Source organism: Yoonia sp. (genome assembly GCF_017854565.1).
In the GTDB taxonomy this organism is placed as follows: domain Bacteria; phylum Pseudomonadota; class Alphaproteobacteria; order Rhodobacterales; family Rhodobacteraceae; genus Yoonia.
On the sequence record NZ_JAFMHJ010000011.1, the window covers coordinates 1 to 56571 of the forward strand.

The following is a 56571-nucleotide window of genomic DNA, read 5'->3' on the forward strand; positions in this document are numbered from 1 at the left end:
TTCGTTCGGGTTGGATACATCTTAGCACGCTGTCCAGTTTTGCCGGACCACTTCACTGAAGCTGATGGAGGCACAAAATGACCGACTTGAATTCACTCTATCCCGATGATCAACCGGCACCTGCACCCGATGCCAGACCAGCGCATCGGCCTTCGGATACGACCGAGGCGGTTCTTTATCCCGACGATCACCCCAAAGATGCAGCACCGGTGCGTCGGCAGACACGGCAGGAAAAACATGACACCGGTTCAAAGGACAGCGCCGAACTTTCTTATGAGGACAGCGCCGCCTTCAATGCCGCCGAGACGGACGCATTCTTTAACCAAGCCGCCCTTGCAGCACTCCAGGACGGCGACAGCGAAAGATCTGCGGAATTGGGGCAGGCGGGGAAATCACTGGTGGCTGACATGAAAGCGGCGGGCACACCGGCAGAGGTCCTGAACGAAGCCCTGCGCGCATACAATGAAACGGCAGGCGATGGCTTCTCAGAGGACCAGCGGGCTGAAATGGCAGAGGCCACAATGGCCGAATTGCAGTCGGAGCATGGCCCAGCAATCGAAAGCGACCTGAACGCTGCACGCGCATTCATTCAAGATATGGAGCAAGTCGCACCTGGCCTGATCAGAAGCCTTGAAGCGACAGGGGCCGGAAACAACAAAAAGTTGATCGCCACTGTCATTCTTGAGGCGAAGCGACGGGGGTACGGTCGGCGATGACCTCGACTATCATGCAGGCACAACGGCCCGCCTGCCCCATGTGCGGGGCCGGGGAAGGCGTGAGGTCCATTGATGACTTCGTGCGGCATCACCGGATCAAAGGCCACCCCGAGGCGATCTTGCGTGCCGTATGGGCCTCAAGCGGACAGATCATGACGACCGAGCGGCTATTTGATGCCCTCTATGCCGACGATCCTGATGGCGGTCCTTCACGCACAAAAATGCATGCGGACCTGCACGCGGCAGTCAGGACCGTAAACACAATGCTGGCTGGAACGCTGAGGGTCGAGCAAGTCGGTGCTAAGCGAGGACGTTGGCGACTGCGGATCACGCCCTGAGAACTTACGCTGATTAGCGGATTCGGATTGGCGATTTTCAGCACGCTGTTGAACCTGTGCTGAACCAAGAAACCCAACAAAACTGCCGGCTAGCCTAACACCCTGTAACATGTTGTTTTAAATAAGGTATTTGGTGCACCCGACAGGATTCGAACCTGTGGCCTCTGCCTTCGGAGGGCAGCGCTCTATCCAGCTGAGCTACGGGTGCCTGTGGCTGTCTATAGCGTCGGGTTTACGCACCCGCAACGCCAAAACGTCAGCCGCATGTCACACTGCCCTACCCGAACAAATCGTGGCAAAGCTCAAGCGCGTCAATCAACACATCAACTTCATCGGTCGTATTATACAGACCAAATGATGCACGACAGGTGGCACTGACGCCGATATGTTCCATCAATGGCATGGCGCAGTGGCTACCGGCGCGCACCGCCACGCCTTTTTTGTCCAGAACTGTCGAAATGTCGTGGGCGTGGGCCGCACCGTCCAGCGTGAATGAAAAGATCGCGCCTTTGGTGGCCGACGTCCCCTGCACATTTACCCAGTTCAAACCATCCAGCCGCGCACGGGCGTAATCGCGCAGCGCGCGTTCGTGGGCGGCGATATTTGCCATCCCCAGCCCCGTCATATAATCCAGCGCCACGCCCAAGCCGATCGTCTGCACGATGCCCGGTGTGCCTGCCTCGAACTTCATCGGCGCGTCGTTATAGGTGACCACATCCCGGCCCACCTCGCGGATCATATCGCCACCGCCCATAAACGGGCGCATCTCGGCCATTCGGTCATGGCGCACATAAATCGCGCCGGACCCCGATGGGCCATACAGCTTGTGCCCGGTGACCGCATAGAAATCACAGCCGATATCGCGCACATCCACCGGCATATGCACCGCCGCCTGCGAGCCATCGACAAGCACCGGCACGCCCTTGGCATGAGCACCGGCCGTGATCGCTTTTACGTCCACCACGGTGCCCAGCACGTTCGACATATGGGTCACGGCCACCAATTTCGTCTTGGGGCCGATCGCATCAATCACCTTTTGCGGGTCCAGATCGCCGTTCGCGTCCACATCCACCCATTTGATCACCGCACCCTGCCGCTCACGCAGGAAATGCCACGGTACGATATTGGCGTGATGTTCCATGATCGACAGGACAATTTCATCACCCGGTGCGAACCGGGGCATGGCCCAGCCATAGGCGACCATGTTGATCCCCTCGGTGGTGCCCGAGTTCATGATGATCTCATCCTCGGACGCCGCGTTCAGGAACCGGGCAATGGTGCCGCGCACGGCCTCATATTTATCGGTGGCAAGGTTGCTCAGGTAATGCAGACCGCGATGCACATTGGCATATTCTTCGGCATAGCCGCGCGTGATCGCATCAATCACCACCTGCGGTTTCTGCGCCGAGGCCCCATTATCAAGATACACCAGCCGCTTGCCGTTCACCTGACGTGACAGGATCGGGAAATCGGCGCGCACTGCGGCCACATCATATGTCATATCGTTCCTCCCACGGCACCGACGCCAAGCAACGCCAGCAACATGCCCGCGCCAAATGCCGTGCCAAGCAGCGCCACAACCAGCGTACCTATGGATTTTGCACGGCTTTCGAACTCATGCAGTACCGTGATGAAATTCACCATGCACCACAACAGCGCACCCAGCGAAACCATCCCGAACAACGCCGACGCCAGCGGGCTGAAAAGCATCAGCGCCAACTGCCCGATTTCCAAGGTCAAGCTGACCGCCTGAAACCAAACGACAATCGCAACGGTCTGGGCAAGACTGCCCTGCCCGCCCATCAACTGCCCGACCTTTTGTGTGGCGAACACGAACAGAAACAAAAAGCTGCTGATCATCACCGTGTAGGTAAAAGGCGTCAAGGTGATCATCTGGTCCTGAAACGTCATCGGCACCGGTGACACCATCTGCAAACCCGCCAACAACAGCACATTCAGCACCGCTGTCAAGGCCAGCGCGGCCCACAGGCTGCCCATGTCGAACCGCATCTCCTTGATCCGGCGCGCCATTTCAGCGGGGTCGATGATGCTTTGCCAGATCGCGCGCATAAAGCTTTCGAAATTCAGTGTCATCGGGAACTTTCCGCTTCTAGCACAGATTGAAACCAGAGCAGTGCAAAGCCCGCAAGCCAGATAAATCCGACCAGATTTGCCTGCACGCCCGGCCCTACAAAGCCACGGGCCAAACCATGGAGCAACAACAACGGCGACGTCGCCAGCAATGTCCAAAACAACGCCAGCCGCGCAGAATACCAACTGCCATGCCCACCAAAAAGCATGGCCACAAGCCGCGCAATCGCAGCCAAGCCGTAAAAGGCCAAAGGCAGCATGACCACCAACGCATAGAATGTATACGTCATCATGCCTTCGAAATTTATCTCAACGGGCCACGGCGACGGCTCAAACCCCGCCGCGATCCGCGACAGACGCGGCCACTGCGCGACAAAGATCAACACGCAGGCTACCATCAGATAGACAATCGCCCGATCCTCCCGCCTGCCTTGATCCAGCAGTTTGCGCATCACCTGGCGCGGCGTGCGCCAGGTCTGCATGATGTCGGATGTGACAGCCATCAGCGGTGACGCGACAGCCAGCCTTCCAGCCGGTCGCGCAAATCCTCCGCCAATGCCGCATCCGCGATCTCGTCCAGGGCTTCGGCCAGAAACGACAGCGTCAGCAGGTTGCGCGCCTCGTCAATCGGCACCCCCCGCGAGCGCAGATAGAACAGCGCATCCTCATCAATCGCGCCTGACGTAGACCCATGCGAACAGGCCACATCATCCGCGTATATCTCAAGTTCAGGCTTGGCAAGAAACTGGCTGTCGTCGTCCAGCAGCAATGACTGGCTGATCTGATATCCGTCGGTTTTTTGCGCCCCGGCTTTGACAAGGATCTTGCCCTGAAACACGCCCGTGGCGCCATTGCGCAGGACCTTTTTGAACACCTGACGGCTTTCGCCATTCAATGCGTCATGTGTCACAAACACCGTATCGTCGTGATGAAAATCGCCGCCGTCGCCAACGCAGGCACCGGCCACATGGGCCACCGCATCATTGCCGACAATTTCGATCACGCATTCGTTCCGGGTCAGAACACCGTTAAACGTCAGGGTAAAGGATTTGAACGTACTGTCCGCACCTATCCTTGAAAAGCAATGGGTTACAGCACGGCGTTCATGGTCGCGACCTTGGGCGCGCACGTGATGAAACGCACCACCATCGGCCACGTCGACCTCAAGAACCTTGGACAAACGCGCCGCTGCCGGGCCGGTTTCCAGCAAGGTGACTGTGGCACCCGCCTCGACCTTGACCAGATTATGCAGCGCCACATCCGATTTGGGATCAGCGTGCAAATAGATCAGGTTGATCGGTCTTGCGACATCGCCCGTCGCCCGGATCACGACGCCATCGGTCGCCATCGCGGTGTTCAGCGCGGCCAGCGGCCGCTCGACCGGGGTTTGACTGCGGGTTTCCAGCACACCGTACAGATCCTTTGCCCAATGGATATCGCGGGCCATGGCATCGGCCAGCCGCTCAATCTGGACGTTTTCGCCGGTCAGGTCATCGGACGCATCGGCGTCGAACACACCATCGACAAACACAATCTTGATGCGGTCAACCGCATCAAACAACGGTGTCTCATCATTGACAAACACCGCCGCTTCAGGTGCCGCCGCAACGGTCAACGACGCGGGATCGGTATAGCGCCAATATTCATCACGCTTGGTCGGCAGGCCCATTTGCTGCACCCGCGCCAAGGCATCCGCCCGCGCCGCCGTTGCCCAGCCAGCCCCCTTGGGCAACACCAGCCCCGCCAATCGAGCCTGTGTCGTGTCCGTTTTCAGCTTTGCCAATGCCATCAGGCCACCTCTGCCAGAATATCGGCATAGCCGTTGTTTTCAACTTCCAGCGCCAGCTCCGGCCCACCGGTCTTGATGATACGCCCATCCGCCATGATATGCACGACATCAGGCTTGATGTGGTCCAGCAGGCGCTGATAATGTGTGATCACCAGAAACGAGCGCCCTTTGGACCGCAGCGCGTTAACGCCTTCGGCAACCAGCTTCATCGCGTCAACGTCCAGACCGGAATCCGTTTCGTCCAGAATGCACATCTTGGGTTCCAGCATCGCCATCTGCAAAATTTCGTTGCGCTTTTTCTCACCGCCCGAAAAACCCACGTTGACCGGACGCTTCAGCATATCGGCGTCGATTTTAAGGCTCTTGGCCTTCTCGCGCACGATCTTGAGGAACTCACCGGCACTCAGTTCGGCCTCGCCACGGGCTTTGCGCTGTGCGTTCACCGCAGTCCGCAAGAACGTCATGTTGCCCACACCGGGGATTTCAACAGGGTATTGGAACGCAAGAAACAGGCCCGCCGCAGCACGCGCCTCGGGGTCCATATCCAGCAGGTCCGCGCCTTCCAGCATGGCCGACCCATCGGTCACCTCATAGCCATCCTTGCCAGACAGCACATAAGACAGCGTCGACTTGCCCGACCCGTTTGGCCCCATGATCGCATGGACCGTGCCCGGTGCGATCGACAGATCAACACCCTTGAGGATCTGCTTGTCTTCTTCTTTCAGTTTGACCTTCAGGCCCTTGATTTCCAGCATCATTATTGCCCTTTTGAATTCTGTTAGGTGTTTTATCTTGGATCATGCAGCATTGCGATGATCTCACTCAATCTGTCGGCGGGGATGCCGATCGGCGCGACTTCGAACCGCGCCATCCGTCCACGGGTTTCCATCTTCGTCACGAACTCTTCCACAACCCAATAGTAGGGCCGATCTTCGTAATCGTCGAAGTAGACCGTGACCGGGCGTTTTGACCTGAACAGCGCCGCCATCATGCAGCCGACGCGAAAACGGCCATCAATCAAGATGGTGTCCGGCTCGACAAAATCGTCACGATCCCAAACGCTCAGTGAATAGTCCGCAAAATTGCGCACCATCTTGTCGCCGTTGGGATAGCCCCACTTGCCGGTTTTTCCGATATCGACATGATGCAAGTGGGCGTGGGACGCTGTTTGCGCGCTCTTGATATAGCCCTCCAACATCTTGGCCCAGGTCGCGTCGCTTTCTACCGAAAAAATCGTCTTGTCCGGCATTTCAGCCGCCAAAACCGTTGACCCACCTGATCCGTACTCAAGAATTGATGTGGCCTGTTCATAGGCCTGCGTGATCCACGCGGCCTCTTGTTCGGGCAGCGTCAACTCTGGGCGCTGCAATGGTTTGGGCGGCACCGATCCTGGCCTGACCAACCGTGTTGCCCGGTTTGCAATCTGCTTGATTGTCCCCGCGACGGTCATGCGCAAGCCCGCCCAGTTGCCGCACCCGCTACAGGCCGTAGGTTGTATCCCGAAACACCAGCGACATCGGCGCAGTCGTTTCGCGCACGATCTGCACGTAATCTGCGGTATACACCACGGCCGCCGCGTCGGGATAATACCAGACCAGATTGTGCCCCGCGACCAGCACCGTCACCACACCCGCCATCTGCGCGACCCGATACCGCACCATCCGATAGCGCATCATCCCCGACAGGGTCAGCACAAACAGCGTCGCCAGCAGCAGATCGGTGAACAGCGTCGCATTGCTGATCTCGGTCATCTGCAAATAGCGAAACCGCAGCGCCTGCGCGCCAACCAATGCGCCCGCCCCGATCAGCAGCGACGCCATGAACGCGACAAAGGACGGCTTGCGCGCCTTTGCATTGCGCCGGATCGTGTCCTGCGACACGTGCTTGGGGATGTGCATACCCAAGTCGGGGTCGAAATACGCCATGTTGCGCGGATTGTTGATCCGCTTCACACGATGCTTGAAATCTTCGATCCCTTTGGGTGACACGATCACTTACTCCGCCATACTGACACAGCTTCGTTGATCGCCCCAGACTACGGCAATTACACGGCCTCTGCGTGACGGGCTCGCGACAATTTGATGGGGTCGGTCCGTACATCCTCAGCCAACCGAACCTTCGAGCGAAATCGCGACCAGCGCCTGCGCCTCCATGGCAAACTCCATCGGCAACGCCTGCAGGACCTCTTTGCAGAACCCGTTCACGACCAGCGCCACGGCCTCTTCCTCGTCCATGCCGCGCGACCGGCAATAGAACAGCTGATCGTCATCGACCTTTGATGTCGTCGCCTCGTGCTCGACCCGGGAAGAGTTATTCCTGACCTCGATATAGGGCACAGTATGCGCGCCGCATTTGTCGCCGATCAGTAGGCTGTCGCACTGCGTATAGTTGCGGCTGTCCTTGGCCTTGGGATGCATCGACACCAAACCACGATAGGTATTTTGCGCACGGCCCGCCGAAATGCCCTTGGACACGATGCGCGACTTTGTACGCTTGCCCAGATGGATCATCTTGGTGCCGGTATCGGCCTGCTGCATATTGTTGGCGATGGCGATTGAATAGAATTCGCCTTGGCTGTCATCGCCGCGCAGAATGCAGCTTGGGTATTTCCACGTCACGGCAGACCCGGTTTCCACTTGGGTCCACATCACCTTGGCCCGGTCGCCACGGCAATCAGCCCGCTTGGTGACAAAATTGTAAATCCCGCCCACGCCGTTTTCATCACCGGGATACCAGTTCTGCACGGTGGAGTATTTCACCTCTGCGTCTTCCTCGATGATGATCTCGACCACAGCGGCATGCAACTGCGCCACATCGCGCTTGGGCGCGGTGCATCCCTCAAGATAGGACACATAAGACCCTTTGTCGGCGATGATCAGCGTCCGCTCAAACTGCCCCGTATTTTCGGCATTTATGCGGAAATATGTCGACAGCTCCATCGGGCAACGCACACCGGGCGGGACATAAACAAACGACCCATCCGAAAACACAGCCGAGTTGAGCGTGGCATAGTAATTATCGGATGCCGGCACGACCGTGCCCAGATATTTCTTCACCAATTCCGGATGCTCGCGGATCGCCTCGGAAATCGAACAGAAGATCACGCCGGCCTTCATCAGCTCTGCCTGAAATGTCGTGCCCAAAGAAACCGAATCGAATACCGCGTCCACCGCAACCTTGCGCCCCTCAGCAGGCATGTCCTCCGCGCCCTCGACACCCGCCAAAATCGCCTGCTCTTTCAATGGGATACCCAGCTTGGCATAGGTCGCCAGCAGCTTGGGGTCGACATCATCCAACGACTTTGGCTTCACTTCCATGCTTTTCGGGCGGGCATAGTAATAGATGTCCTGAAAATCTATCTTGGGATAGCTGACCATCGCCCAGGTCGGCTCTTGCATCTTTTCCCAACGCTCAAATGCCGCCAGACGCCAGGCTGTCATCCATTCGGGTTCTTCGTTCTTGTCGGAAATCAGGCGCACGATATCGGGGTTCACACCTTTGGGCGCGTACTCCATCTCGATCTCGGTGTTCCACCCGTGCTTGTATTTACCTGAAAGTGCCGCAACAGCATCAACCGTTTCCTGATCAACACCGTCCTTGACCTCGACGTAATCCAAATCAGCCATTGTTTTTCCTCTCATCAGGCGACCATGCGCGCCCGTTTATCCGTCCAGGCCGCTGCAAACCGCAGGACCTCATCTTGTGTTGTCGCAACACCCAGCGACACGCGCAGGGCACTTGCGGCCAGTTCATCATCCAGTCCCAGCGCACGCAGCACCCGGCTCACCTTGACCTTGCCCGACGAACACGCCGAGCCCGCAGAGACCGCGAAACCAGCCAGATCCATCGCCATCACCTGTGTCTCGCCTTTCCACCCCGGGGTGGCAAAGCAAGAGGTGTTGGGCAAACGGTTCTGCCCTTTCCCGACAAAAATAGTGCGTTTCTCAGCAGCCTCAATGGCCTTTTCTAGAATATTTCTAAGTTCTGCAACCCGTTCCCAGCGTCCGGCGGCCAAATCGGCTTGCGCGGCCACTGCAGCGGCGCCCATTCCGGCAATCGCAACGACGTTTTCAGTGCCCGACCGGCGGCCCATTTCCTGCCCACCACCCTTGATCTGCGCCGCCACATCGGTGCCTGCGGGAAAAATCAGCGCGCCGACCCCTTTGGGCCCGCCAAACTTATGGGCCGACAGAAACACCATCTGCACACCGGCCCAGGAAAACGCAAACGGCACCTTGCCAAATCCTTGGGTAATGTCAGTGACCGCCAACCCCTGCGGCAGCGCCTGCACAATTCCGGTTTCGGAATTGGCCAACTGCACGACACAGCTCGCGGGATCATCCACCATCACCGCGCCATCAACGACCGGCAGACAGGGATCAACCCAGGCATGCACCGCATCATGCTCGATCAGGGCGGCACGCAAACCGCGCCCGGCCAGCGCCAATGCTGCGGCCTCCGTCGCACCGGACGTAAACACCACATCCGCACCTGACGCGCCGACAGCCTCCGCCACCTGCGCGCGCGCCTTCTCGACAATCGCTTTCGCCGCACGCCCCTCGGCATGCACGGACGACGGATTGCCGACCGCATCCATCGCGGCGATCATCGCATCGCGCGCCTCGGCGCGCAGCGGCGTCGTGGCATTATGATCAAGATAGACCCTCATCGTTTCTTCCGAGCGTAAATATCCCGGGGGCGGCCGCAGGCCGGGGGCAGCGCCCCGCCCAGATCAGACATCATCGACCACCTCGAACAATGCCGGCACCGCCGGGCATGGGACCAGCCCATTACTCACCACATCCGACAATCGGGCCTGATGCAAGAACACATAGACATGCGCGCTCAACCCCTCCCACAGCCGGTTCGTCAACGATTGCGCACGGCTGCCAGACGCGCCCCCAGACGCACCGGCCCCCTTGTGCATCGCCGATACCGTCTCATCGACGGCGCCCAATATCTCGGACACCCGAATGTCGGACGCCGGCCGCGCCAGACGGTAACCGCCGCCCGGACCGCGTACCGATTCCACCAGCTTCGCACGGCGGAGCTTCACAAATAACTGCTCCAGATAGGGCAACGATATGTCCTGGCGTTTTGAAATCTCCGTCAGATTTACCAAGGCATCGCCCGGCTGCAGCGCCAGATCGGCCAGCGCCACCATTGCATAGCGGCCCTTCGTGCTTAACTTCATGACCAGTCCTCCAGCCCCAAAAGGGGCGCAACTCCATTGACGGCGCGCTACAGCGTCATTACTTCATCTGAAACCACGAACTTGGGGTAATCCCAAAGTTTAGAATCTTTCTAAGGTGCCCGAGCGTTTTCGTCAAGAATAGCTTGTGCCCCGCAGCAGTAACGGAACAACATGCCCGAAGTCATCTTCCCCGGCCCAGAAGGCCGCCTCGAAGGCCGCTATCATCCACAAAAGGACCGCGACGCGCCGATTGCGATCGTGTTGCATCCGCATCCGCAGTTTGGCGGCACGATGAACAATCGGGTTGTCTATAACCTGCATTATGCATTTTATAACATGGGCTTTACCGTGCTGCGGTTCAACTTACGCGGCGTCGGGCGCAGCCAGGGCGAATACGATCAGGGCGTCGGCGAATTGTCCGATGCGGCCTCGGCGCTTGATTACCTGCAAACGATGAACAACAATTCCAAACATTGCTGGGTCGCTGGCTTCTCGTTCGGGGCATGGATCGGCATGCAACTGCTGATGCGTCGGCCTGAGATCACGGGCTTCATCTCGGTGTCGCCGCCTGCCAACATGTATGACTTCAGCTTCCTTGCACCCTGCCCGGCCTCCGGGCTGATCATCAACGGCTCAAGCGACCGCGTCGCACCGCCGCAGGACACCGTCAATCTGGTGAACAAGCTGCATGAGCAAAAGGGCATCACCGTCACCCATGACGAAATGAACGGTGCCGGACACTTCTTCGAAGATCCGTATATGGACCCGATGATCGACACGGTCAAAACCTACGTGCGCCGCCGCCTGACTGAAACCTCGAGGTAAACCATGGCCGACGCTTACGTTGACAAGGTCGCAAATGAACTGGCGGATCTGGCGCTTGCTGATCAGGCGGCGTCGGGCGACATAGGCGTGGTCGATATGATCGGCGAAATTCTGGGGGCCTCATCCCAGACGCTGCAGGAAACCTACCTGACCGCGATCCGAGTCCGCCGCGCCGAGGCGCGCGCGCGCGCGATCTTGGATCAGCGGGCCGCAAACGGCTACAAGGCGCCGCCAAAACCCAAAGCGGCCCCGCTGCAGGGTCTGTCGGACGAAGACAAAGAAGCCGCAGAAGCCGTCATTGCGGCAGAAGCAGCCGGTGAACCACCCGCCGTTGACACCGCCTCAGAGCCGCAGGACACCGCAACACCCGCCGCCAACATGCCGCGCCGTGTCACCCGTTAAATGACCGACCGGATTGATGCGCAACTGGCCTTTCTGATCGAAGCGGACAAGCTCAAATCGACCCTGCGCGCAACGACGCTGTGCGATGGATCGCGGCGGGAAAACTCCGGTGAACACAGTTGGCACATCGCGCTTTATGCGCTGGTGCTGGCCGAACATGCGACGACGCCCGTGAATATCGACCGGGTCATCAAGATGCTGCTGATCCACGACATCGTCGAGATCGACGCAGGCGACAACCCGATCCACGGCAACCACGACACCGCCGAACAAGACCGGATCGAACAGGCCGCCGCAGCCCGCATCTTTGGCCTGCTGCCCGCCGATCAGCGCGACGAGTTTCGCAGGCTTTGGCAAGAATTCGAAGCCGCCGAAACTGACGACGCCATATTTGCCAAATCCATCGACCGGGTGCAGCCGGTCGTGGCCAACCTTGAAACCAACGGCGGCACATGGCCGCAATACGACGTCACTGCAGACCAATTGCAAACCCGCGTCGGGATCAAAGTCCAACGCGGCGCCCCCGCGATCTGGACCGCGCTGAAATCCCGCATCGACGCGTGGTTCACAGCCTAGACGCGGGGTCCCAACCATCACACTGCGGAAAATTGATACCATTTTCGCCCATTCGCGCTGCGGCGCAATGTGCATATCGCGCGATACGTTGCGTCTACCCCCTATACAAACCGTCCACACAGGCGTAGGGCGCACGCTTACCCACCAGAAAGCTGTCCAGTGACGTCCATGATACCGACCCTCGCCGATGCCCTAGCCAAACAAGGCTACACAGATCTGACCCCCGTGCAGATTGCCGTAACCGACCCAGAGCTGGGACAATCCGACCTGCTGGTCTCGGCCCAGACCGGGTCGGGCAAGACCGTCGGCTTCGGCCTTGCCATCGGCCCCACGATCCTGACCGAGGACGGCACATTCGGCCCCGCGTCACGCCCCCTGGCGCTGGTCATCGCGCCCACGCGCGAATTGGCGCTCCAAGTGAAACGCGAACTGCAATGGCTTTATGCCGGTGCGGGCGTCACGATGGCGTCCTGCGTCGGCGGCATGGACATGCGCGACGAACGCCGTGCCCTTGATCGCGGTGCGCATATCGTCGTTGCCACGCCGGGCCGCCTCAAGGACCATATCATGCGCGGCAGCCTTGATATGTCCGATATCCGCGCCATCGTCCTGGACGAGGCCGACGAAATGCTTGATCTGGGCTTCCGCGAGGATCTTGAATACATTCTGGGACAGGCACCAGAGACGCGGCGCACCCTGATGTTCTCGGCGACGGTCCCGGCCACAATCGCCAAACTCGCCAAGTCTTATCAAAAAGACGCCGTGCGCGTCGCCACCGTCAGCAAGGAAACCCAGCACGCCGATATCGAATACCGTGCCCTGAACGTGGCCAACCACGACATCGACGCCGCCATCATCAACGCCTTGCGGTTCTACGACGCGCCCAACGCCATCGTGTTCTGCAACACCCGCGCCATGGTCACACGGCTGACGACGCGCTTGGCGAACCGTGGCTTTGCCACCGTCGCGCTGTCCGGCGAACTCAGCCAGACAGAGCGTTCGCACGCGCTGCAATCCATGCGCGACGGGCGCGCGCGGGTCTGCGTGGCGACCGACGTGGCGGCACGCGGCATCGACCTGCCGAATCTCGAACTGGTGATCCACGCCGAGCTGCCAACGAACGCCGAAACCCTGCTGCACCGCTCTGGCCGGACAGGCCGCGCCGGGCGCAAGGGCATTTCAGCCATGATCGTCCCCGCAAAAATGAAGCGGCGCGCGCAAAACCTGCTCACATGGGGTAAACTGTCCGCGACCTGGGCTGTCCCGCCCACCGCCGACGAAATCACGGCACGTGACGAAGAACGCCTGCTGTCTGATCCGGTCTGGTCCGAGGATTTCACCGCAACCGAGCAGGAATTCGCAAGCCGCCTGCTGGCCGCCCATGCCCCCGAGAAAATCGCGGCCGCCTACCTGCGCCTTTATGCCGGCAAGCAATCCGCCCCAGAGGACCTGAGCGAATACAAAGAAGGCCCGCAACGCGAGGAACGCGCCCCGCGCGAGCACAAATCGTTCGGCCCGTCCAAATGGTTCTCGGTCGATGTAGGTCGCGAAGGCAAAGCGGAAGCCCGCTGGCTGTTGCCGATGATCTGCACCGCAGGTGGCATTACCAAAAATGAAATCGGCGCGATCCGCATCCAGCCGAACGAAACATTCGTGGAAATCTCGGAACCCGCCGTTGCCGGCTTCCTCAAGGCCATTGGCGGCGATATGAAGCTGGAAAATCAGGCCACGCTGACTGCATTGGACGGGGCGCCACAAATCGGCGACCGCGGCCCACGCACGACCAAACGTGATTACGACGACAAGCCCAAGCGCGATTATGCGGACAAGCCCAAGCGTGACTACGCGGACAAGCCCAAGCGTGACTACGCGGACAAGCCAAAACGGCACGCCCCGCGGGACCACGCAGCACCACCGCCGTCGTCGCAGCATGATGTACCCGCAATTCAGCCGATCCCAGGTGCCGCTGATGACCGGACAGCACCGCGCAAACCACGCCAGAAACCGGCCCGCAAGGATCACGGTGAGGCGCTGATCGAAACCCGTTCAAAACCGCCCTACAAGGCGAAGTTTGAAGGCAAGAAGCCCGGCCCCAAAGGCAAACCCGATTATAAGTCGGACAGCAAACCGCGCAAGCCCAGCGGCGACAAACCCGCAGGCAAACCACCGGCAAACGCCAAGGACACGTCAAAACGCTTTGTTCCTCCGGGGGGAAAAGCCAAACCGCGCAAAGGCGGCACCGCGACACCACGGCGCGGAAAACCATAAAATGTTGGGGATGGGTCGCATTTTTGTCACATCCCCAACACCCCAAATCCCAAACCGGCTATATTCCTGCACCCAACGTCAGCTAGTCTGGCCCCAATAGGCACATCAAGGACCACCAACATGGCGACCACAAAACCCGTCAGCACACCGCCCACCCCCATGCCGCAAACGTCAGGCGCTGCGCCGCATACGGCAAAAACCGCATCCACCATTACCGATTTTGCCAGCATCTAGACTGGCGCCGGTAATCGCGCAGGCCCGCGTGCAACACGCGACTGGCCTTTTTCCAACGCCTTGCTAAAATCGGGCTATGGCAGCACTGACAACCATCAAAAACATTGGCCCGGCGTTTGAAAAATCGCTCCGCGAAGCGGGTATTGAAACCGCCGAGCAACTGCGCGACATCGGCGCAGATGCGGCCTATGCCAAACTTTTGCAGCACGGCAGCAAACCACATTTCATTGGCTTCTACGTGCTGCATATGGCCCTGCAAGGCCGTCCTTGGAATGACTGCAAGGGCGATGAAAAAAAGGCCCTGCGCATGAAATTCGACGCGCTCAAGGCCGACAACTTTGACACGTCCCGGTCAGAGCTGGAACGGATTCTTAATCAAATTGGCGTTGTAGCCTCCACCGCCCGATAAAGCCCCGCATCAAATACCGCTACGGGCGTCCGCGCGATTTCCGCAAAAAAGCCGCCCGCGCCAAAACGGTGCGGACGGCTCGAATAACTCACACCGTTACCGGGGCGTAAGGTGGGTTTTAACCCACCAACTCCAGACCCGAGAAGAAGAACGCGATCTCTTCTGCAGCCGTTTCTGGCGCGTCGGACCCGTGAACCGAATTTTCGCCGATCGAAAGCGCGAATTCCTTGCGGATCGTGCCGGCAGCCGCATCGGCGGGGTTCGTTGCACCCATTACTTCGCGGTTTTTCGCAATCGCGTCTTCGCCTTCCAGAACCTGCACCACAATCGGCTCGGAAATCATGAACTCGCACAGCTCACCGAAAAACGGGCGCGCGGCGTGGACGCCGTAAAATTGCTGTGCCTGTGCCAACGTCATCTGGATCCGCTTGGATGCAACGACGCGCAAGCCCGCTTCTTCGAACTTGGCAACAATCGCGCCGGTCAGGTTGCGCTTTGTCGCGTCAGGTTTAATGATTGAAAATGTACGCTGGATAGCCATTATTTAAGGTCTTTCATTGCTTTGGGTTTGCTTTGCGCGTGCCCTAGCATGCGCCCGTCGTCATGAAAAGGGGGCGATGCCCTCGCAGCGTACAAGAACCGCGTCGGCCCGATGCCATTTCAATCAACGCAGCGTCGCATCACCCAAATTCGCGGCCCATGGCCTGCCAGCGCTCGATTTTGGTGGCCATATCCCACGCGCGCGATTGACCCGGCCCCAATCATCAGGCAAAGGCTGCGCATGCTTAAAATATCAGACATCACCTATTCCGTCGAAGGCCGCACATTGGTCGAACACGCCACCGTCACGATCCCCACCGGCCACAAGGTCGGCCTTGTGGGGCGCAACGGGTCTGGCAAAACGACGTTGTTCCGAATCATCCGTGGCGAAATGGTGCTCGACACCGGATCGGTCACCATACCGCGCGGTTGGAAAATCGGCGGTGTCAGCCAAGAGGTCCCCGGCAACGAGGTGAGCCTGATCGACACCGTCCTGCGCGCCGATCAGGAGCGCGAGGCGCTGTTGGCCGAAGCCGAAACCGCGACCGACCCCGAACGCATCGCCGAGGTGCAGACCCGCCTTGCCGACATCGAGGCATGGTCCGCAGAAGCGCGCGCCGCCACAATTCTCAAAGGTCTGGGCTTTACCCACGAGGAACAGCAGATGCCCTGCTCTGCCTTTTCGGGTGGCTGGCGGATGCGCGTGGCGCTGGCTGCGGTCTTGTTCAGCGAACCCGATCTGTTGCTGCTGGATGAACCGACCAACTACCTTGACCTCGAAGGCGCGCTTTGGCTCGAAGCCTACCTTGTCAAATACCCCCACACCGTGCTGATCGTCAGCCACGACCGCGAATTGCTGAACCGATCCGTCGGCGGCATCCTGCATCTGGAGGAAAAGGGGCTGATCTACTATACCGGCACCTACGACATGTTCGCCAAACAGCGCGCCCAGACCCGGGCGCTGATGGCCTCTGCCGCCAAGAAACAAGACGCCAAGCGCCAGCATCTGCAGGCCTTCGTCGACCGTTTCAAAGCCAAGGCATCCAAGGCAAAACAGGCCCAGTCCCGCGTCAAGGCGCTCGAGAAAATGGAAACCATCCGCGCGCCCGAAGATGCCGCGCGCACCGTGTTCACCTTCCCCGAGCCCGAGGAACTGTCGCCCCCCATCATCGCCACCGAAGCCGCCGCTGTGGGCTATGGCACCACGATTGTCCTGCACGACCTGAACCTGCGCATTGACCAAGACGACAGGATCGCGCTCTTGGGTCGCAACGGCGAAGGGAAATCAACACTTTCCAAGATGTTATCTGGCCGTCTTGATGTTGCCCACGGCAAAATGACCCTGTCCAACAAGCTGCGCATCGGCTTTTTTGCGCAGCATCAGGTGGACGAGCTGTTCATCGACGAAACGCCGCTGCAGCACCTGATGCGTGAACGCGCCCACGAAGGCCAGGCAAAATTGCGCGCGCGGCTTGCCGGGTTCGGCCTTGGCGCCGATCAGGCCGAAACCGAAGTCGGGCGCCTGTCAGGCGGCCAAAAGGCGCGTCTGTCGCTGCTGCTGGCCACCCTGCCCGCGCCGCACCTGCTGATCCTCGACGAACCGACAAACCACCTCGACATCGAAAGCCGCGAGGCGCTGGTAGAGGCTCTGACCGCCTATTCCGGTGCCGTGATCCTTGTCAGCCACGACATGCACCTGCTGTCGATGGTCGCCGATCGGCTGTGGCTGGTAAAAGACGGGCATGTGACCCCCTACGAAGACGACCTTGAGGCGTATCGCAAAATGCTGCTGACGCCCGAAAAGGCCGTCGACAAAGATAAACCCAAGCCCGCCAAAGCCGACAAACCCAGCCGCGAAGTGGTGCAGGCGCTGCGCTCGGATGCGCGCAAAGGCGAAGATCGCGTCAAGAAAATCAACGAGATGCGCGACAAACTTGCCAAAAAGCTCGCCGATCCCGCACTTTACGAAGACGGCAAAGCCGGCGAACTGGCGACGTGGAACAAGAAATACGCCGAAATCATGGATGGGCTAGAGCGCGCCGAAGCCATGTGGATGGCGGCGCTGGAAAAGCTCGAGAAAGCCGAAAAGGTCTAGAATACCCGCCCCCGCACGTTGTCCAACCGTCAACGGGCCCATGATTGCAACGCCGGACACCTGATCAAACGACCGCTTGGTCAGGTGTGTTGTTCCACCATCCAGACAAGGCGCCCGGCGTGATCGCGGCCTTTGGCGCGATAATCACCACTTGTCCCCATTCCCTTTTCCAACGACTGTTCCCTCATGACCGAAATATCCGCGCTTTTCGCCGCCTTCACCACGATGTTCATCATCATCGACCCGCCGGGTCTCGCACCTGTGTTCATCGCCCTGACCCAAGGGATGAGCGTCGCACAAAGGCGCGCCATCGCGATCCGGGCCTGCTTGGTCTCGGCCTGCCTGTTGATGGTATTCCTGTTTCTGGGCGAGGCCGTATTGGGCTTTATCGGCATTTCAATGGATGCTTTCCGCATAGCGGGCGGGATCTTGCTGTTTCTGACCGCTCTGGACATGCTGTTTCAACGCCGTCAGGCCCGGCGCGAAGACAATGCCGCCGAAGGTCAGGCCGAACACCACGACGATCCTTCCGTGTTTCCGCTGGCCCTGCCGATGATCGTCGGACCGGGTGCGATTACCACCATCATCCTGCTGGCGGGCCAGGCTGACGGCGCGGCTGATTTCGGGGCCATTGCCGGGGTGATCCTTGCGGTGCTTGTGATCGTCTTTCTGGCGTTCCTTGCGTCCAATACCATCGAGCGCGCGCTTGGCAAAACCGGCCTGAACATCCTGACCCGCGTTCTGGGCATGTTGCTGGCCGCTTTGGCTGTCCAATTCATTTTGGATGGTCTTCTGGGTTTCGGGATCGGCGGATAGCCCCTATATCAGGGGTATGACCAGCGATCAAATCATGCAACTTGTCTATCTTAGCCTGCTCGGCACGGCCATTGCCGGGTCTTTTATCGTCGCGAACCGCGACAATCTGGGCAAGACACTCCAGCAGGGCGTGATCTGGTTCCTGATCTTTGTCGGCGTCATTGGCGCCTATGGCATGTGGCACGATATCGACCGCACCGTGACCGGCCGCCAATCCATTATCAGCGATACCAGAATCGAAGTCCCACGCAGCGCCGATGGTCACTATTACCTCACGCTTGATGTGAACGACGTGCCCGTGCGCTTTGTGATCGACACCGGCGCAAGCCAGGTCGTGCTGACCCGGCAAGATGCGCGGCGCGTCGGCATCGACCCAACCGATGCGCACTATTTCCAGACTGCGAATACCGCCAATGGTGTGGTGCAAACGGCGCCCGTCGTGCTGGATCAGGTCGCGCTTGGGTCGATCACGGATCGGCAGGTGCCTGCGGTCATCAATGGCGGCACCATGGAGGGATCACTGCTTGGAATGACCTATCTGAACCTGTATAGCCGGATTGAAATTTCCAACGCTCAACTGGTCCTGACAAGATGAAACACCTGCTCCTGCTCGCGATTCTCACGGCCTGCGCCGCCCCTGCGACACTGCCCAAAGATTTCGACCCCAGCTTTGCCTATTTTCAGGCCACGACACCGTAGGGCGGGATTTACCCCGCCGCCGCCCCACCTTTTTCCGCCTTCTTGGTCCAGCGGCCCCCATCCTGCGCCCAGTATTGCGCCGCACATCCCGCATCGGTCAGCGCTTTCCATTGCCCGCGCGCATGGGTCAGCGCCTGTGTGTCATGGCCATCGAACAAGATACAGGTTCGGTCCAGCGTCGCGACCTCTTGTGCCGTCACATCGGCGCCGCCGACGCTCATCACGCAGGCAAAACCGGTCACGGCCACATCATTGCCCAGCAGCACCGGCTGATCGGCATCATGCGGCCCACCGGCGCGCCCATGTGGTAAAAACCCATCGTGCGGCCCCTGCCACAACACATCGTCCAACCGGTCAAGCAGGGCCGCATCACGCCCCCGCACCAGCACACGCCATCCCGCGCCGCGCGCCTTGCCAATCAACATCGGCAAGGTCGCCTCCAGCGGCGTCTCGGTCAGATGATAGAAATACGCAGCGCCCATTTGCCCATTTAACCCTCGTATTGGTCCGCAATCAGCCGGTTGAGCGCCATGACCCCCCAGCCCGTCGCGCCCTCTGGCGCCAGTGCGGTTTCCTTTTTGACGCTGGCGACACCGGCGATATCCAAATGGATCCACGGCACCTCTTTCTTGACAAACCGCTGCAGGAACTGCGCTGCGGTGATTGATCCTGCAAAGCGTCCGCCCACGTTCTTGATATCGGCGATCTTGGATTTGATCAACTCATCATAGGCCGGGCTCAGCGGCAGCCGCCATGCGCCTTCACCCTCGGCAGTGGCGGCCTTGATAAAGGTATCGCTCAGCGCGTCAGAGTTTGAGAAGACACCGGCGTTTTCATGCCCCAGCGCCACCAAAATCGCCCCAGTCAGCGTGGCAAGGTTGATCATCCCGACCGGCTTGAACCGTTCTTGGGTGTACCACAGCACATCGGCCAGCACCAAACGCCCCTCGGCATCTGTATTGATGACCTCGATCGTGTCGCCCTTCATGGATGTCACGACATCACCGGGACGGGTCGCCGACCCCGACGGCATGTTTTCCACGATACCGACAACACCCACCACATTCGCCTTGGCCTTGCGCAGGGCCAGCGTGCGCATCACGCCCGCGACCACGCCCGCACCGCCCATGTCCATGGTCATATCTTCCATGCCCCCGGCGGGTTTGATGCTGATGCCGCCGGTGTCAAATACAACACCCTTCCCGACCAGCGCAAACGGCGCTTCCGTGCCGCCGCCATTCCATTGCATCACCACAACCTTGGACGGGCTGACCGACCCCTGGCCGACACAAAGCAACGTGCGCATCCCCAATTTGGTCAGATCATCCTCTTCCAGAACCTCGACCTCCAGCCCCAGATCCCGCATCGCCGCAAGACGTTCGGCAAATTCAAAGGTCGTCAGAACATTCGCAGGCTCGTTGGTCAGATCGCGGGTAAAGAAAACACCCTGCGCAATCGCAGACGTGACCGTGGCAGACTTGGCCGCCTCATCGGGCTTGGACACCATAAAGGTCACCGGGCGGGCCTGTGCCTTGTCCCCGGTCTTGTGGGCGTCGAAATTATAGCCGCGCAGCGTCAGCCCCAGTGCGATTTCATCCACCCGCGCAATGGTCCCGGCAACCACCAGCAAATCGGCCCCCTTTTGCGCCTTTGCCAACTGCGCACCGGCCTTGCGGGCCTCTTGCACCGACGGCCTGCGACTCAGCTTGACGACCAACACGCCAACCGCCGCCATGCCCCCCGGATAGGCCAGCCCGGACACATCGCCCGGCGCCATTTTCTCAAAGGCCTCGCTATCGACAAACCGCGACAGCGCCTTGCGGGTCAGCGTGTTGACCTTGCGGGCACCCGCATCAAGCTTGCCTTCGGCATCGACAAAGACTGCGACCTGCCCCGCGGCATCCGCAAGGGCATCAAGATCGACATCTTTGAACTGAATTTCGGCGGGCGTTGTCATAGCGGCTCCTTTAAGAAAACGATTGCTTGCGCAATAGGTAGCCCGCTCCCCGCGCAATGACCAGATAGCTGTTCAATCCGACGCACCGATCGGTTAGTTTGCCCCAAACGACGCCGCGCAGGCATAACAAAGGACAGCTCATTGGGCCGATTTGACAGATACCTACTGTCGCAACTGATGGTGCTCTTTGGCTTTTTCAGCCTGGTGCTGGTCTTGGTCTATTGGATCAACCGCGCGGTGGTGCTGTTCGATCAGCTGATCGCCGACGGGCAATCAGCCAGCGTTTTCCTCGAATTTACCGCGCTTTCGCTGCCATCCGTGATCCGCCTCGCGCTGCCGCTTTCGGCCTTCGCGGCCTCGGTCTATGTCACCAACCGCATGACCACGGAATCAGAGCTGATCGTGGTGCAGGCCACCGGATATTCTGCGTTCCGACTGGCGCGGCCTGTGTTATATTTCGGCCTGATCGTGGCGCTCTTGATGTCGATCCTGATGCATTTCCTCGTGCCGCTCAGCGGCGCGCGTCTGGCCGAACGGCAGGCCGATATCGCCCAGAACGTCACCGCCCGGCTGCTGACCGAAGGCAAGTTTCTGGAACCGATGAGCAACGTGACGTTCTATATCCGTGAAATCACCCCCGCAGGCGAACTGCACGACATCTTCTTGTCCGACAGCCGCAATCCCGCCGAACAGGTCATCTATACCGCAGCCCTGGCGTTTTTGCTGCGCGACGCAGGCGAAACCCAGTTGGTCATGATCGACGGGATGGCCCAAACCCTGCGCACCAAAGACCAACAGCTGTTCACCACATCATTTGACGATTTTGCCTATAACATCGGCAGTCTGATCAACGCCCGCAGCCGCCAGGGGCGCAGCGCGGACGAGCTGTCGACATGGGAACTGCTCAACCCCACACCCGCGCTCGAGGACGAAACCCGCCAAAGCGCCGCCCGGCTGATATCACGCGGACACGACCGGTTCAGTCAGGCACTGCTGGGCACCGTCGCGGCGCTCTTGGGTTTTTCCACCCTGCTTGTGGGGGGGTTCAGCCGCTTTGGCGTCTGGCGCCAGATCATTGCCGCGATCGGTCTGATCGTCGTGGTCAAAGCCATGGAAACCGTGGGCCTGAACCTTGCACGCAGCAACGAAAACCTGTGGTTTACCACATATTTGCCGGGAATAGTCGGGCTTTGCATCGTCTGGGGCCTGCTTTTCGCGGCAACCCGGCCCTATTTATTCAAACGCCGGATCAAGGAAGCCCTGACATCATGATCCTGCACCACTACTTCGCACGCCGTTTCCTGATGACCTTTCTGGGCGTCTTTACTGTGTTTTTCATGATCATGGTATTTTTGGATATGGTCGAACAGCTGCGCCGCTACGCCAGCGCCGACGCCCCCTTTATCGAGATATTCTATCTGACACTTCTCAACGTCCCCCAAGGCATCTACCGTATTTTGCCGTTGATCATGATCCTCGCAGCCCTCGCGCTTTTTCTTGGGCTGGCCCGGTCGTCAGAGCTGGTCGTCACCCGCGCGGCGGGCCGCTCGGCGCTCAATGCCCTGCTCGCGCCGCTGACGGTGGCGCTGCTGATCGGGCTCCTGGCTGTCGGGGTCCTGAACCCCATCGTCGCGGGCACCTCCAAGGAATACGAGGCGCGCGCCGATGCCTTGCGTGGTGAAACATCGGTGTTGTCGATCAGCGCATCCGGTCTTTGGCTGCGCCAAGGCAATGCCGAAGGCCAAACCGTCATTCGCGCCCAGACCGCCAACCTTGATGGCACCGCCCTGAACAACGTCAGCTTCATCACCTTCACCCCCGATGGCGGGCCCAGCCGCCGGATCGAGGCCGCAACGGCCCGACTGACCCCCGGTGCCTGGGTTCTGACCGATACCAAGACATGGACCCTCAAGGACAGCGACATCCCCGAAGCCACCGCAACCCGGCAGGCCAGCGTCAGCGTGCCGTCAACCCTGACCCCGGACCAAATTCGCGACAGCTTTGGCACGCCCTCCTCCATCCCGATCTGGGAACTGCCGACGTTCATCGAACGGCTGCGCACGGCGGGTTTTTCGGCACAGCGGCATTTGGTCTGGTTCCACACCGAACTGGCCCTGCCGGTTTTTCTGGTCTCGATGGTGATGATCGGGGCCAGCTTTACCCTGCGCCACCAACGCGGTGGACGCACAGGACTGATGGTGATGTTCGCGATACTTCTGGCCTTCATCATCTACTTCATCCGCAACTTCGCCCAGGTTTTGGGTGAAAACGGCCAATTGCCTGCGGTCCTTGCTGCGTGGGCACCCCCGCTCGCGGCGGTGGGCCTGTCGCTTGGCTTTCTCTTACACCACGAGGAAGGCTGATGCGCATTCTTGCTTTCCTTTTGCTGTTCGTACCGGGCATGTCATTCGCACAGGGTGCGGCCACGCTGATTGCCGACACCGTCACGCTCAATGGCCGTGATCAGCTGATCGCCAGCGGCAATATCGAAGTGCTGTATCAGGGCACCCGTCTGACGGCATCGCGGATCATCTACGACCAGCCTACCGACAGGCTGATCATCGACGGTCCGATCTTCATCCAGACCGATGACGGCACGATCCTGACCGCCGACCGGGCCGACCTTGATCCGACGCTTGAAAACGGCATGCTCCAAGGGGCGCGGCTGGTCCTTGATCAACAGCTCCAACTGGCCGCCAACCAGATCGACCGGATCGACGGGCGCTATTCCCAGCTTTATAAAACCGCCGCCACATCGTGTCAGGTCTGCGGCAACCGCGCGCCTTTGTGGGAAATCCGCGCCGAACGGGTGGTCAGCGATGATCAGACGCACCAGCTTTACTTTGACAACGCCACCTTTCGTGTACGCGGCGTGCCGGTGTTTTGGCTGCCTCGGATGCGGCTGCCCGATCCCTCGCTTGATCGCGCTACCGGTTTTTTGATCCCCCGGCAACGCAATACCAGCCAGCTTGGTAGCGGGCTGAAAATCCCTTATTTTGTGACGCTGGGCAACTACCGCGACATCACGCTTACCCCATATTTGTCATCCCAGACCCGGACGCTTGAACTGATCTACCGTCAGGCCTTTGCCAACGGCGACCTGCGGATCGAAGCCGCGACAAGCGATGACACGCTCCAAGACGAAAACCGCTCCTATGTCTTTGCGAACGCGAAATTCCGGCTCGCCAACGACTACCAGCTTAGCTTTCACCTCGAAGAAGTCAGCGATACGGCCTATCTGCTTGACTATAACTACTCCGGCAAAGACCGCCTCGACAGCGCGATCGGCCTGCTGCGCGTCACCGACAGCACGCTGACACAGGCCAACCTGACCTATTATCAAACCCTGCGCGATGATGAAACGAACGCATCTCTGCCGCCCATTGTGGCCGATCTTGATTATGAAACCCGCATCCGGCCCGCCATCGGTGGCACCCTGACGCTGGGCGCGGGGATAGACACCGCTTATCGCTACAGCGATACGGACGGCGATGCTGGGCGCGATGTGACCCGCGCCGGTATACGCAGCGCCTGGCGGCAAGACTGGATACTGCGGGGCGGCATTTTTGCAAGCGCCCATGCCGGTGCGCAGGCCGATCTGTACAACGTGACCGACGACAGCAGCTATGCCAAAAACGACCTGCGCTTTGTGCCCAGCATCGGCGCTGTGCTGCGCTATCCGCTGGCCAGAACCACGGCCAATGGCGCGTCGCACCTGCTGGAACCTACGCTCAGCATCGCGTGGGCGCAGGACTTTGGCGGCACCCCCCCGAACGAAGACAGCACACGCAGCGAACTCGACCGTGCCAACCTGTTCGATGGCACGCGTTTTGTGGGCGATGATGCGGTGGAAACCGGGGCGCATGCGGCCATTGGCGTGACCTGGACCCGCGCAGGTCCCACCGGCACCACATCGGCGCTGACCTTTGGCCGGATCGTGCGCGACCGCAGCATGACAGACTTCACGCCGTCATCCGGCCTTGATGGCACTAAATCCGACTGGCTGATCGCCGGGCAGATCACCACGCCAAAAGGGTTCCTTTTTGACAACCGCAGCCTGCTGGACGATGCCAGCGGCCTGACCCGCGCAGACAGCCGGATCGCATGGCAAAATGACACGGTTCAACTGTCCGCAGCCTATATCTGGCAGACCAAGGATCTGGCCGAAAATCGGCCCGATACCGTATCGGAATGGACCCTGGACGTCGCCTTTGATCTTAGCGCGGCGTGGTCGGTCAGCCTGGACGCCCGCTATGACATCGCGGCGGATCGCCCGGTGCGCGCGGGGATCGGCTTTGAATGGCGCAACGAATGCGTGACGGTCGACGTTTCCGCCTCGCGCCGCTATACGTCTTCCGCTACTGTTGACCCGACAACGACTTTCGGGCTCAGCGCTGCACTCAACGGCTTTTCCGCCGGGCGATCAGGTGGCGGCCCTGCAGCCCGCTGCACGAATTAAACCTACGATGACGAGGACACGCATGCGCGCACTTTCCACAATCGCCGCTTTTCTGGCATTGGCACTGACCGTCACACTTGGCGGCCCCGCTTTGGCGCAGGGGCAGCTGACGCCGGTCATCACGGTCAATGACCGGGTCATCACCCAGTTTGAACTGACCCAACGCAAGCGCCTGCTCGAAGTGTTCCGCACCCCCGGCGATCTGGACAAAATCGCCCGCGCCGGTCTGATCGAAGATCGCCTCAAGCAAGACGAATTCGACCGTGTCGGCCTGCGCCTGTCCGATGCGGTGCTGGCGACTGCGATGGAAGACTTCGCAACCCGCGCCGACATGAGCCTTGCACAGTTCACCGCCATGCTGGCCCAGAACGACGTCGATATCGCCACGCTGCGCGATTTCGTGCAGGTCGGTGTCAGCTGGCGCGACTACGTGCGCGGCCGCTTTAACCGACAGGTCACGATTACCGACGCCGATGTGGATCGCGCCATTGCACAGCTGGGCAACAGCACGACCGCAATCGAGGTGCTTTTGTCGGAGATCATCATCGCCGCCCCGCCCGAACGCGCCGCACAGGCCGAAGCCGCAGCCCAGCGTATCGCTCGCCTCCGCTCTTTCGCCGCATTCGAAGATGCCGCACGCGAGGTATCCGCCCTGCCATCGCGCGATGATGGCGGGCGGCTTGGCTGGCTGCCAATCAGCAACTACCCCCCGCAACTGGGCAACCTGCTGCTGGCCCTGCGTCCGGGTGAAGTGACCGAACCGATCAGCATCGCCAACGGGATCGCCCTGTTCCAGATGCGCGCTATCCGCGAGGTCGCGCGGGCGGTGCAGGCCCCCGCCAGCATCGCCTATGCGACCTATTATATCCCCGGTGGCCGCTCCGATGCAGGTCTGCGCGCTGCCGCCGATGTCGCCGACCAGCTCGATACATGCGACGATCTTTATGGTGTTGCCCGCAACCAACCTCCCGAGGCATTGGAACGCAACGCCCTGCCACCGCGCGATATTCCCAGCGATATCGCCTTGGAACTGGCACGGCTTGATCCGGGCGAAGTGTCGTACAACCTGACCCGCGACAATGGCGAAACGCTTGTGTTCCTGATGCTGTGCGGGCGCACAGCCGTGGGTCAAGGCGATACCGATCGCGCGGCCATCAGCAACCAACTGCGCAGTCAACGGCTTGCCGGTCTGGCCAATGCGCTGCTCGCAGACCTGCAGGCGTCGGCCACGATCATCATACGATGAAACCCATCGCGATCAGCTGTGGGGAACCGGCAGGGATCGGACCTGAAATCGCGGTGGTCGCATGGCACGCGGTCAAGGCCGATCTGCCGCTGGTTTGGATCGGCGACCCCCGCCACCTGCCCGCAGGGACCCCGTTCGATGTGATCAGCGATCCGTCACAGGCCGCAGCGGTATCCGCGCAGGCGCTGCCGGTGCTGGCCCGCGACTTTGGTGGGCGCGCACATCCGGGCACGCCGCACGCGGCACATGCCCAAGGGGTGATTGCCGCCATCGCCACCGGCGTTGATCTGGTGCAATCAGGTCGCGCGCGCGCGCTTTGCACCGCACCTATCCACAAGGCCGCCCTGATCGACGGGGCCGATTTTGCCTATCCCGGTCATACCGAATACCTGGCCGCACTGTGCGGGGCCGATCGGGTTGTGATGATGTTGGCCTGCGACGCGCTGCGCGTCGTGCCCACGACCATTCACATCCCCCTGGCCGACGTGCCGCGTGCGCTGACCGCCAGCCTGCTGACGGATACGATCCTGATCACCCACGCCGCCCTGCGCCGCGATTTTGGCATCGCCACCCCGCGCATCGCTGTGGCAGGATTGAACCCGCACGCAGGCGAAGACGGCAAGATGGGGCTGGAAGAGATCGAGATGATCACACCCGTCCTGAATGCGCTGCGCATCCAAGGCATGGATATTCGCGGCCCGCTATCGGCCGATACGATGTTTCACGCCGGGGCCCGTGCGACCTATGACGTTGCGGTCTGCATGTACCACGATCAGGCCCTGATCCCGATCAAGACGCTGGATTTTTCCGGTGGGGTCAACGTCACGCTTGGGCTGCCGATCATCCGGACATCGCCGGATCACGGCACGGCGTTTGATATCGCAGGCAAAGGCATCGCCGATGCGACGTCGATGATTGCGGCACTTCGGATGGCCGCGCAAATGGCCGATGCCCGCGATGGCTGATGGTTTGGGAGCCTCCGGCGGGAGTATTTTAGGACATAAGAAACTATGAGCGGCATCGACAATCTGCCCCCGTTGCGCGCCGTGATTGCAGCGCATGATCTGGCGGCCAAGAAATCTCTGGGCCAGAATTTTCTGTTGGATTTGAACCTGACCGCCAAAATCGCGCGGCTGGGCGGTGATCTGACCCAATACGATGTGCTTGAGATCGGACCCGGCCCCGGCGGATTGACGCGGGGCTTGTTGGCCGAAGGCGCGCGGCGTGTTCTTGCGATTGAGAAAGACCCGCGCTGCATGCCTGCGCTGGCCGAGATTGCCGCCGCTTATCCCGACCGGCTGCAGGTGATCAACGGTGACGCGCTGCTGGTGAACCCATTGGAACATCTGACGCAGCCGATCAAGATTGCAGCCAACCTACCCTATAACGTCGGCACCGAACTGTTGGTACGCTGGCTGACGCCACCGGATTGGCCGCCTTTTTGGGACAGTCTGACCTTGATGTTTCAGCGCGAAGTCGCCGAGCGTATTGTCGCGGCACCGGGCAGCAAGGCCTATGGGCGGTTGGCGCTGCTTGCGCAATGGCGCACCGATCCAACCATCATGATGGAACTGCCGCCAGAAGCGTTTAGCCCGCCCCCCAAGGTTAATTCCGCCGTCGTCCACCTGACCGCCCTGCCCGCGCCGCGCTATCCCGCCAACCCCGGCACGTTGAACAAAGTGGTTGCAGCCGCCTTTAACCAGCGGCGCAAGATGCTGCGTTCTGCGTTGAAATCGGTCAGTCCCGATATCGAAGATCATCTGATCGCATCCGGCATCAAACCCACCGAACGGGCCGAGCAGGTCGATCTGGAAGCCTTTTGCACATTGGCGCGCAGCCTCGACGCAGCCCGTACGCCCTGACCCAACAAAAAGCCCCCCGAAATCGGAGGGCATTTGATTATTCTGCGGCTTCTGGTGCGTTGTCGCCATTTGACGGGCTGTCGGGCACCGCACGTGGCTTGCGCGGGGCGCGTGGTTTACGTGCGCGCGGCTGGGGTTGAGGCTGGGGTTTTTCCTCTGGCGTATCGACCAGCCCCGAATCCTGATCATCATCGTCCCCCGCGATCACCGGCTGCTCCATCGCGCCGGGATCGCTCGATGTTGCCTCTTGCGCCTTCAGGCGTTCATTGCGTTCGCGGTCCCGCTCGGCCTGGCGTTCGCGGTTCTGGGCTTCCAGCTCATCGCGGCGTTGGTCGACCTCTTTTTGCGCTTCGGCCAGCAGGCGTGTGTAATGCTCTGCGTGCTGGGCAAAGTTTTCGGCATTCACCCGATCATTGGACAGCTGCGCGTCGCGATACAGTTGATTGTACTTTTCGATAATCTGCTGCGGAGTGCCGCGCACCTTACCATCCGGGCCAGAGCTGTCAAAAACCCGGTTGATGATGTTGCCGCCCGTAGGCCGGGTATTGCGGCTTTTGTTCCGCGACCGTGACTTCGATGATCTCATTGATGTGCTTTCAAGCCCTTGGCTGTCGTTGCGCTGACCAGATGTCGCGCCGTTTTGCGCGTCTTGAATATCTGGCCTTACGATGTTTGGCGACTGATCGGGGGGAGGTCAAAACGGCCCTCTGCCCTGCCGATGCCACTGAATAAACACGACCCATGGCCCAAGACAAGCTAAAATTGCGTCAAATAGCGAATTATTGAACGCTAGCGCCGTGTATCCGCATCAAAACCCACCATTTGCCCCATGACAACCCGGTCCCGACCATCCAGATCAGGCACCACAGCCACATTGCGCAAATCCGCATCCCGCATCATTTGCGCGACTGCAGTCCCCTGCGTCGGGCCGATTTCGAACAACAAGACCCCGTCGGGCACCAGCACCGCCAGCGCCTGCGCCACGATCACCCGATAGGCCGAAAGCCCGTCAGCTTCGTCGGTCAGCGCCATGCGCGGTTCCCAGTGACGCACCTCGGGCGACAGGGCGGGCATTTCGTCTGCGGCAATATAGGGCGGGTTCGACACGATCAGATCAAATGGGCCCGCAATTGCCGCCATCCAGTCGCTTTGCACGAACGTCGCACGCGCCGCGACGCCGTGCCGCCGGGCATTGCGCGATGCCACCGTCAACGCCGCCGCCGATGCGTCGCCACCCACGCCTGTGGCATTGGTCATTTCGGCCAGCAACGTCACCAGAATACAGCCCGACCCGGTGCCAAGATCCAACACCTTGGTAAAGTTTTGGCGCAGCGCGACCGCGATCAATGTCTCTGTCTCGGGGCGGGGGTCCAGAACGTCTGGCGTTACCTCAAATGCGCGGCCATAGAATTCGCGCGTGCCGATCAAATGCGACACCGGCTCACGCTGCACACGCCGGGCAATCAGCACGTCAAATCGGGCTTGTACGTCGGGTGCAACAGGTTCGGGCAGCGTCAGCGTCAACCGCCAGGCATCCACCCCGGACGCATATGCAAACAGCTTGCGCGCATCACGGGCGGCATCGGGCACCCCCGCCGCCGTCAACAGCCTTGTCGCAGCAATTACTGCCTGACCACCCGTCGGATCGCTCAAGCGCCCATCTCGGCCAGCAGCGTCGCCTGCGCCTCCGTTTGCAGGGCGCTGATCACCTCGTCCAGATCGCCCTGCATGATTTGGCCCAGCGAATAAAGCGTCAGGTTGATTCGGTGATCGGTCATGCGGCCCTGTGGGAAATTATAGGTCCGAATGCGTTCCGACCGGTCGCCCGACCCCACTTGCGCCTTGCGATCCGCGGACCGTTCCCCTTCGACGCGCTGGCGTTCCAGATCGAACAGGCGGGTTTTCAGCACCTGCATCGCGATCTCGCGGTTGCGGTGCTGTGACTTTTCGGCGCTGACCACGATGATACCGCTGGGGATATGCAGGATACGCACGGCCGAATCGGTCGTGTTCACATGCTGCCCGCCCGCGCCCGACGCCCGCATCGTATCAATCCGCAGATCACCGGGGGCAATCTGCACATCTACATCTTCCGCCTCGGGCAGCACCGCAACCGTTGCAGCCGAGGTATGGATACGCCCGCCGCTTTCGGTCTCTGGCACCCGTTGCACGCGGTGTACGCCGCTTTCGTACTTCAGCCGGGCAAACACGCCCTCGCCTGCGACCCGCGCGACCACTTCCTTGATGCCGCCCAATTCGGTGTGGCTTTCCTCAAGTATCTCAAATTTCCAACCCTTGCTTTCCGCATAGCGCTGATACATCCGCAGCAAATCCGCAGCAAAAAGCGATGCCTCATCACCGCCCGTGCCCGGTCGGATCTCGATCATCGCAGGCCGGGCATCGGCGGCATCCTTGGGCAATAGCGCCAGTTGCACCTCTTGCTCAGATGCTTCCAACGCCGCGCGCAAACCGGGCAGCTCGGCCTCGGCCAGCTCCTTCATTTCAGGATCTTTCAGCATCGCCTGCGCATCGGCAATCTCGCGCAGCAAATCCTTATAGGCAGTGACCGTTTCGACCACGGGGCGCAGTTCGGCGTATTCCCGGCCCAAGGCCGCAATTTCATTGCCCGCCGCACCGGCAGACATCTTGGCCTCCAGAAACTGAAAGCGGTCAATGATTTGTTCAATTTTGTCAGCGGCTATCATGGCAACCCGCTTGGCCGATCAGGGCGCTACGGTCAAGGGGCCAAGCGCGGCAAGCCAGGCCAGAACGCGCGCCCGGTTCACCCCCCCATCCGATACGCCAAAGCGCAGACGCCCATAAATGACAAGCACATCATCGTTGACCGCCACAGTTGTATAGTCGGGAAATCCCATGATCCTCGACCGTGTCTCAAACGTCATCATCCCGGTCGCCACGCCGCCCGCAATCAACCGGGTGCGCGGTGTGGCAAGCACGCGCTGCGCAACAGCGGCAAGAACCGCCTCTGCCGGGGCCGCGATCGCCCGCTCAGCCCGAAACCCGCCGGTTTGCGGATAATCCCCCGGACCCGCCGATTGCGGCATCGCGTGCCAGCGCTCCACGTCAGTCGGCGCCAGCCGCACATAGGCAAACAGCGCCGCCATCACCAAGATGACAAAAAACAGAAAACGACTGATCATGATATTTCTCCATGGGTCAGGCACGTCGCCTGAATGCAACCCTCGGCGCACGCCATACACCCAAGGCCCGTGACGCCGCCAGCGTCACTTTTCCCTTTTATGCCAGAGCGCAAGACAGCACAGCTCCATCGCCACATGCGCCCCGGCAATGGCCGTGGCACCGGTCGTGTCATAGGGCGGCGACACCTCGACCACATCACCGCCGACCATATTGATCCCCGCCAGATCGCGCAGCATCGCCGCCGCCTGCCAACTGGCCAACCCTCCCCAGACCGGCGTGCCGGTTCCCGGTGCAAAGGCGGGATCAAGCGCGTCGATATCAAACGTCACATAGGTCGGATGGGCACCCACAATGTCACGCACCCGATCGGTGACATAGGTGCTGCCTTTCTCGTGACAGGTCCGCGCGTCAATATAAGGCATGCCCAGATAATCATCGCATTGCGTACGAATTCCGATCTGCACCGACCGCGTGACATCCACCAGACCCAGCTTCACCGCCTTATACATGAACGTCCCGTGATCAATCCGGTCCAAGTCGTCATCCGCCCAAAGGTCCGAATGGGCATCAAACTGAATGACCGACATCGGGCCGTATTTCGCGGCGTAGGCGCGCAATATCGGCAGCGTGATAAAGTGGTCCCCCCCCAAGGTGACAGTCCCCGGCCCGGCGGCCAATATCCCCGCAATATGCGCCTCGACCAATGCCGGAACCCCGGCGACATTGGCATAGTCGAACGCCATATCGCCATAATCGACGATGGAAAACGCCGACAAAGGATCAAACCCATCCCAACCATAAGGGGGATCATACGGCTGCAACGCCGAAGCTTCGCGGATCGCACGCGGCCCGAACCGCGCGCCCGGACGGTGCGTCACGGCCTGATCAAACGGCACACCCGTCACCGCCAAATCAACACCCGTCAAATCCTTGGAGTACGCACGGCGCAAAAATGACGTCGCCCCGCCAAAGGCATTTTCATACGCCAGCCCCCGCCGATCCCCGCGCGTAAACGCCAAATCCACCTGCCCCTTTGCATCTTCCAGCGCCATCCCTCAGCCTTTCCTATATCTTGAAATACGCGCCGCAGCGCATCAGATTGCCAGAAATTTGGTCACCCCAACGGCAAAGCCCGTTCGACCAACCGGGCAAAGAACGACGCTCCCGCAGGCGCGGCACGGTCATCAAAATCATACTGCGGATGATGTAGCCCCGCCGTATCGCCATTGCCCACGAACAAATACGCGCCCGGACGCTGCTCCAGCAAATAGGCGAAATCCTCTGCGCCCATCTCGCGCATGGCATCATCGGTTACATCGGCACAGACACCGCGCGCGACCTCGGCGGCAAACGCCGTGCAACCGGGGTCGTTCACCGTCGCCGGATAACCAATCTCATAGACCAACGCGGCGCTGACATCGAAACTCGCCGCCTGCCCCGCCACAATCGCCGCCAGACGCGCCATGACCATTTGCTGCACCGCCCGGTCAAAGGTGCGGACGGTGCCGTTGATATACGCTGCCTCAGGAATAACATTATCCGCCGATCCGGTGTGGATCTGCGTCACCGACACCACCAGCGCCTCCAGCGCGTGGTGATTGCGGCTGACAATCGTCTGGATCGCCTGCACCATGCCGACCGCAGCAACGATCGGGTCTGCCGTATCATGTGGCATCGCGGCATGCCCGCCGCGGCCTGTAATATTGATGTGAAACTCATCCACCGCCGCCATGATCGGGCCGGGCGTGGTATAAAAAGCGCCCACCGCAGTGCCCGGCGCATTATGCAGCGCATAGACCTGCGTGATCTCGAAACGATCAAGCACCCCCTCTTTCACCATCACCTCCGCGCCGCCGCCATATTCTTCGGCGGGTTGAAAAATCAACGCCACACGCCCTGCGAAATTCCGCGTTTCCGCCAGATAGCGGGCCGCGCCGAGCAACATCGTCATATGTCCATCATGCCCGCAAGCATGCATCCGCCCCGGCACAGTTGACGCATAGGCCGCACCGGTCATTTCGGTGATGGGCAGCGCATCCATATCCGCACGCAACCCAATCGTGGGGCCAGGGCGGTTCCCTTCGATGATCGCAACAAGACCGCTGGTCGCGATCCCCTCATGCACCGCATCCACCCCAAATTCCCGCAACCGCGCCGCCACAAAGGCCGCCGTGCGATGGCACGCGAAACCCAGCTCGGGATGGGCGTGCAAATATTGCCGCCACGCCGCCATATCTTGTGAAAAATCGGCGATGCGATTGATGACAGGCATGGGTGGCACTCCGGGCGTTTGGGCAATACCTTGCCACTTGACCGCAACAAGAGGGCCTGCGCAATGGCTGATGACACCCTGATCCACGACCCTGCTGGCGGCATGCCGCGCCTGCTGGAAATCATGCGCCGCCTGCGCGACCCGCAAACCGGCTGCCCGTGGGATATCGAGCAGGATTTCAGCTCGATCGCACCCTATACCATCGAAGAAGCCTACGAAGTCGCCGATGCCATCGCCCGGTCAGACTGGGCCGAGTTGGAGGGCGAATTGGGCGATTTGCTGCTGCAAACCGTCTATCACACCCAAATCGGCACCGAGGCCGGGTTGTTCACCTTCGAAACCATCGTGAAATCCATCGCCGACAAGATGGTCGCGCGGCATCCGCATGTGTTTGGCGACGAATCGCGTGACAAATCGTCCGCGCAGCAAACCCTTGACTGGGAACGGATCAAAGCCGCCGAACGGGCGGGCAAATCCCAAACCCGGACGCTTGACGGCGTCGCGGCAGGCCTGCCCGCCCTGACGCGGGCCGTGAAACTGCAAAAACGGGCCGCGCGCGTCGGCTTTGACTGGCCCGACACCACCCATGTCATCGACAAAATCATCGAAGAGGCCGCCGAATTGGTCGAGGCCCGCGACACCTTGACCCAGACCGAAGTCGCAGAGGAATTCGGCGATCTGATGTTTGTGATGGTCAACCTTGCCCGGCATCTGGATATTGACCCTGAAACGGCCCTGCGCGGCACCAACGCCAAATTTACAAGGCGTTTCGCAGCGGTGGAAGACGCGCTTTCTGCCCGTGGCAAGACCCCGGCGCAAAGCGATCTTGCGGAAATGGACGCACTTTGGGACGCTGTGAAGGCGCAGGAAAGGGCCGCAGAATAATATCTGACTAAATAGATCAGGTATTGACCAGACTAAAAGACTCAGGTTTACAGGGGGCAGTTCATAACTGGAGCCTTCCCATGACGATACGCACATTCCTCCTTGCCACGGCCTGCATCGCCGTCGCCGCGCCCGCACTGGCCGATGTCAACATCTACACCACCCGCCAGCCCGAGCTGATCCAGCCGGTGATGGACGCCTTCACCGCCCAAACGGGCATCGCGGTCAACCTCGCCTTTGTCGACGATGGCCTGGTCGAGCGGCTGAAAGCCGAAGGCGCGCGGTCGCCCGCCGATCTGGTGATGACCGTGGATATCGCCAACCTGCAACAAATCGTTGATGCCGGCGTCGTCCAACCCGTGATCAGCGACACCCTGACCGCAGCAATCCCCGCCACCCTGCGCAGCCCCGAAAACCTGTGGTTCGGCCTGACCACGCGGGCGCGGATCATCTATGCGTCCAAAGACCGCGTCGCCGATGGCGAAGTCACCACCTACGAAGACCTTGCCTCGGAGAAATGGCAGGGCCGCATCTGCACCCGGTCTGGCCTGCACAGCTATAATCTGGCGCTTATGGCCGCCGTGATTGCCCATGATGGCGAGGACGGCGCCCGCGATTGGGCCGCAGCGGTCCGCGGCAATCTGGCCCGCAAACCCGAAGGCAACGACCGCGCGCAGGTCAAGGCGATCTGGGCAGGGCAATGCGATATCAGCCTTGGCAACACTTACTATATGGGCGAAATGCTCGAAGATCCCGAACAGACCGAATGGGCCAATTCCGTGCGGATCATTTTTCCGACATTCGCGGATGGCGGGACGCATGTGAACGTGTCCGGCATCGCGATGACAAACGCCGCGCCGAACAAAGACCAAGCGCTGCAATTGATGGAATTCCTCGTCTCGCCCGCCGCGCAAAGCATCTATGCGGACCTGAACTATGAATATCCTGTGCTGGACGGCGCACCACTGTCTGATCTGGTCGCAAGCTGGGGCAGTTTCATCCCCGATGACGTCGACCTGACCGACCTCGCGGGCCACCGTCCCGCCGCCCTGCGGATCATGGAAGAAGTTAATTTCGACGGCTAGTGCCGCCGACGTGGGAGGGGGGCTGTCTGCCCCCCCGACCCTGCGGGTCCCCCCCCGAGGATATTTCCGCTCGGAAGAAGCTGTTTGCATTTTGCCACGGCAGCGGCAATCTGGGGACACCACGGGGGGGGGGATCATATGGATATCACGACAGCCAAAGCCATCGTGACCGGCGGCGCATCGGGCCTTGGTGCGGCGACAGCGCAGGGGCTGATTGCGGCGGGCGCACAGGTCACCATCTTTGACCGCGACCCGCAAGGCGCGGATTTCGCGCAGGATATCGGTGCCGGTTTCGCGCTGGTCGATGTTACGGATGAAGACAGCGTCATCAATGGGCTGGCAGGCGCAATTGCGGCGATGGGCGGTCTGAATGTTGCGATCAACTGCGCGGGTATTGCCACCGCCGAGAAAACGCTTGGCCGCGACGGCCCGCACACGCTGGCCAGTTTCAAGCGGACCGTCGATGTCAATCTGAACGGCACCTTCAACGTCGCACGCCTGGCTGCCGCGCGGATGACCGACGGCGGCGTGATTATCAACACCGCCTCGGTTGCAGCCTTTGACGGGCAAAAGGGGCAAGCCGCCTATGCCGCATCCAAGGCCGGCATCGCCGGGCTTTCGCTGCCGATGGCGCGCGATCTGGCCCGCAGCCGCATCCGCGTCATGGCCATCGCACCCGGCATCTTCCGCACCCCCATGCTCGCGGGTTTGGGCGAAGAGATCATGGCAGGCCTCGCGCGCGACGTCGTCTACCCACCCCGCCTTGGCGACCCATCGGAATTCGCGGCACTTGCACGGTTCATCGTCGCGTGTGATTATCTGAACGGCACCACAATCCGTCTGGATGGCGCCCTGCGGATGCCATGAACGGGACAGACAAGCGGTATGCAACGGATTTTCAATGGCACAGCGATCACTGCCTTTGCCAACATCGACCCCAAGGCGGATCGCGCCCTTGTGACATTTGCGAACTGGGCCAAAAATCCGCCGCGCAAACCTGTGTTTCCCAGCCTCGCTGCGGCCTATGGGATGAGCTATTTCGGTCTGGTCGCCCGGCAAAATCACTGGTGGCAAACCGAGGAATTCCCGCAGGCTCTTCTTGAAATCGCTGATCTGACCAGAGATCGCATGGAAATCGTGTGTTTTGGGACCAGCATGGGTGCCACGGGCGCATTGCTTGCCCGGCGGTTCATCGGTTCCGCATTCACGCTGGCCGTGTCGCCGCAATATGCGATTACGCCACAAGTTGCGCCATGGGAAGACCGCTGGCGTGGTATTGCCGCCGCCCTGCCCCAGATAATCAGGCCCGACAGCCCCACGAACCTATGTGCAAGAACCGCCGTACTTTATGATCCATTCCATCGGTCCGACAGCCGCCATGTCGCGCATATTGCAGCAGGTGGACCGATCGTGCGTCTGCCGCTCGCTTTCTCTGACCACGCACCGCTGGAGCAGATCAAGGCCGCAGGCCATCTGGATGCGTTCACACAGGCCGCGATCGTCGCAAACGACATGGCGCAATCCCGCGCAAATGTCAGGTCATCGCGCGATGCAAATGGGAATTTTGGGCTGCACATGTGGCTTCGCAAGACCGGCCACATGCCGCTGCACATGCGCTTTGCGCAGATCGACGCGCTGTCTGCCGCGTTTCCCGACAATATGGATATCACCCAGGAAGAGGCCAGGATTATGTCCAGATTGACCGCGCATCAAAGGGCCCATAATTTACGTGCCGGTCAGAACGGCAAGGCAATATGAACGTATGACATCCGTCGGTATCGGGCGTTTTTGCCGTCGCTTCGTGTGGGCCAAAGCAAATGAACCGTGCAGCGCCCGTGTCCCTAGCCGGCTTTTTCTTCCAGTGCCAACCATTCTTCTTCGGCATCCGACAGCGCGTTTTGCCGCGCGACCAATGCATCGCTTGCCTTTTGAAACTTCGCTGGCTGCTTGGTGAACAGATCGGGGTCCGACAACAGCTCTTCGAGCTTGGCAATCTCCGCGCCAAGGGTCTCAATCACGTTCGGCAAGCTCTCCAAGCGGTGCCGTTCCGTGAACGACAGCCCGGCGCCTGATTTCTTTTCGGTGGCTTTGTCTTTTTTGGCCAATGGTTTACTCGCCACGGCGGCCTCGGTGAAATCGCCACCACGCTGCGCGCGGTAATCGGTCCAGCCGCCGGCATAAACCACCGCCTGCCCATTGCCTTCCATCGCAATCGTCGTCGTCGCCACCCGGTCCAGAAAATCCCGGTCGTGGCTGACCAAAAGAACCGTGCCGTCGTAGTCGCCCAGAATATCTTGCAACAAATCCAGCGTCTCGATATCCAGATCGTTCGTCGGCTCGTCGAGGATCAGCAGGTTGCTTTCGCGCGCCATCAGCCGGGCGAGCAGCAACCGGGCCTTTTCGCCACCCGACAACGACCGCACCGGTGCGCGTGCCTGCGCTTCGTCGAACAAAAATTCCTTGAGGTAGCCGACAACATGTTTCGGCTGCCCCCGCACCATGATCTGATCAGACTTGCCACTGACGCCAAGTTCGGGATCATTCGCCAGGTTTTCCCACAGCGTCATATCCTGATTAAGCGCGGCACGGCTTTGGTCAAAAATCGCGATATCCAGATTGGTGCCCAGCTTGACCGACCCCTCATCAGGTGCGACTTGACCCAGTAACATCTTGATCAGCGTGGTTTTACCCACGCCATTGGGACCAACGAACGCGATCCGGTCACCGCGTTGCACGGTCAGGTTAAAGTCCTGGACAATCTGCTTGCCATCAAACGCTTTGGTCAGGCCGAATGCCTCGACTACCTTTTTGCCCGACGTCGATCCGCCATCAAATGCCATCGCAGCCGTGCCTTGGCGCTGGATTTGACCGGCTTTTTCGGCACGTAAATCCTGCAACGCCCGCACCCGGCCCTGATTGCGCGTGCGGCGTGCGGAAATGCCTTCCACCGCCCAACGCGCCTCGGCCTTGATCTTGCGGTTCAGCTTGTGCCGCTGCTGGTCTTCTTCTTCCCATATCTTGTCGCGCCATTCCTCGAAGCCTGCGAACCCCTGCTCGGCCCGGCGCACCGCGCCACGGTCAATCCACAGGGTCGCACGGGTCAAAGCGCGCAAGAACGCCCGGTCGTGCGAAATCAGCACGAACGCCGCGCGGGTTGTCTTCAGCTCGTTCTCAAGCCAGGCAATCGCCTCGATGTCCAGATGGTTCGTTGGCTCGTCCAGCAACATCAGCTCGGGCGCTTCCGCCATCAGCTTGGCCAATGCCGCACGGCGCCGCTCACCGCCCGATGCGGTCGCAACGGCCCCCGCAGGGTCGAACTTCAGCCCCTCGGCCACCATATCGACCTTATAGGCCTCATCAATATCCAGCCCGCTGGCGGCATAGTCGCCAAGCGTCGCAAACCCCTCCATCGACGGGTCCTGCTCCATATAGCCGACCTGCACACCGGGCGACGCCACCCGCGTGCCCGCATCGGGCAAGACCAGACCGGCCATCACCTTCATCAAAGTTGATTTGCCAGAGCCGTTGCGCCCCACCAAAGCAACCCGATCACCGGGCTGGATGACCAAAGACAGGTCTGCAAATACAGGATCGCCGCCATAAGTCAGGGCGATATCGGAAAGCTGAAGAAGGGGTGCACGTGCCATGCGCGTCAGGTATTGCGGCGCGGGCAAATGCGCAAGGGGGGATCAGCGCGCAACAGCACGCAAAGCGCGCGCGCGCGCCGCTGGCACGGCCGCGACCGTTACACAGGTAAACACATGCAGCGTATTCATATCGCGATCCACGACCGCATGGTCGCTGACCCAGCCGCCCATCGCCAAATAGGTGCGCAGCAGCGGCGGCATCTGCCGCAGCCCCGGCGCACCGCGTGGCAAATCCGCGAACCGCACCACCTGCGCCGCCTTCACAGCGGGGCGCAGCGCCTCTGGCCCCAAATACCGCGCCTGCAACACCTCGAATGCGGGGATATAGGGTGTCGGATCAATTCCGGCAAAACTGGTGCAGCCGAACAGCATCGCAATGCCCGCATCGTCAACCATCCGGGTCAGCGCGCCCCATGCTACCCGCAATACATCGGCGTCCATCACATCGGGCGCCACACAAAACCGGCCAATCTCGGCCATGGGTGCCTGCGCGGCCGCCAACGCAGACAGATCATAGAACCGCGCCGCATAGCCACCCCCGACCCCGGCCCCCGACGCCATCGGCAAAAATCGCACTGTCGCCACCAGCCGCCCGGCGCGATCGGCAACCATCAAATGGCGGCACAGATCATCGAACCGGTCCGCATCAACACCCGCCGTACCAAAGAACGACAAATGCCGCAGCCGCTGACAGGCCAGGACATCATCCGCCCCCTGCGCGAACCGCGCCACATAGCGCCCTTTGGAAAACGGAATTGTCATCAACCTCACCTTGGCGAATACGGCCCTTCAGCCTAGGTTAACGCGCAAGCAGGTAAAAGGAACACCACCGCATGGATAAAATCGCCAAATCCGACGCCGAATGGCGCGCACAACTGTCGGACATGGCCTATAAGGTCACTCGCAAGCACGGCACCGAACGCGCAGGCACCTACGAAGATTTCCCGAAAGACCCCGGAACCTACATGTGCGTCTGCTGCGGCGCGCCCCTGTTTGACCAGAATGCAAAATTCGAAAGCGGCACTGGCTGGCCATCTTTCTACAAACCGCTTGATGCCGAACAGGTCGGCGAAACCACCGACCGCAGCTTTTTCATGAAACGCACCGAAGTCCACTGCAACCGCTGCGACGCGCACCTTGGCCACGTCTTTCCCGATGGCCCGCAACCCACCGGCCTGCGGTATTGCATCAACGGTGTCGCCCTCACATTCGAACCAAAGGCGTAGGGCGCGGATCTCCCCGCCACCTCCTCCGGCTCAATCTGGTTAACGCGGCGGTCACATTTCACCCGTGCGCTGCGTTAACGCGCCAAAACCGCGCCAAACGTACATACGCGATCCGGACGCCATCCATACAGGCTACTGCCGCATCAAATGCCGGAAAATCCACGCATTAACTGATGATTCGCGTGGCTGCGCCCACTGGCGACCATTGCACCCATCGCGCGTTGCTTACGGCGCATCGCCCAACAATGCCCCGGCATCGACCCGGCCAAATGCCCCCAGCAGCTGCGCGATGAACGTCACATCATTGATGCCATCCTCCGTCACCTGCCGCTCCAACACCACCACCTGCCCGTCCTCCAACGTGTAGCGCGCAAGGTTGCGCACAACGGCCCCCTGATCAAAGCTGAACACCAGAACTTGCCGCTCCAGCTCTTTGGGCGCGAACGGGCCATAATGGCGGAAGGTACTGGAAACATAGTAATAATCGTTGTTGCCCAGCACCCCTTCGGCGGTTGGCGGGCCGAATATCGCGGTGACGCTGTCACGGGTCGATTGCCCGACCTGCACCGCGGCCAACTCGTCAGCCGTGGGCGCGAACCCATGATAGCGCGTGACCGGTGTACACGCCGACAGTGCCAGAACCACGGCCAAAATGCCCGCAGCGCGCAGCCCGGTGATAGTTTTACCTGTGATCATGCCCATGACGGCCCTCTTGCTTTGGCGTCTTTTGCCTTTTATCCCGCTTACAATACAAACCGCCCCCTGTTCAAGAATGGAAGCACCCGTGGCCCCACTCCCCCAGTCACTCTTACGTATAGCCGACCTCGCCACGCGCCGCGCGACAGACTTTGACCTGACCCCCACAGCCGACGAACGGCGTGCCGTGGCGGATGTCCTGGGGATCGTTGGCGTGAAAAAACTGCGCTTTTCCGGGCAGTTAGCGCCTTTGGACCGCACCGACTGGGAACTCACCGCGACCCTCGGCGCGACCGTTGTGCAGGACTGCGTGGTCACGCTCGCCCCGGTCACGACCCGAATCGATGAGCCTCTCAAACGGACATATCTTGCCGCAATGCCCGCCATCGAAGCGGCTGAAGTCGAAATGCCCGACGACGACACCATCGAAGCACTGCCCGCCACGCTCGATCTCGCGCAGGTCATGATCGAGGCGCTCGCGCTCGCCTTACCGCTTTATCCACGTGCAGATGGGGCGGATTTGGGGCGGGCAGTTTTCACCCAACCCGGCACGGCCCCAATGACCGACGATGACGCCAAACCCTTTGCTGGACTGGGCGCGCTGCGCGATTCCATTGGCAAAAAAGACACGTAACACAGCGACGCAACCCGTCGAAAAAGGGTTGCGCCGCGCGCAAATCGCAGTATGTTCGCCCCCTCTTTGACATCGCGTCTCGACAGGGCTGCCGGATTGGCGTAGGACCCCCGAGAGATCACCAAAACAGGGCCGTGTGCCCATTTATCATAGGGTTCAGACATGGCCGTCCAGCAGAATAAAGTATCCAAATCCCGTCGCAACAACCGGCGTTCGCACGACTCTCTTGTCGCAGCAAACCCCAACGAATGTGACAATTGCGGCGAACTGAAGCGCCCGCACCACATTTGTCCGTCTTGCGGACATTACGCGACACGTGAAGTGATCGCAGACACAACCCAAATCGACCTCGACGAAGACGCAGCGTAAGCTGCGTTTCGGGCACGACACCATGACCAATAGCCAGACGGACAACGCTCCGACCCCGGCTGATGGATCAAACGTGCTTTCCGTCGACGCTATGGGTGGCGATAAAGGGCCGGCAACCGTTGTTGCTGGCCTTTCAAAGTTTTTGGGCAAAGCATCCGGCGCACGCGCGATCCTGCATGGCCCTGTGGATCAGCTTAAGCCACTGCTTGAAAAGTATAATATCAGCGACCGGGTGACGATCCACGACGCGTCCGAGGTTGTGAAAATGACCGATAAACCCAGCCACGTACTCCGCCACGGCAAGAACACGTCGATGTGGTCCGCGATCGAGGCGGTGCGCAGCGGCGAGGCTGCCGTCTGCATTAGTTGTGGCAACACCGGCGGTCTGATGGCGATGTCGATGCTGCGCCTGCGCAAGGCCGAAGGCGTGAACCGTCCCGCCATCGCCTGTCTGTGGCCATCGCGTAACCCCAGCGGCTTCAACGTCATGCTTGACGCTGGCGCCGATATCCGCGCCGATCAGGACGATTTGCTGACCTATGCGCTGATGGGCGCATCCTATGCGCGCAATGGCTTGGGTATCGACCGGCCGCGCGTCGGATTGCTGAATGTCGGAACAGAGGAACACAAGGGCCGCGCGGAACTCAAGGTCGCCCACGAACTTATTGCAAAGGCTGCCGAAAAGGGTGAATTCACCTATATTGGCTTTATCGAAGGCGGTGATCTGCCGTCGGATAAAGTTGATGTCATTGTGACCGACGGCTTTACCGGGAATGTCGCGCTCAAAACGGGCGAAGGCACGGCAAGCCTGATCTCGGAACTGCTCCGCGCTGCATTTATGAAATCCCCCCTGTCCATGTTTGCAGCCCTCGTGGCGCGCGGGTCTCTGCGCCGGTTAAGCAAGCGGATCGACCCGCGCCGGGTGAACGGCGGTGTGTTTCTGGGCCTGAACCAAACCGTCATCAAAAGCCATGGGTCCGCAGACGCGACAGGCGTCGCAGCCGCCCTGCATCTGGCCTATAAACTGGCCCAAAGTGGATTTTCCGATAAACTGGCCGCCCGGGTTGCATCCGCCGCATCACTTGCCCAAGATGCAATTCAAGAAGGTGCGACCGAAAAAACCCGCACCAATACAGGCAAATAACATGGTACGTCGCGCAGTTGTCAAAGGTGTCGGGCATTACCTGCCCGAAAGAATTGTGCCCAATTCAGAATTCGAAAAAACGCTTGATACGACCGATGAATGGATCAAGGCGCGGTCGGGCATTGAACGTCGCCATTTTGCCGCCCCCGGTCAGACCACGTCGGATCTTGCCATTCGTGCCGCCAATGCCGCACTCGCCATGGCCGGGATGACGGGAGCAGACATTGACGCGATTATCCTTGCAACATCAACCGCCGACCTGACGTTTCCGTCGGTCGCAACCATGGTGCAGCACGCCATCGGCAACACCGACGGCTATGCCTTTGATATCCAAGCGGTTTGCGCGGGTTTCGTCTATGCGCTGAGCAATGCAAACGCGCTGATCGCATCCGGTCAGGCGGATCGCGTAATGGTCATTGGTGCGGAAACCTTCAGCCGAATCATGGATTGGACAGACCGATCAACCTGCGTGTTGTTTGGCGACGGTGCCGGAGCGCTGATCCTTGAGGCCGAAGAAGGGACAGGCACCACCGATGACCGTGGCATCCTGTCCACTGATCTGAATTCCGACGGCCGCTATCGTGACCTGCTGTATGTCGATGGCGGGGTCACGACCCAAAACACCGGCATGCTGCGTATGGAAGGCCGAGAGCTTTTCCGCCATGCCGTTGAAAAGCTTGCAAAAACCGCTGATACCGCGCTGGAAAAGGTCGGGCTGGCGGCTGATGATGTCACGTGGGTCGTCCCGCATCAGGCCAATATCCGCATCATCCAGTCAACGGCCAAAAAGCTGGGCGTGGGCATGGACCGGGTTATTGTGACGGTTCAGGACCACGGCAACACCTCTGCGGCATCGATTCCCCTTGCCCTGTCGGTCGGCGTGGCACGCGGACAAATCAAGCAAGGCGACCTTATCGTGACCGAAGCCATCGGCGGCGGATTGGCCTGGGGTGCCGTTGTGATCCGCTGGTAGGCAGAAACTGACTGTCAAACACAATTGCCAAGCCCTTGTTATTGACTCTGAAATTGCCACGCGCATATGGTCAGTCAAATATCCGAGGGGACGATTATGGCTGATAAGACATTGACGCGTATGGATTTGGCTGATGCGGTGCACAGTCAGGTCGGACTTTCCCGCAACGACAGCGCCGATCTGGTGGAAAGCGTGCTTTCACATGTGTCCGATGCGCTGGTTCAGGGCGAGACGGTGAAGATATCATCATTCGGGACATTTTCGGTCCGTGAAAAGGCGGCCCGCGTTGGCCGCAATCCGAAAACCGGGGAAGAGGTGCCAATCTACCCCCGGCGCGTTTTGACTTTTCGCCCGTCGCATCTCATGAAAGATCGCGTCGCGGCAGGAAATAAACAGTAAAGTCATGGCAAAGGCCAAAGACGCATTTCGCACCATCAGTGAAGTGGCCGACTGGTTGGACACCCCAACCCACGTGCTGCGTTTCTGGGAAAGCAAGTTTTCCCAGATCAGACCCGTCAAAGGTGCTGGTGGACGGCGGTATTACCGCCCCGAAGACATGGAACTGCTCGCTGGCATCAAGCAACTGCTGCACGAGGATGGCCTGACGATCAAAGGCACCCAGAAGCTGTTGCGCGAAAAAGGTGCCAAACATGTGGCCACGCTTGGCCCATCAGTGAACGGCCCGGCGGTTGAGAGCGCAAACCCTGCGCCAGACACCGCAATCGCGGACACGCACATCGACGCCGCGATTGCGTCAGACGACGCATTGACGGCAGTCGATCTGCCCCAGACACCACGGGAATCGCACCGGCAAGACGCCCTGTCGTTTGGCGTCTCATCGCCGTCACCTGACGAAGGACCCGCGCAGGACAGTGATGCAACGCCGGATGTCGCGGCCCAAGACGCCGCAGCAACCGTGCCCGAAACGCCGATCGCACCAGATGTCGCGGACGCCACCCCCCCCCCACCCGAGACGGCAACGCCATTCCAGCGCGATGTTCCTGCGCTGCCGGATGAAATCCCCGACTTGCCAGCACGCATATTGGGTCTGGCACCAGCCGATACAGCCGCATTGCGGGCGCGCGCTGCAGAAATCGCCCCCCTGCTCGCGCGTTTGGAACAATTGCGCGATGGGATGCGCCACAACTAGAGTTTTCGGGCTTGCCCCCGAAGGCAATTCCGTTATGAAAGCGCCAAGTCGGGCTATAGCGCAGCCTGGTAGCGCGTCCGTCTGGGGGACGGAAGGTCGCAGGTTCGAGTCCTGCTAGCCCGACCAATCATAACCGCCCGCTTGCGCGACTGCGCAGCGGGCGTTTTGGTATCTGAAACGGAGTGACAGGCATGACAACAGCAGGCGTTTTGGCGGACCACCAGATCAGGGATATGATTGCAGCGGGGCATATTGCGGCGTCGGCACCGGTGACAGCCGACCAAATACAGCCAGCCTCGCTGGATCTGCGACTGGGGCAAACGGCATACCGGGTGCGTGCGTCATTCCTGTCTGGACGCAGCCGCACAGTTGCGCAACGGCTCACGGATTTTCAGATGCATGCAGTCGATCTGGCCGGCGGTGCGGTACTGGAAAAGGGCTGTGTCTACGTCGTGCCGCTGATGGAATCACTGTCCCTGCCGCCGGGCATGACCGCTGCGGCCAGCGCGAAATCGTCGATCGGGCGGCTGGACTTGCTCACCCGGATCATCACCGATCACGGAATTGAATTTGATCGGGTGCCCGAAAATTACAGCGGGCCGCTTTATGTCGAAATTTGCCCACGTTCGTTTTCGGTCGTCGCCCAGCCCGGCCAAATGCTCAACCAGATCATCTTTCGTCAGGGCAAGACGCTGATGTCAGACGTTGAATTGCGCGCCCTGCATGCGCAGACGCCGCTGGTGGCCGGTGATCCCGTCATCTCGGACGGATTAGGCTTTTCCGTAGATTTGAAACCGGCCAAGGGCAACCTTGTCGGCTACCGCGCCAAGCCGCACACGGGTGTGGTCGATCTGTCCAAATTAAACCACTACGATCCGGCCGATTTCTGGGAACAGATCCATACCGATGATGGCTGGATTATTCTTGATCCCGGCGCGTTCTACATTCTGGTCAGCCGCGAGGCAATTGTCATCCCCCCGATGCAGGCCGCTGAAATGGCGCCGTATTTGGCGATGGTGGGTGAATTTCGGGTGCACTATGCCGGGTTCTTCGACCCTGGATTTGGCTATGCTGCGGCAGGCGGCGCGGGATCGCGCGGCGTTCTCGAAGTACGCTGCCACGAGGCCCCGTTTGTGCTGGAACACGGGCAGGTCGTCGGGCGTTTGGTCTATGAACATATGGCCACCATGCCAGACGCGCTTTATGGCCGCGAGATCAAATCAAACTATCAGGGGCAGGGTTTGAAGCTGTCAAAACATTTTCGCAGCACGTGACCTGCCCGACCGCGGCACCTACCGTAAAAAGCGGCTCAGGATGCTCATACGCTGCCGCGCGGTCTGGGTGGTCTTGCGCGCATCACGCGTATCACGGCGTTCGTCGGGCGTCTGTTCTGGCCGCTGTCGCCCGCGGTTGACCGCCAGATCAATGCCCTTGTTGATCCCGCGACTGACCAGCCTGCGCATGACCATATTGATGAGCTGGTTCATATTCATTGCATGACCTCCGGTGCCGTGTGACTGACAATTAGGGCAATTTGGTTAATCTTCAAACAGTTCGGTTTGATCATCATCATCTTCATCGTCCTTTTCGCCCAACGCGCCGGCCCCCGGTGGTGGGCGATTTTCCAGCAGACCTGCGGCGCGCAGCTCTTTCAGCCCCGGCAGATCGCGTGCATTTTCCAGCCCAAAATGGTCAAGGAACTCTTGCGTCACAACAAATGTCACGGGGCGGCCCGGTGTCATTTTGCGCCTGCCAAACCTGATCCATCCCATCTCGATCAGTTGATCAACCGTGCCGCGGCTCACGCTGACGCCGCGAATCTCTTCGATCTCGGCGCGGGTCACGGGCTGATGATAGGCAACAATCGCCAATGTCTCGATGGCTGCGCGGGATAGCTTGCGGGTCTCAACCGTCTCTTTTTGCATCAAAAAGCCAAGGTCTGGCGCAGTACGGATCGCCCAGGCATCCCCGATCCTGACCAAATTCACCCCGCGCCCGTCGTAGCGTTTGCGCAGATATGCGATTGCCTCGGCAGGGTCGCAACCATGGGGCATCCGCCGGATCAGTTCTTGCACCGTCACCGGGTCGGCGGTGGCAAACAGGATCGCTTCAACCATGCGCTCCTGCTCGCCCATGGGGGGGGCTTCGAACAGGCTGTCGTTTTGTGGCTTACTCATCACGCGGGGCCTTTTTGCGGATTTGGATGAGGGCAAAAATTTCGCCCTGACGGATTTCAATCTTACCTTCCTTGGCCAGTTCGAGACTGGCCGCAAAGGTCGCAGCGGTGGTCGAACGGCGGCGTTGCGGGTCGGCGTCCCAGCCATCGGGCAGATAGCTGACAATATCGGTCCAATCACCGGCAAAACCGATCAGGTGCCGCATCCGTTCCAACGCCTTCTCCATCGTCATCACATGCTGGCGGTCCAGCACAAAAGGTCGAAAATCATCACGGGTGCGGATGCGGGCGTAGCCTTGCATCAGGTCCAGCAGGGCCGCGGTATAGGTCACGCGGCGCACGCGCTGCACGTCTTCGGTGATGCCACGGGCAAAGAAATCACGGCCCATTTGATCGCGCGCCATCAGCTTTGCCGCAGCTTCGCGCATGGCTTGCAAACGCTCAAGCTGGAACGCCAAATGTGCGGCCAGTTCTTCGCCCGACGGACCTTCCTCCTTGGGATCGGGGGGCAGCAGCAGGCGCGACTTCAGGAACGCCAGCCAGGCCGCCATCACCAGATAATCCGCCGCCAGTTCCAGCCGCAGCGCCTTTGCCTGTTCGACAAAGGCCAAATACTGCTCGGCCAAGGCCAGAATGGATATTTTGCGCAGGTCCACCTTTTGCGTCCGCGACAGCGTCAGCAACAGGTCAAGCGGCCCTTCAAAAGCGCCGACATCAACGATCAGCGCCTCGGCGGCCACCCGGTCGCTCACGCTCAACGGGTCTGGTTGGAATTCATCGCCCTGCATCGCACCTCACGCCAAAAGCGCTTCAAACTCCGCTTCTAAGCTGGGGATGTCAATGATTTCGGGCGGTTTTCGCTGTGCCAAGGCACGATTTGCGCGGGTGATCGCCACTGGGGTCATATCACCGGCGGCTTTCGCGACGGCCTGCATCTCGGCGGGATCGCCGTTGCAATGAAGGATAATATCACACCCTGCGCTGATCGCTGCGACCGCACGTTCCCCAAGCGTGCCCGACAGGGCCCGCATCGACAGATCATCGGTCATGATTAACCCGCCAAATCCGATATCCTCGCGGATAACCTGCATCATCCGGCCCGAGGTAGTGGCAGGTGCATCCGGGTCGATATCCGCAAAAACGATATGCGCGGTCATGCCCATGGCGATATCATTCAGCGCCTTGAACGGGGCGAAATCATGCTGGATCAACGCCGCGCGGGGCGCATCCACGGTCGGCAGGTCTTTGTGGCTGTCCACCGCCGCGCGCCCATAGCCCGGAATATGCTTCAGAACCGGCAATACGCCACCGGCCAAAAATGCTGCGGCACAGGTCCGGGCGGCAGCAACGACCGTTGCAATGTCACCGCCATAAAGCCTGTTTCGCAGCACGGGATGAGTCGCGTCCTCGACCAGATCGGCCAATGGGGCACAGTTCACATCAATGCCGACGTCGTACAGCTCGGCCGCGATCAGCCGGTTGCGAATCCACTGGGCGCGCATCGGATCGCGGGCCTGTTCCATCTGATCCAGCGCGGGCATGTAGTCGCGCCAATGCGGGCGCCGCATCCGCTGCACACGGCCCCCTTCTTGGTCAATCAGGATCGGCGCGTCGCGGCCCACGGCATCACGCAGCGCACCCGTCAGGCGGCAAAGCTGGTCGGGCGTGTCGATATTACGCGCAAAAACGATAAACCCAAGCGGATCAGCCTCGCGGAAAAAATCCTTTTCCCACGGGGTAATACTGTGCCCGGCCGGGCCAAAGATCGTCGCGTTCTGCGCCACTTAATTGACGACAACCGCAATGCAGGTTGCCCCTTCGGCCTCAAGTGCCGCACAAAAACGGCGCGCTTCGGCACGATCGGCAAAGCCGCTGGCGCGCAGCCGATACCATGTGCCGCTGCTCTGATTGCTGACCTGAATGACCCGGTCACGGCTGCCCATCAACTGACCAAAGCGGCCCTGCAGGCGTATCCATTCTGTCGCAGCCAAGGTGGGAGATTGGAAAGCACCCAACTGCACAAGATTGGTCCCCACCGGGAAGGCTTCGGTGGTGATGGCGACCTCATCGGTGTTGACTGTTGGCGCAGCCGCAGCCGTAGGCTCCGCCTGCAGACTGGCAGGACGCAACACGGGGCGCGGCGAAAGGCGCACACCTGGTGCGGATGCAGCAACGCCCGGCAATGCCGTTTCATCCGTGCTTGCCAATGTCGCAACGTCGGCGGCAATTTGATCGGCCAGCGCCAGAATTTCGTCCGCACTCAACGGTTCTGACTGCGATTCCAGCGGGGTCGGCGCACCCAATGCAACAGGCACTTGGGTCGCGGTATCAAACGCCAGCACTTCGCCGGCTTCGGCCGTCGGCTGCACATCAAGGTCTTCACGTACCAGACCTTCGGTTGCGGGGGCCAGCACCAGACGATCCTCGGGACCGCCCGCCTCGCCCAAGGCTGCAACCTCATTCACGGCCAATCCGGTGTGAATCGCCACCGATCCACCCGGATTATCAGGCAGCACCCGCATATCGCCTTCCATGGCGCGCACCACCGGAATGCCGCTCACATCGCGGATGATCAGCTTGTAACCCCAAAGGCCCACACCTGCGATCAACGCCAGAGACATCGCGGCCCCTGCGTAATTAACGAAAACTCCGGCGCGCGCCGCACCATAGGACGGGGCGAACCCCTCATCAAAAACTGCCATCTCTGCCTCACTGCCCGTGCCATTTTTGGCTTTAAGGGTCCGTTAACTCAGCTCGATCCGGCAGCTTGTGCTTTAGCGCATCTCTTCTACCGGCGTAACACCAAGAATACCAAGACCGTGCGAAATAACAATCGCTACGGCCCGGATCAGGGCAATTTTCGCTTGTGTTGTGTCTGTGTCACCCTCTTGCAGAAAGCGCAGACTGGTATCATCGTTGCCCCGGTTCCAAAGCGCATGGAAATCTGACGCCAAATCATACAGGTAAAACGCGATCCGATGCGGCTCATGACCACGGGCCGCAATCTCGACCAGCCGCGGCCATTCGGCCAGCTTTTTGGCTACATTCAGCTCTGCCTCATGGCCCAGCTTGCCCAGATCGGCAGCGGCCAGCGTCGCATCATCCACCGCAATTCCGGCCTCGCGCGCCTTGCGCAGCACCGAATTGACCCGCGCATGGGCATATTGCACGTAAAACACCGGGTTGTCTTTGGACTGCTCCAACACCTTGTCGAAATCGAAGTCCAGCGGCGCGTCATTTTTGCGCGTCAGCATATGGAACCGGGTCACGTCTTTGCCGACCGCTTCGACCACATCGCTCAGGGTCACGAATGTCCCTGCCCGCTTGGACATTTTGAACGGCTCGCCATTTTTATATAGCTTCACCAGTTGGGTCAGCTTCACGTCCAGCGGCACTTTGCCGTCAGACAAAGCAGACACCGCCGCCTTCATACGCTTGACATAGCCGCCGTGGTCGGCGCCGAAAACGTCAATCAGCTGGTCAAAGCCGCGCTGCACCTTGTCATAATGATACGCAATATCAGGGGCAAAATAGGTCCAGGACCCGTCGGATTTCTGCACGGGCCGATCCACATCATCGCCATGGGCCGTTGACCGAAACAGCGTCTGCTCGCGCGGTTCCCAATCTTCTGGGGTCTTGCCCTTGGGCGGCTCCAGCGTGCCGCGATAGATCAGGCCCTTGGCGTCCAGCTCTGCAATGGCCTTTTCGATCAGACCCGTGCCGTAAAGCGATTTCTCCGAATAGAAACTATCCATGACAACGCCAAGCTGCGCAAGATCGGTGCGGATCAGATCCATCATCGCTTCGGTGGCGAATGTGCGGATGTCGTCCAGCCAAACCTCTTCGGCCTTACCGACAAATGCGTCACCAACCTTGGCTTTGAGGGCCTTACCCACATCCTTGAGGTATTCCCCCGGATACGTCCCATCGGGGAATTCCACCTGCTTGCCATGCTCTTCGAGGTACCGCAGATACACGGACCGGGCGAGAACATCGACCTGCGCGCCGCCGTCGTTGATGTAGTATTCGCGGGTCACGTCATAGCCTGTATAATCCAGCAGGCTGGCCAATGCATCGCCAAAGACGGCACCGCGCGTATGGCCCACATGCAGCGGACCTGTGGGGTTGGCGCTGACGTACTCGACCAGCATCTTTTGATTTTGCCCCAGCGTGGATTGGCCATAGGCCGGATCGGTCAGCGCCGCCTTCACAACGGCCTGCCAGACATCGGGCACCAGCCGCATGTTCAGGAAACCCGGCCCTGCCACCTCGGCTACGGCGATCTGCGGATCTTCCAACAGTTTGGCGGCCAGTGCGTCGGCGATCACACGCGGGTTCATCTTGGCGGGCTTTGCCAGAACCATCGCGGCATTCGTCGCCATATCGCCATGCGCGGCATCGCGCGGTGGTTCGACCGCGACGGCAGCAGTCGACAGGCCCGCAGGCAGCGTGCCCTCGGCAACCAATTGGTCAAGGCACGTCAGCACTCGGGTACGAAAATCAGCAAACAGGTTCATAGCAGTCCTTTGGCCCATATAGGGCATCACAACATTTCAGCAGGGTTTACCACCCCCGCAGCCTAGGTCAATCCGCACGGCACCGTCACCCATAGCAGCGCCCGGATGTGATACGCAGGTTATCGTTACGAATTTCACCCGCACGGATCGATGGCGCGGCGTAAAGCCCAAAATGCGCTTGGGCAAGCTGATTGGACATCGCGCGGACCGCAGCATGGGACACCAGCACATCGTCCAGCCACACCTTGGCATAGCCCTGCGGCGAAAAATCAAGTTCAACAGCCAATCTGACCCATTGACGATAGGGAAACTGCACCGTGGTTGACTGGAAAATATGCGCCTGCTGCCCCTGACGCGGGACATGTTGCAGGTGTATGAAGCCATCATAGCTGACATTCACCAACACGGTCCGGCGCCAGCTGTCACTTTGATCGTCCGTGAATGTCGCAAGACTGATCCACTGGTCTTCGTGCCCTTGCGAGGCCGACCTTAGGTCAAAATCAGCCCAGACCGACAAGCCGACGCACAATGGTGTCGGCAATACACCCGCTGGCGTTTTTTGAAACTGGACCGTTGGATAGGCACGATGGTTGCGGTTGGTGAACATCCCGCTTGGTGGGTTGGCCCGGGTAATCCACGCCCGATGGGCAAATTTACCCGCAGCGGGGTCAATCGCAGACAGCTCCTGAAAGGCATGACTTTGATCATCGTGGCGCGTGATGTAAAATCCGTCAAAGTCCGAGAGGGCCTCGAAACCAGACGCAAACAGCACCTCTTGGGCGGGGATCGGCATCGCAAACACACACCAAGCCAGAATGACTGTGCTAAAATGCTTCAACCGGCCCATCCACGATCACGTATCCGCCGGCGGCTGGCGGCTTTCGTCGTCCCCGGGTGGGCGCAGGCCGATGATCCGCACATCTGGCGCGCCCCTCACCTCTTCGTCTTTGCGGATCAGGCGGATATGACCTTTGGGTGAAATGCGGGCAAACAGATGTGTCTCGGGGCGTTTCGCACGCCAATCTTCAAACGTGAATTCATCGGTCAGCCGGCTGATCCGAAAGGTCCAGCCATCACGGATCAGCCGGTTCAGGCCAGTGTGCGTTTGATCGGCGCCAAACATCCGGCCACCCAGCGTGCGTGGCAATTGATGGCGCGCACTGTCGCTTTTTTCGCGGATGACCTGAAACACATTGTCACGGCCAAATTCGGGGCCCAGGTCGGTTGCAACCAGCGTGTTGTAGGCGTCATTGTCCGTCGCCGCGATCAGCGTCGCATAGCTGACCAGTTCCAGACGCTGTTCGGCGGCCTCTGACAGGATATCGCCAGAAAACGTCGCGATCCCGGCGGCGCGCGCCGCGCGCAGATGGCCATAGTTGGGATCGGTCATCAGCACCGGCACCTCGGCCTTTTTCAGCGCTTCGGCAAATGCGGTGGTCCAGTCGGCCCCGCCAACGATGACCACACCGGGGATATCCGCCCCAGCCAGCCCCAGCCAACGGGCAAAAGGCGCCAATGTGAACCCGTGCAAAACCACCGTGACCGCCACCAGAACAAAGGCCAATGGCCCAATCAGCGCCGCATCCGCAAACCCTAGGTTCAGCAACCGATCCCCGAACAGCCCCGCAACGGCCACAAGAACGACGCCGCGCGGTCCCGTCAGCGCCACCAGCCATTGCTCCCGGTAGGGCACACCCGACCCCAACAGCGCGACCATCACCGTGAACGGCCGCGCCACCAGCACAACCAACAGAACAAAGCCAAGCGCGCGCCAGTCCAGTTGGCCCAAGGCCGCAACGTCCAGCTGCGCGGCCAGCAGGATAAACACGCCCGACACCAGCAGAACGGTCGCATGTTCCTTAAACCGGCGCAGTTCCTCATAGCTGGGCAGATCGGCATTCGCGATCACAATACCCATGATCGTCACGGCAAGCAGGCCGCTTTCGTGCAGCACATGATCCGACACGGCAAAAATCGCCAAAAGCAAGGCGAACAGCACCGGCACCTTCATATACTCTGGCACCCAGCCCCGTTTGAATGAGCGCGCAAGGCCAAACCCCGCCACCATCCCCAGCGCAGTCGCGACGCCAATACCAACCAAAAGCTCCCATACCGCCGCGTTGACCGTTGTCGCCGTGTTCAAAACCAACACGACCTCGAAGGCCAAAACTGCCGCCAGCGCGCCAATGGGGTCGTTCATGATCGCTTCCCATTGCAGCAGCGCCGCAGGCCGCTTGGACAGACGTGCGGTGCGCAGCAAGGGCGCAATGACCGTGGGGCCGGTGACGATCATGATCCCGCCAAAAACCGCCGCGCTTTCCCAGCTTAGCCCAGCACCATAGCGCAGCGCCAAAGCCGATGTCAGCCAGCCCAGCGGGGCACCGACAAAGACCAACCGCTTGACCCCTTTTGCAGCATCGTTGAGCGAATGAAAGTTCAGCGTCAGCCCACCCTCAAACAGGATAATCGCCACCGCAATAGATATGATCGGCCCCATCAGCGGCCCGATATCGCGCCCCGGATCGAATACACCGGCCACCGGCCCGATCAGTATTCCGGCCACCAGCATCAGCACAATCGCCGGCATCCGCAACCGCCACGCCAGCCATTGCGACCCCACGCCCAAGGCACCCACAAGTGCAAACGCCATCACGGGCGCCATTGCATCAACGGCGTTTTCAATTGCCATCAATCACTCCGGCAGGAATTACTTCGCCGCCAATCAAACGCTTATGTTCCTGAATGGCAAATCTATCCGTCATGCCTGCGATGTAATCGGCCACGATCCGCGCCAGCGCCGTCCGATCTGCCGCGTCGGCCACATCCTTGCGCCACTGCTTGGGCAACTCATCGGTGTTTTCCATGAAAAACGGGAACAGATCATTGACCATCTGGGTCACCACCACACGCATCTCGACGACGGCGGGCGCGCGATACATGCGTTCGAACAGAAATTGCCGGATCACCTTGAGGTCCGTCCAAAGCACGGGCGAAAACTGCACCATCATGCGGCCTGCGTGGCGGATGTCATGCACGCTCGTTGGTGCCAGATCCACCAGATTGCGGCGACTGACAGTGATCACATCCTCGACCAGCACGCCAAAGAACCGGCGCAGCGCCTCGTGGCGGCGCCGATAATAGTTCAGTCCCGGATATTTCGCGTCCACCCGCGCAAAGCAATCGTGCAATATTGGCAGCGCCGCCAGATCATCGGTACTGAAAAGCTCTGCGCGAAGACCGTCATGTAAGTCATGGTTATTATATGCAATATCGTCAGCCAAGGCAGCCGACTGCGCCTCGGCACTGGCATGGGTGTGAAGTTCCAGATCGTGACGCGCGTTATACGCGGCCAGCGCATAAGGTATATCACCCGTGACCGGGCCATTGTGCTTGGCGATCCCCTCCAGCGTCTCCCACGTCAGGTTCAGCCCGTCCCATTCGGCATAATGACGTTCCAGATCGGTCACGATCCGCAAGGCCTGGGCATTGTGATCAAACCCGCCATAGGGCTGCATCAGCGCATCCAGCGCCTCTTCTCCGGTGTGACCAAAGGGTGTGTGGCCAAGATCATGCGCCAGCGCGACCGCCTCGGTCAGCTCGACGTTCAGGTCCAGCGCGGCGGCAATCGTACGGCCCACCTGCGCCACCTCGATTGAATGGGTCAGACGGGTCCGGAAATAGTCACCCTCGTGTTCAATAAAGACCTGCGTCTTGTGCTTCAGCCGCCGAAATGCGCTCGCATGGATAATCCGGTCGCGATCACGCTGAAACGGCGACCGAAACGTGCTCTCTTCCTCTGGGTAAAGCCGCCCGCGTGCGTTTGCCGGGTCGGTTGCATAGGGCGCTGCCATGTTATTTGCCTGCCTTGTCCGTCTTGCCTACACCCCCTATATTGTAACCGAACCCAAACTGATAGGTCGCAAAATGCTGACGATCCCACCCAAAGTGACCCCCCGCGCGTTTGAGCGGCTGGCCGAAATCGGCGCCTCGGCCCAAGGCAAGGCACTGCGCGTAGCCGTCGAAGGTGGCGGCTGTTCAGGGTTTCAATATGAAATTGATCTGGACGACGCCAAGGACGATGACCTGACCCTGACCGGAAGCGGTGAAACTGTTGTAATT

At 60.2% G+C, this 56571-nt stretch carries 59 protein-coding genes and 2 tRNA genes (1 of these 61 only partly in view); 29 read left to right on the top strand and 32 right to left on the bottom strand.

Going from position 1 to position 56571, the window contains the following annotated elements; all coding sequences use genetic code 11:
- The first annotated feature begins 77 nt into the window (after positions 1-77).
- Positions 78-716: a hypothetical protein gene (locus QZ196_RS06520; RefSeq protein ID WP_296424958.1), complete on the top strand. Its 639-nt coding sequence runs from the start codon at positions 78-80 to the stop codon at positions 714-716.
- A gap of 469 nt (positions 717-1185) precedes the next feature.
- Here QZ196_RS06520 and QZ196_RS06525 read toward each other — a convergent pair.
- The 11 genes from QZ196_RS06525 to QZ196_RS06575 form a co-directional block, all read right to left on the bottom strand.
- Positions 1186-1262 (bottom strand) — tRNA-Arg (locus QZ196_RS06525).
- A gap of 69 nt (positions 1263-1331) precedes the next feature.
- On the bottom strand, positions 1332-2555 hold the full coding sequence (locus QZ196_RS06530) for a cysteine desulfurase (protein ID WP_296424961.1): 1224 nt from the start codon (positions 2553-2555) through the stop codon (positions 1332-1334).
- Positions 2552-3148, bottom strand: coding sequence for a YIP1 family protein (locus tag QZ196_RS06535; RefSeq protein WP_296424963.1), 597 nt, complete (start codon positions 3146-3148; stop codon positions 2552-2554). The genes QZ196_RS06530 and QZ196_RS06535 overlap by 4 nt, the downstream gene beginning before the upstream one ends.
- On the bottom strand, positions 3145-3648 hold the full coding sequence (locus QZ196_RS06540; RefSeq protein WP_296424964.1) for a YIP1 family protein: 504 nt from the start codon (positions 3646-3648) through the stop codon (positions 3145-3147). The genes QZ196_RS06535 and QZ196_RS06540 overlap by 4 nt, the downstream gene beginning before the upstream one ends.
- A complete protein-coding gene (locus QZ196_RS06545; protein ID WP_296424965.1) occupies positions 3648-4934 on the bottom strand; it encodes a SufD family Fe-S cluster assembly protein in 1287 nt (428 codons plus the stop codon). Before QZ196_RS06545 ends, QZ196_RS06540 begins: the two co-directional genes overlap by 1 nt.
- Complete coding sequence (sufC, locus tag QZ196_RS06550) at positions 4934-5689, bottom strand: Fe-S cluster assembly ATPase SufC (protein WP_296424967.1); 756 nt, start codon at positions 5687-5689, stop codon at positions 4934-4936. The genes QZ196_RS06545 and sufC overlap by 1 nt, the downstream gene beginning before the upstream one ends.
- A gap of 32 nt (positions 5690-5721) precedes the next feature.
- Positions 5722-6318, bottom strand: a complete 597-nt coding sequence (locus QZ196_RS06555) for a hypothetical protein (RefSeq protein WP_296424968.1) — start codon at positions 6316-6318, stop codon at positions 5722-5724.
- A 94-nt stretch (positions 6319-6412) separates the two neighbouring features.
- A complete protein-coding gene (locus tag QZ196_RS06560) occupies positions 6413-6928 on the bottom strand; it encodes a hypothetical protein (protein ID WP_296424969.1) in 516 nt (171 codons plus the stop codon).
- A 108-nt stretch (positions 6929-7036) separates the two neighbouring features.
- Entirely contained in the window at positions 7037-8560 is a 1524-nt protein-coding gene (gene sufB / locus QZ196_RS06565; RefSeq protein WP_296424970.1) for a Fe-S cluster assembly protein SufB, read from the bottom strand.
- Positions 8561-8574: 14 nt separating this feature from the next.
- A complete protein-coding gene (locus QZ196_RS06570) occupies positions 8575-9603 on the bottom strand; it encodes an aminotransferase class V-fold PLP-dependent enzyme (RefSeq protein WP_296424972.1) in 1029 nt (342 codons plus the stop codon).
- Between the two features lie 63 nt (positions 9604-9666).
- The gene (locus tag QZ196_RS06575; RefSeq protein ID WP_296424974.1) at positions 9667-10128 is read right to left on the bottom strand and encodes an Rrf2 family transcriptional regulator; all 462 of its coding nucleotides are present in this window, start codon (positions 10126-10128) and stop codon (positions 9667-9669) included.
- Positions 10129-10299: 171 nt separating this feature from the next.
- On the opposite strand from QZ196_RS06575, the gene QZ196_RS06580 reads away from it, so the two are divergent.
- The 5 genes from QZ196_RS06580 (at position 10300) to QZ196_RS06600 (ending at position 14842) form a co-directional block, all read left to right on the top strand.
- Entirely contained in the window at positions 10300-10953 is a 654-nt protein-coding gene (locus QZ196_RS06580; protein ID WP_296424976.1) for an alpha/beta hydrolase, read from the top strand.
- 3 nt (positions 10954-10956) lie between these two features.
- Complete coding sequence (locus QZ196_RS17575) at positions 10957-11355, top strand: hypothetical protein (RefSeq protein ID WP_366510953.1); 399 nt, start codon at positions 10957-10959, stop codon at positions 11353-11355.
- Positions 11356-11931, top strand: a complete 576-nt coding sequence (locus QZ196_RS06590) for an HD family hydrolase (RefSeq protein WP_296424977.1) — start codon at positions 11356-11358, stop codon at positions 11929-11931.
- 168 nt (positions 11932-12099) lie between these two features.
- A complete protein-coding gene (locus QZ196_RS06595; RefSeq protein ID WP_296424979.1) occupies positions 12100-14199 on the top strand; it encodes a DEAD/DEAH box helicase in 2100 nt (699 codons plus the stop codon).
- A 310-nt stretch (positions 14200-14509) separates the two neighbouring features.
- Positions 14510-14842, top strand: a complete 333-nt coding sequence (locus QZ196_RS06600) for a TfoX/Sxy family protein (RefSeq protein ID WP_296424981.1) — start codon at positions 14510-14512, stop codon at positions 14840-14842.
- 118 nt (positions 14843-14960) lie between these two features.
- Here QZ196_RS06600 and ndk read toward each other — a convergent pair whose 3' ends face one another.
- On the bottom strand, positions 14961-15383 hold the full coding sequence (gene ndk, locus QZ196_RS06605; protein WP_296424983.1) for a nucleoside-diphosphate kinase: 423 nt from the start codon (positions 15381-15383) through the stop codon (positions 14961-14963).
- Between the two features lie 240 nt (positions 15384-15623).
- On the opposite strand from ndk, the gene QZ196_RS06610 reads away from it, so the two are divergent.
- From QZ196_RS06610 to QZ196_RS06620, 3 genes are all read left to right on the top strand, one after another.
- Positions 15624-17477: an ABC-F family ATP-binding cassette domain-containing protein gene (locus QZ196_RS06610; RefSeq protein ID WP_296424984.1), complete on the top strand. Its 1854-nt coding sequence runs from the start codon at positions 15624-15626 to the stop codon at positions 17475-17477.
- Positions 17478-17663: 186 nt separating this feature from the next.
- Complete coding sequence (locus QZ196_RS06615) at positions 17664-18293, top strand: MarC family protein (RefSeq protein ID WP_296424986.1); 630 nt, start codon at positions 17664-17666, stop codon at positions 18291-18293.
- 16 nt (positions 18294-18309) lie between these two features.
- Complete coding sequence (locus QZ196_RS06620; protein WP_296424987.1) at positions 18310-18888, top strand: TIGR02281 family clan AA aspartic protease; 579 nt, start codon at positions 18310-18312, stop codon at positions 18886-18888.
- A 112-nt stretch (positions 18889-19000) separates the two neighbouring features.
- On the opposite strand, the gene QZ196_RS06625 is transcribed toward QZ196_RS06620, so the two are convergent.
- Positions 19001-19474, bottom strand: coding sequence for a DNA polymerase III subunit chi (locus QZ196_RS06625; RefSeq protein WP_296424989.1), 474 nt, complete (start codon positions 19472-19474; stop codon positions 19001-19003).
- A gap of 8 nt (positions 19475-19482) precedes the next feature.
- Complete coding sequence (locus tag QZ196_RS06630; RefSeq protein WP_296424991.1) at positions 19483-20949, bottom strand: leucyl aminopeptidase; 1467 nt, start codon at positions 20947-20949, stop codon at positions 19483-19485.
- Positions 20950-21090: 141 nt separating this feature from the next.
- Here QZ196_RS06630 and lptF point away from each other — a divergent pair, with 141 nt between their 5' ends.
- Genes lptF through rsmA form a run of 6 tightly spaced genes read left to right on the top strand, consistent with a single transcriptional unit; the run spans position 21091 to position 28516 of the window.
- A complete protein-coding gene (gene lptF / locus QZ196_RS06635) occupies positions 21091-22221 on the top strand; it encodes an LPS export ABC transporter permease LptF (RefSeq protein ID WP_296424993.1) in 1131 nt (376 codons plus the stop codon).
- Entirely contained in the window at positions 22218-23312 is a 1095-nt protein-coding gene (gene lptG, locus QZ196_RS06640) for an LPS export ABC transporter permease LptG (RefSeq protein WP_296424995.1), read from the top strand. Before lptF ends, lptG begins: the two co-directional genes overlap by 4 nt.
- Positions 23312-25408 carry an LPS assembly protein LptD gene (lptD, locus tag QZ196_RS06645; RefSeq protein ID WP_296424996.1) on the top strand — a complete coding sequence of 699 codons (2097 nt, stop codon included), beginning with the start codon at positions 23312-23314 and terminating at the stop codon, positions 25406-25408. The genes lptG and lptD overlap by 1 nt, the downstream gene beginning before the upstream one ends.
- A 22-nt stretch (positions 25409-25430) precedes the next feature.
- Entirely contained in the window at positions 25431-26654 is a 1224-nt protein-coding gene (locus tag QZ196_RS06650) for a peptidylprolyl isomerase (protein WP_296424998.1), read from the top strand.
- Positions 26651-27619: a 4-hydroxythreonine-4-phosphate dehydrogenase PdxA gene (gene pdxA / locus QZ196_RS06655; protein ID WP_296424999.1), complete on the top strand. Its 969-nt coding sequence runs from the start codon at positions 26651-26653 to the stop codon at positions 27617-27619. The genes QZ196_RS06650 and pdxA overlap by 4 nt, the downstream gene beginning before the upstream one ends.
- Before the next feature lie 45 nt (positions 27620-27664).
- The gene (gene rsmA, locus QZ196_RS06660; RefSeq protein WP_296425001.1) at positions 27665-28516 is read left to right on the top strand and encodes a 16S rRNA (adenine(1518)-N(6)/adenine(1519)-N(6))-dimethyltransferase RsmA; all 852 of its coding nucleotides are present in this window, start codon (positions 27665-27667) and stop codon (positions 28514-28516) included.
- Between the two features lie 37 nt (positions 28517-28553).
- On the opposite strand, the gene QZ196_RS06665 is transcribed toward rsmA, so the two are convergent.
- The 6 genes from QZ196_RS06665 to QZ196_RS06690 form a co-directional block, all read right to left on the bottom strand.
- On the bottom strand, positions 28554-29102 hold the full coding sequence (locus tag QZ196_RS06665) for a DUF4167 domain-containing protein (protein ID WP_296425002.1): 549 nt from the start codon (positions 29100-29102) through the stop codon (positions 28554-28556).
- A gap of 203 nt (positions 29103-29305) precedes the next feature.
- Complete coding sequence (gene prmC, locus QZ196_RS06670; RefSeq protein WP_296425004.1) at positions 29306-30169, bottom strand: peptide chain release factor N(5)-glutamine methyltransferase; 864 nt, start codon at positions 30167-30169, stop codon at positions 29306-29308.
- Positions 30166-31221 carry a peptide chain release factor 1 gene (gene prfA, locus QZ196_RS06675; protein ID WP_296425005.1) on the bottom strand — a complete coding sequence of 352 codons (1056 nt, stop codon included), beginning with the start codon at positions 31219-31221 and terminating at the stop codon, positions 30166-30168. The genes prmC and prfA overlap by 4 nt, the downstream gene beginning before the upstream one ends.
- A gap of 18 nt (positions 31222-31239) precedes the next feature.
- On the bottom strand, positions 31240-31677 hold the full coding sequence (locus QZ196_RS06680) for a DUF1499 domain-containing protein (protein ID WP_296425007.1): 438 nt from the start codon (positions 31675-31677) through the stop codon (positions 31240-31242).
- An 84-nt stretch (positions 31678-31761) separates the two neighbouring features.
- The gene (gene speB / locus QZ196_RS06685; RefSeq protein ID WP_296425008.1) at positions 31762-32730 is read right to left on the bottom strand and encodes an agmatinase; all 969 of its coding nucleotides are present in this window, start codon (positions 32728-32730) and stop codon (positions 31762-31764) included.
- Between the two features lie 62 nt (positions 32731-32792).
- Positions 32793-33950 (bottom strand): M20 aminoacylase family protein, encoded by a 1158-nt coding sequence (locus QZ196_RS06690; RefSeq protein ID WP_296425010.1) that lies wholly within the window; start codon positions 33948-33950, stop codon positions 32793-32795.
- Between the two features lie 63 nt (positions 33951-34013).
- Between QZ196_RS06690 and mazG the strand changes: the two genes are divergently transcribed.
- The 4 genes from mazG (at position 34014) to QZ196_RS06710 (ending at position 37678) form a co-directional block, all read left to right on the top strand.
- Positions 34014-34835: a nucleoside triphosphate pyrophosphohydrolase gene (mazG, locus tag QZ196_RS06695; RefSeq protein ID WP_296425012.1), complete on the top strand. Its 822-nt coding sequence runs from the start codon at positions 34014-34016 to the stop codon at positions 34833-34835.
- 80 nt (positions 34836-34915) lie between these two features.
- Positions 34916-35920, top strand: a complete 1005-nt coding sequence (locus tag QZ196_RS06700; protein WP_296425013.1) for a Fe(3+) ABC transporter substrate-binding protein — start codon at positions 34916-34918, stop codon at positions 35918-35920.
- A 138-nt stretch (positions 35921-36058) separates the two neighbouring features.
- Entirely contained in the window at positions 36059-36787 is a 729-nt protein-coding gene (locus QZ196_RS06705; RefSeq protein WP_296425015.1) for an SDR family NAD(P)-dependent oxidoreductase, read from the top strand.
- Positions 36788-36805: 18 nt separating this feature from the next.
- Positions 36806-37678, top strand: a complete 873-nt coding sequence (locus QZ196_RS06710) for a hypothetical protein (RefSeq protein WP_296425017.1) — start codon at positions 36806-36808, stop codon at positions 37676-37678.
- A gap of 83 nt (positions 37679-37761) precedes the next feature.
- On the opposite strand, the gene QZ196_RS06715 is transcribed toward QZ196_RS06710, so the two are convergent.
- Together QZ196_RS06715 and QZ196_RS06720 are read right to left on the bottom strand one after the other, a co-directional pair.
- Complete coding sequence (locus QZ196_RS06715) at positions 37762-39567, bottom strand: ATP-binding cassette domain-containing protein (protein WP_296425018.1); 1806 nt, start codon at positions 39565-39567, stop codon at positions 37762-37764.
- Positions 39568-39609: 42 nt separating this feature from the next.
- On the bottom strand, positions 39610-40329 hold the full coding sequence (locus QZ196_RS06720) for a GNAT family N-acetyltransferase (protein WP_296425020.1): 720 nt from the start codon (positions 40327-40329) through the stop codon (positions 39610-39612).
- A gap of 71 nt (positions 40330-40400) precedes the next feature.
- Between QZ196_RS06720 and msrB the strand changes: the two genes are divergently transcribed.
- Positions 40401-40793 (top strand): peptide-methionine (R)-S-oxide reductase MsrB, encoded by a 393-nt coding sequence (gene msrB / locus QZ196_RS06725; RefSeq protein ID WP_296425022.1) that lies wholly within the window; start codon positions 40401-40403, stop codon positions 40791-40793.
- 225 nt (positions 40794-41018) lie between these two features.
- On the opposite strand, the gene bamE is transcribed toward msrB, so the two are convergent.
- The gene (gene bamE / locus QZ196_RS06730; RefSeq protein WP_296425024.1) at positions 41019-41495 is read right to left on the bottom strand and encodes an outer membrane protein assembly factor BamE; all 477 of its coding nucleotides are present in this window, start codon (positions 41493-41495) and stop codon (positions 41019-41021) included.
- Between the two features lie 82 nt (positions 41496-41577).
- Here bamE and QZ196_RS06735 point away from each other — a divergent pair, with 82 nt between their 5' ends.
- The 8 genes from QZ196_RS06735 to QZ196_RS06770 all read left to right on the top strand — a co-directional run bounded on the left by QZ196_RS06735 (position 41578) and on the right by QZ196_RS06770 (position 47033).
- On the top strand, positions 41578-42123 hold the full coding sequence (locus tag QZ196_RS06735) for a DUF177 domain-containing protein (RefSeq protein WP_366510955.1): 546 nt from the start codon (positions 41578-41580) through the stop codon (positions 42121-42123).
- 162 nt (positions 42124-42285) lie between these two features.
- Complete coding sequence (rpmF, locus tag QZ196_RS06740; protein ID WP_296425027.1) at positions 42286-42492, top strand: 50S ribosomal protein L32; 207 nt, start codon at positions 42286-42288, stop codon at positions 42490-42492.
- 22 nt (positions 42493-42514) lie between these two features.
- On the top strand, positions 42515-43636 hold the full coding sequence (gene plsX / locus QZ196_RS06745) for a phosphate acyltransferase PlsX (RefSeq protein ID WP_296425029.1): 1122 nt from the start codon (positions 42515-42517) through the stop codon (positions 43634-43636).
- Between the two features lies 1 nt (position 43637).
- Entirely contained in the window at positions 43638-44609 is a 972-nt protein-coding gene (locus tag QZ196_RS06750; protein WP_296425031.1) for a beta-ketoacyl-ACP synthase III, read from the top strand.
- Between the two features lie 96 nt (positions 44610-44705).
- Positions 44706-45008: an integration host factor subunit alpha gene (gene ihfA, locus QZ196_RS06755; RefSeq protein ID WP_296425033.1), complete on the top strand. Its 303-nt coding sequence runs from the start codon at positions 44706-44708 to the stop codon at positions 45006-45008.
- A gap of 4 nt (positions 45009-45012) precedes the next feature.
- The gene (locus QZ196_RS06760; protein WP_296425034.1) at positions 45013-45759 is read left to right on the top strand and encodes a MerR family transcriptional regulator; all 747 of its coding nucleotides are present in this window, start codon (positions 45013-45015) and stop codon (positions 45757-45759) included.
- 49 nt (positions 45760-45808) lie between these two features.
- Positions 45809-45885: transfer RNA gene (locus QZ196_RS06765), tRNA-Pro, on the top strand.
- A gap of 65 nt (positions 45886-45950) precedes the next feature.
- The gene (locus QZ196_RS06770; protein ID WP_296425036.1) at positions 45951-47033 is read left to right on the top strand and encodes a 2'-deoxycytidine 5'-triphosphate deaminase; all 1083 of its coding nucleotides are present in this window, start codon (positions 45951-45953) and stop codon (positions 47031-47033) included.
- Between the two features lie 18 nt (positions 47034-47051).
- Here QZ196_RS06770 and QZ196_RS06775 read toward each other — a convergent pair whose 3' ends face one another.
- The 9 genes from QZ196_RS06775 to QZ196_RS06815 all read right to left on the bottom strand — a co-directional run bounded on the left by QZ196_RS06775 (position 47052) and on the right by QZ196_RS06815 (position 56303).
- Positions 47052-47252: a hypothetical protein gene (locus QZ196_RS06775; RefSeq protein WP_296425038.1), complete on the bottom strand. Its 201-nt coding sequence runs from the start codon at positions 47250-47252 to the stop codon at positions 47052-47054.
- A 45-nt stretch (positions 47253-47297) separates the two neighbouring features.
- A complete protein-coding gene (gene scpB / locus QZ196_RS06780; protein WP_296425039.1) occupies positions 47298-47936 on the bottom strand; it encodes an SMC-Scp complex subunit ScpB in 639 nt (212 codons plus the stop codon).
- A complete protein-coding gene (locus QZ196_RS06785) occupies positions 47929-48723 on the bottom strand; it encodes a ScpA family protein (protein ID WP_296425041.1) in 795 nt (264 codons plus the stop codon). Before QZ196_RS06785 ends, scpB begins: the two co-directional genes overlap by 8 nt.
- Before the next feature lie 6 nt (positions 48724-48729).
- On the bottom strand, positions 48730-49719 hold the full coding sequence (locus QZ196_RS06790; protein ID WP_296425042.1) for a glycoside hydrolase family 3 N-terminal domain-containing protein: 990 nt from the start codon (positions 49717-49719) through the stop codon (positions 48730-48732).
- Positions 49720-50637 (bottom strand): SPOR domain-containing protein, encoded by a 918-nt coding sequence (locus QZ196_RS06795; protein WP_296425043.1) that lies wholly within the window; start codon positions 50635-50637, stop codon positions 49720-49722.
- Positions 50638-50709: 72 nt separating this feature from the next.
- A complete protein-coding gene (gene argS / locus QZ196_RS06800; RefSeq protein ID WP_296425045.1) occupies positions 50710-52452 on the bottom strand; it encodes an arginine--tRNA ligase in 1743 nt (580 codons plus the stop codon).
- 85 nt (positions 52453-52537) lie between these two features.
- Positions 52538-53290 carry a hypothetical protein gene (locus tag QZ196_RS06805; protein WP_296425046.1) on the bottom strand — a complete coding sequence of 251 codons (753 nt, stop codon included), beginning with the start codon at positions 53288-53290 and terminating at the stop codon, positions 52538-52540.
- 15 nt (positions 53291-53305) lie between these two features.
- Positions 53306-55141, bottom strand: coding sequence for a sodium:proton antiporter (locus QZ196_RS06810; protein ID WP_296425048.1), 1836 nt, complete (start codon positions 55139-55141; stop codon positions 53306-53308).
- The gene (locus QZ196_RS06815) at positions 55131-56303 is read right to left on the bottom strand and encodes a deoxyguanosinetriphosphate triphosphohydrolase (RefSeq protein WP_296425050.1); all 1173 of its coding nucleotides are present in this window, start codon (positions 56301-56303) and stop codon (positions 55131-55133) included. The genes QZ196_RS06810 and QZ196_RS06815 overlap by 11 nt, the downstream gene beginning before the upstream one ends.
- Positions 56304-56376: 73 nt before the next feature.
- Here QZ196_RS06815 and QZ196_RS06820 point away from each other — a divergent pair, with 73 nt between their 5' ends.
- A protein-coding gene (locus QZ196_RS06820; RefSeq protein WP_296425086.1) for an iron-sulfur cluster assembly accessory protein crosses the window boundary here: on the top strand, positions 56377-56571 show its 5' portion. 132 nt of this gene lie beyond the right edge of the window; the window shows 195 of its 327 coding nt (coding positions 1-195); it begins with the start codon at positions 56377-56379; its stop codon lies beyond the right edge, outside the window.

What these genes read in the sequence shown, in the direction of transcription:
- msrB (WP_296425022.1), top strand. Translation starts at nt 40,401, where the DNA reads ATGGATAAAATCGCCAAATCCGACGCCGAATGGCGCGCACAACTGTCG.
- scpB (WP_296425039.1), bottom strand. Translation starts at nt 47,936, where the DNA reads ATGAGTAAGCCACAAAACGACAGCCTGTTCGAAGCCCCCCCCATGGGC.
- sufC (WP_296424967.1), bottom strand. Translation starts at nt 5,689, where the DNA reads ATGCTGGAAATCAAGGGCCTGAAGGTCAAACTGAAAGAAGAAGACAAG.
- QZ196_RS06530 (WP_296424961.1), bottom strand. Translation starts at nt 2,555, where the DNA reads ATGACATATGATGTGGCCGCAGTGCGCGCCGATTTCCCGATCCTGTCA.
- rpmF (WP_296425027.1), top strand. Translation starts at nt 42,286, where the DNA reads ATGGCCGTCCAGCAGAATAAAGTATCCAAATCCCGTCGCAACAACCGG.
- ndk (WP_296424983.1), bottom strand. Translation starts at nt 15,383, where the DNA reads ATGGCTATCCAGCGTACATTTTCAATCATTAAACCTGACGCGACAAAG.
- QZ196_RS06615 (WP_296424986.1), top strand. Translation starts at nt 17,664, where the DNA reads ATGACCGAAATATCCGCGCTTTTCGCCGCCTTCACCACGATGTTCATC.
- QZ196_RS06575 (WP_296424974.1), bottom strand. Translation starts at nt 10,128, where the DNA reads ATGAAGTTAAGCACGAAGGGCCGCTATGCAATGGTGGCGCTGGCCGAT.
- QZ196_RS06650 (WP_296424998.1), top strand. Translation starts at nt 25,431, where the DNA reads ATGCGCGCACTTTCCACAATCGCCGCTTTTCTGGCATTGGCACTGACC.
- pdxA (WP_296424999.1), top strand. Translation starts at nt 26,651, where the DNA reads ATGAAACCCATCGCGATCAGCTGTGGGGAACCGGCAGGGATCGGACCT.
- QZ196_RS06775 (WP_296425038.1), bottom strand. Translation starts at nt 47,252, where the DNA reads ATGAATATGAACCAGCTCATCAATATGGTCATGCGCAGGCTGGTCAGT.
- QZ196_RS06700 (WP_296425013.1), top strand. Translation starts at nt 34,916, where the DNA reads ATGACGATACGCACATTCCTCCTTGCCACGGCCTGCATCGCCGTCGCC.
- QZ196_RS06690 (WP_296425010.1), bottom strand. Translation starts at nt 33,950, where the DNA reads ATGCCTGTCATCAATCGCATCGCCGATTTTTCACAAGATATGGCGGCG.
- QZ196_RS06720 (WP_296425020.1), bottom strand. Translation starts at nt 40,329, where the DNA reads ATGACAATTCCGTTTTCCAAAGGGCGCTATGTGGCGCGGTTCGCGCAG.
- prfA (WP_296425005.1), bottom strand. Translation starts at nt 31,221, where the DNA reads ATGATAGCCGCTGACAAAATTGAACAAATCATTGACCGCTTTCAGTTT.
- QZ196_RS06570 (WP_296424972.1), bottom strand. Translation starts at nt 9,603, where the DNA reads ATGAGGGTCTATCTTGATCATAATGCCACGACGCCGCTGCGCGCCGAG.
- mazG (WP_296425012.1), top strand. Translation starts at nt 34,014, where the DNA reads ATGGCTGATGACACCCTGATCCACGACCCTGCTGGCGGCATGCCGCGC.
- QZ196_RS06815 (WP_296425050.1), bottom strand. Translation starts at nt 56,303, where the DNA reads ATGGCAGCGCCCTATGCAACCGACCCGGCAAACGCACGCGGGCGGCTT.
- bamE (WP_296425024.1), bottom strand. Translation starts at nt 41,495, where the DNA reads ATGGGCATGATCACAGGTAAAACTATCACCGGGCTGCGCGCTGCGGGC.
- argS (WP_296425045.1), bottom strand. Translation starts at nt 52,452, where the DNA reads ATGAACCTGTTTGCTGATTTTCGTACCCGAGTGCTGACGTGCCTTGAC.
- QZ196_RS06665 (WP_296425002.1), bottom strand. Translation starts at nt 29,102, where the DNA reads ATGAGATCATCGAAGTCACGGTCGCGGAACAAAAGCCGCAATACCCGG.
- QZ196_RS17575 (WP_366510953.1), top strand. Translation starts at nt 10,957, where the DNA reads ATGGCCGACGCTTACGTTGACAAGGTCGCAAATGAACTGGCGGATCTG.
- QZ196_RS06595 (WP_296424979.1), top strand. Translation starts at nt 12,100, where the DNA reads ATGATACCGACCCTCGCCGATGCCCTAGCCAAACAAGGCTACACAGAT.
- QZ196_RS06795 (WP_296425043.1), bottom strand. Translation starts at nt 50,637, where the DNA reads ATGGCAGTTTTTGATGAGGGGTTCGCCCCGTCCTATGGTGCGGCGCGC.
- rsmA (WP_296425001.1), top strand. Translation starts at nt 27,665, where the DNA reads ATGAGCGGCATCGACAATCTGCCCCCGTTGCGCGCCGTGATTGCAGCG.
- QZ196_RS06770 (WP_296425036.1), top strand. Translation starts at nt 45,951, where the DNA reads ATGACAACAGCAGGCGTTTTGGCGGACCACCAGATCAGGGATATGATT.
- QZ196_RS06705 (WP_296425015.1), top strand. Translation starts at nt 36,059, where the DNA reads ATGGATATCACGACAGCCAAAGCCATCGTGACCGGCGGCGCATCGGGC.
- lptG (WP_296424995.1), top strand. Translation starts at nt 22,218, where the DNA reads ATGATCCTGCACCACTACTTCGCACGCCGTTTCCTGATGACCTTTCTG.
- QZ196_RS06545 (WP_296424965.1), bottom strand. Translation starts at nt 4,934, where the DNA reads ATGGCATTGGCAAAGCTGAAAACGGACACGACACAGGCTCGATTGGCG.
- QZ196_RS06580 (WP_296424976.1), top strand. Translation starts at nt 10,300, where the DNA reads ATGCCCGAAGTCATCTTCCCCGGCCCAGAAGGCCGCCTCGAAGGCCGC.
- QZ196_RS06680 (WP_296425007.1), bottom strand. Translation starts at nt 31,677, where the DNA reads ATGATCAGTCGTTTTCTGTTTTTTGTCATCTTGGTGATGGCGGCGCTG.
- QZ196_RS06600 (WP_296424981.1), top strand. Translation starts at nt 14,510, where the DNA reads ATGGCAGCACTGACAACCATCAAAAACATTGGCCCGGCGTTTGAAAAA.
- QZ196_RS06620 (WP_296424987.1), top strand. Translation starts at nt 18,310, where the DNA reads ATGACCAGCGATCAAATCATGCAACTTGTCTATCTTAGCCTGCTCGGC.
- lptD (WP_296424996.1), top strand. Translation starts at nt 23,312, where the DNA reads ATGCGCATTCTTGCTTTCCTTTTGCTGTTCGTACCGGGCATGTCATTC.
- QZ196_RS06715 (WP_296425018.1), bottom strand. Translation starts at nt 39,567, where the DNA reads ATGGCACGTGCACCCCTTCTTCAGCTTTCCGATATCGCCCTGACTTAT.
- QZ196_RS06810 (WP_296425048.1), bottom strand. Translation starts at nt 55,141, where the DNA reads ATGGCAATTGAAAACGCCGTTGATGCAATGGCGCCCGTGATGGCGTTT.
- speB (WP_296425008.1), bottom strand. Translation starts at nt 32,730, where the DNA reads ATGGCGCTGGAAGATGCAAAGGGGCAGGTGGATTTGGCGTTTACGCGC.
- sufB (WP_296424970.1), bottom strand. Translation starts at nt 8,560, where the DNA reads ATGGCTGATTTGGATTACGTCGAGGTCAAGGACGGTGTTGATCAGGAA.
- QZ196_RS06710 (WP_296425017.1), top strand. Translation starts at nt 36,806, where the DNA reads ATGCAACGGATTTTCAATGGCACAGCGATCACTGCCTTTGCCAACATC.
- QZ196_RS06540 (WP_296424964.1), bottom strand. Translation starts at nt 3,648, where the DNA reads ATGGCTGTCACATCCGACATCATGCAGACCTGGCGCACGCCGCGCCAG.
- QZ196_RS06630 (WP_296424991.1), bottom strand. Translation starts at nt 20,949, where the DNA reads ATGACAACGCCCGCCGAAATTCAGTTCAAAGATGTCGATCTTGATGCC.
- QZ196_RS06760 (WP_296425034.1), top strand. Translation starts at nt 45,013, where the DNA reads ATGGCAAAGGCCAAAGACGCATTTCGCACCATCAGTGAAGTGGCCGAC.
- QZ196_RS06785 (WP_296425041.1), bottom strand. Translation starts at nt 48,723, where the DNA reads ATGCAGGGCGATGAATTCCAACCAGACCCGTTGAGCGTGAGCGACCGG.
- ihfA (WP_296425033.1), top strand. Translation starts at nt 44,706, where the DNA reads ATGGCTGATAAGACATTGACGCGTATGGATTTGGCTGATGCGGTGCAC.
- QZ196_RS06625 (WP_296424989.1), bottom strand. Translation starts at nt 19,474, where the DNA reads ATGGGCGCTGCGTATTTCTATCATCTGACCGAGACGCCGCTGGAGGCG.
- QZ196_RS06535 (WP_296424963.1), bottom strand. Translation starts at nt 3,148, where the DNA reads ATGACACTGAATTTCGAAAGCTTTATGCGCGCGATCTGGCAAAGCATC.
- QZ196_RS06590 (WP_296424977.1), top strand. Translation starts at nt 11,356, where the DNA reads ATGACCGACCGGATTGATGCGCAACTGGCCTTTCTGATCGAAGCGGAC.
- QZ196_RS06750 (WP_296425031.1), top strand. Translation starts at nt 43,638, where the DNA reads ATGGTACGTCGCGCAGTTGTCAAAGGTGTCGGGCATTACCTGCCCGAA.
- plsX (WP_296425029.1), top strand. Translation starts at nt 42,515, where the DNA reads ATGACCAATAGCCAGACGGACAACGCTCCGACCCCGGCTGATGGATCA.
- QZ196_RS06520 (WP_296424958.1), top strand. Translation starts at nt 78, where the DNA reads ATGACCGACTTGAATTCACTCTATCCCGATGATCAACCGGCACCTGCA.
- QZ196_RS06610 (WP_296424984.1), top strand. Translation starts at nt 15,624, where the DNA reads ATGCTTAAAATATCAGACATCACCTATTCCGTCGAAGGCCGCACATTG.